Here is a 57,318-nt window from a genome sequence, read left to right as displayed (position 1 = left end):
CGCCGACGCCCGGGGCATCGGGGTCACCACGCTGATGCGCCAGTGGATCGAGGCCGGCCTGGCCGACCTGGACGACTCGGCGACCGTCTCGCTGGCCGACGTCCGGCGCGCGCTGGCCTCGCTGGCGCACCCCACCGCCGCCTGAGCGGCAACCCTCGTCAGGTCGGTCGGGTCAACCGCCGCTGGTCTTCGCCTTGGCTGCCGCCTTCATCTGCTGTTTGAACTCCCGCACTCGACGCAGCGAATCGGCGTCGGTGACGTCGGCCACCGACCGGTACGCGCCCGGGTCGCCGTAGTCTCCGGCCGCCTTCCGCCAGTCCTGCGGGGTCACCCCGAACCGCTTGCCGAGCAGGGCCACGAAGATCTGGGCCTTCTGCTTGCCGAAGCCGGGCAGCGCGGAGACTCGGCGCAGCAGCTCCGGCCCGTCCGCGACCTCGGCCCAGAGCAGCGCCGCGTCACCGTCGTAGCGCTCCACCAGCACCTGGCAGACCTCCTGCACCCGGGCCGCCATCGCCTTCGGAAACCGGTGCAGCGCGGGCGGCTGGGCGAAGAGCGCGACCAGGGCCTCCGGGTCGTACCCGGCCAGCTCCGCCGCGTCCAGCTCATGGCCCAGCCGCTGCTCCAGCACGTACGGCGACGAGAACGCCTTCTCCATCGGCACCTGCTGGTCGAGGACCATGCCGAGGAGCAGAGCCAGCGGGCTGCGTTCCAACAGCCGATTGGCCTCCGGGTCGATGGGCAGCACAAGCGTCATGCGGACCATCCTGCCTGGCACACCGATCCGGGCGGACACCGACGCCCCGACACCAACCGGCGGGTGACGCTGACCCGGGACGCGACGGCAGGCAGGATGTCGGGGTGGACGAACACGACATGCTGCTCTCCCCTGCCGGCGTCGACGCGCTGCGGACAGCGCTGACCCGGACCGGTTTCACCAGCCACGGCATCGCCGAGCGGCTGGGCGCCCCGGCGACCGCGGCGGTCGCCCGCAACGACTACCGGGCCGCGCTGCGCGCCACCGAGGACGGCGACCCGCTGGGCACCCTGATCCGGGTGTTCATCTGCGACCAGACCGAGCCGGAGGCAGCGGTGGCCGCCGCGCTGGCGCCACTGAGCCTGGACGAGGCGTTGGCCGGCGGGCTGGTCGAGCGGTACGGCGCCGGCCTGCGCGCCGGCGTCGACCTGGAGCCGTACGGGGACGACTGGTGGGTGCTGGCCGACGTCCCGGCCAGCGCCCGCCCGGGTCGCCCGTTGCACGCCGAGCACGTCCTCGGCATTGGTGGGGCGACCCACACGCTGATCGGCGCGACCATGCGCCGGCCGGTCGACACCGCACTGGATCTGGGCACCGGCTCCGGCGTCCAGGCCCTGCACCTGTCCACCCACGCCCGGTCGGTGACCGCCACCGACCTCTCCGAGCGGGCGCTGCGCTTCGCCGCGACCACCGCCGCCCTCAACGGCCAGGACTGGGAGCTGCTCCGCGGCGACCTGGTCGCCCCGGTCGCCGGTCGGCGGTTCGACCTGGTGGTGAGCAACCCGCCGTTCGTGGTCGGCCCGGGCACCACCACGCACGTCTACCGCGACTCCGGCCGGGTCGGTGACGCGATCGGCGCCGAACTGGCCGCGGCCGCCCCGGGTCTGCTCACCGAGGGCGGCACCATGCAGTACCTGGCGAACTGGGTGCACGTCGCCGGCGAGGAGTGGGACGAGCGGGTGGCCGGCTGGTTCGCGGGTACCGGCCTGGACGCCTGGGTGATCCAGCGCGAGGTGGCCGACCCGATGGCGTACGTCGACCTGTGGCTCACCGACGTCGGCGAGACCGCCGACCCGCAGCGGATGGCCGCCTGGCTGGACTGGTTCGACGCGCACAAGGTGGAGGGGATCGGCTTCGGCATCGTGTCGCTGCGCCGGAGCGGGCACGCCGACCCGGTCGTCCGGGTGGAGGACCTGCGCCAGCGGGTGCAGCCGCCGCTGGGCGACCAGGTCGCCGCCTGGTTCGACCGCCGGGACTTTCTCCGGGTACGCGACACCGAGGCGTTGCTCGCCGAGCGCTACCGGGCCGCCGAGGGCCTCCAGCTGCGACAGGAGGCCACCATGGGCGACGAGGGTTGGGGGGTGGATCGGCAGGTCCTCGCGATGCCGCACGGCCTGCGCTGGACCGAGGAGATCGACCCGCTGGTGCTGGCGCTGGTCGGTGGCGCCGACGGCCGGCTGCCGCTGCGCGACCAGCTCGCCCTGCTCGCCGCCGCGCACGATGTCGAGCCTGACGAGATGGCCGAGGCCGCCGGCCCGATCGTGGCGCACCTGGTGGAGCGCGGCTTCATCGAGCCGGTGAGCGCCTGATGCGTGCGGTGGTGCAGACCGTCGGGCGGGCCAGCGTGACGGTGGACGGCGAGGTGGTCGGTGCCATCGAGAACGGTCTGCTGGTGCTGCTCGGGGTGACCCACACCGACACCGCGCAGACCGCTCAGACGATGGCCCGAAAGGTGCACGAGGTGCGCCTCCTGGACGGTGAACGGTCCGCCGCCGACACCGGCGCGCCGATCCTGGTGGTCAGCCAGTTCACCCTCTACGGCGATGTCCGCAAGGGCCGCCGCCCGAGCTGGACCGCCGCCGCCCCCGCCGAGGTCGCCGAACCACTGGTGACAGCGGTGGTCGACGCCCTGCGCGAACGAGGAGCCAAGGTCGAGACCGGCCGCTTCCGCACCCACATGCTGGTGGAGAGCACCAACATAGGCCCCCAAACCCTCCTCCTGGACCTCTAACCCTCACCCGGTTGATCATGAAGTTATTGTCACGACACGCCGAGGCGGCGGGCAATAACTTCATGATCGACGGACGGGGAGGCGGGTGGTGGGGCCGGGTGGGCCCGGGGGTGGGGTTAGGAGAAGATGCCTCGGCGGGTTAGGGACTGGCGGAGCCAGTTGTCCAGCTCGGCGCTCCAGTCGGTGCGGTCGGCGGTGGCGTGGTCCACGGTGAACCGGCCGAAAGCGTCCCGGCCCTCGGTGAAGACACCGCCGCGCTTGTCGACCTCCAGCACCACCTGCATCTGCTGCGCGTCGGCGATGAAGGTGACCTCCAACTGGTTGATCGAGCGGGCGTACTGCGGCGCCGGGCTGAACTCGATCTCCTGGTAGAACGGCAACGTCTGGCGTACGCCGTAGATGTGGCCACGCTCCACGTCGGCGCGGGCGAACCGGAAGCCCAGCCGCAGCAACGCGTCCAGCAGTCGCTCCTGCGCCGGCAGCGGGTGTACCAACACGGCGTCCAGGTCACCCTTGTCGACCGCGCGGGCGACCTCCAGCTCGGTACGCAGGCCCATCGTCATCCCGTGCAGGTGCTGCCCGTACAGCTCGGTGACCGGCGTCTCCCACGGCACGTCGAAGCGGAACGGGATGTCGTAGCGCTGCCCCGGCTCCAGCCGGAACGCGCCGGTGACCTGCTGGCGGTGGAACTCCTGAGTGGTGTCGTGGTCGTTGTCGCCGCTCTCGACCTCGACCCGGGTGACCAGGCCGAGGGCGACCTGGTCGATGTCGACCTGGTGGTCGCCGCCCATCACCTGGATGCGGCCCTCCAACTGGCCGCCCGGGCGGCAGTTCGGGTCGGCCAGCACCGTCTCCACCGACGGGCCGCCGACGCCCATCGCCTTCATGAGCCGCTTGAAGACCACACCGTCCTCCATCTGTCGTTTCCGGCCGACCAGAGGTGGCCGGCCGTCCGCAACGTAGCCGGGGCGGGCAACCACACACTCCGACGACACACCGCACCAGCGATCCGACGCATTTCCTGTCGGGTGCCCGATCGCCTCACTCCCGTTTTACGCCCCGCCCGCCAAGCTGTTCTCACACCGGCGCCACTGGGCCGGGAACACGGCACCGACGTGGAAACGGGGAGAGACAGAGATGGTCCTGCAGATGACGGAACACCGGACGCGCCCGGCCACCACGACCGACACTGACAATGCCTCCGAGGTCCTCGTCGACCTGGACGCCACCGACGAGCGCGGCATCTCCACCGACCTGGTCCGGGCCTACCTCAACGGAATCGGCCGGACGAAGCTGCTGACCGCCGCGCAGGAGGTCGACCTGGCCCGGCGCATCGAGGCCGGCCTGTTCGCCGACGAGAAGCTGGCCACCTGCACCCCGGTCTCCGCGGAGCTGCGGGCCGACCTGGAGCTGATCGTCGCGGAGGGTCGGGCGGCCAAGGACCACCTGTTGGAGGCGAACCTGCGGCTGGTGGTCAGCATCGCCAAGCGCTACACCGGCCGCGGCATGGCGTTTCTCGACCTGATCCAGGAGGGCAACCTCGGTCTGATCCGGGCCGTGGAGAAGTTCGACTACGCCAAGGGCTACAAGTTCTCCACGTACGCCACCTGGTGGATCCGACAGGCCATCACCCGCGCCATGGCCGACCAGGCGCGCACCATCCGCATCCCGGTGCACATGGTCGAGCAGGTCAACCGGATGGTCCGGGCACGCCGCGAACTGGCGGTGACGCTGGGCCGCGAACCGACGGTGGCCGAGGTCGCCCGCGCGCTGGAGATCCCCGAGATCCAGGTCATCGAGCTGATCTCCTACGACCGGGAGCCGGTGAGTCTGGACCAGGCCGTCGGCGACGACGGTGAGAGCGCCCTCGGCGACTTCGTGGCCTCGGTGGACCCGCGCACCGAGCCGGGCGACGCCGCCGCCCAGGGCGAGCTGCGCAACGAGGTCAGCATCGTGCTCTCCACCCTGTCCCAGCGGGAGCAGGCGGTCATCCGGCTCCGGTTCGGGCTGGACGACGGCCGGCAGCGCACCCTGGACGAGGTGGGCCGGGAGTTCGGCCTGTCCCGGGAGCGGATCCGGCAGATCGAGAAGGTGACGCTGCTGAAGCTGCGCGCCCCGGAGCGGGCCCAGCGCCTGGAGGCGTACGCCTGCTGACGCACCCGGTTCCCACGGAAGGCCCCGGCGGTTCGCCGGGGCCTTCCGTGCTGTCGGAGTGCTTGACTGGGACACCGACCCGCTGACCGACGACGCGAGGAGAACAACGGTGAACTGGACGTTGGAAGTGGTGATCGTGCCGGTCTCCGATGTGGACCGGGCGAAAAAGTTCTACGCCGACCAGCTCGGCTTCACGGTGGACCACGACACGGTGATCAGCGACGAGGCGCGCATCGTCCAGCTGACCCCGCCCGGCTCCGGCTGCTCGATCGTGATCGGTAAGGGCGTCGTCCCGGAGATGCCGCCCGGCTCGCTCAAGGGCCTGCAACTGGTGGTGCCCGACCTGAGGCGAGCCCACCAGGAGTTGGTCGGGCGGGGTGTCGAGGTCAGCGAGATCCAGGTGGTGGGTCAGAACCCCCGGCCGGTGCCCGATCCACTGGACAACGTCGGCTTCGTCTTCTTCGCCGACCCGGACGGCAACACCTGGGGCGTCCAGCAGATCTCCAGCCGGGCCTGACCGGGCACCCTCACAGGCGGCGGGGCCCGGTGTCCGGGCGGGCGACCACGCCGCCCACGCCTACCTGGGCGTGCAGGACCGAGATGCCGTCCGGGCGGGCGAGCACCGGGTTGAGGGTCAGCGATCGCACCCGGGGCTGTTCGTCGGCGAGCTGACCCACCCGCAGCAGCAGATCGGCCAGGGCCGCCCGGTCGACCGGTGCGGCCCCCCGATGCCCGCGCAGCAGCGGCGCCGCCCGGGGCTCGTCGATGAGTTCGGCCGCGTCCCGATCGGTCAGCGGCACCGCCCGCCAGGCCCGGTCGCCGAGCAGCTCGGTGGCGACCCCGCCGAGGCCGAAGCCGACCACCGGCCCGAACGCGGGATCTTCCACCACCTCCACCACGCAGGCCACCCCGGGCGGGACCATCGGCTGGACCAGCGCGTCCGCGCCGAAGGTCACCGCCAGGTCGGCGTACGCGCGACGGAGGGTCGGCTCGTCGGGCAGGTCGAGCCGGACCGCGCCGAGGTCGAGCCGGTGCCGCAGCCCGGGGGCGGCCGCCTTGAGCGCCACCGGGAAGCCCAGCCGCGCCGCCGCCTCGACCGCCGCGTCGGCCGAGTCGACGGGCACCGAGGCCACCACGTCGATGCCGTACGCAGCCAGCAGCGCGCCCGGGTCGGTGGCGTCGGCCCGGAGCGCGGCCTGCGCGGCAGCCCGATCGACGCCGGGCAGCTCCGGTGCCGTCCCGGGCGGGCGGCGGAGCCACTCGGCGTACCGGTGCGCGCGGGCGAGCGCGCGGACCGCCTCCTCCACGCCGCCGTACGCCGGCACCCCCGGCGGCAGCCGACCGACCAGGAACGTCGCCACTGTCGGTTTGCCCAACGCCAGGGCGGCCGGCAGCGCGGCGGTCACGTCGGCGTCCACCTCGGTCAGCTGGCCGGGTAGCGGCGGGGCGAAGACCACCACCAGGGCGTCCACCCGTTCGTCGCCGGCCGTCTCGGCGAGAGCGGCGGCGAACTCGGCGGCACCGGCGCTCGGCCCGACGTCGCGCGGATAACCGTCGGCCACGCTGAGGCCGTGCCCGACGCAGGCGGTCGCGGCGAGCCCGGTGAGGGCCGAGGAGTTGCCGAGCACACCGACCCGGCCGCCGGCCGGCAACGGCTGGTTGGCCAGCAGCACACCCACGTCGAGCAGCTCCGGCACGGTGTCCACCCGAATCACCCCGGACTGGGCGAAGAGCGCGGCCACCGCGACCTCGTCCGGCCCGGCGGCGTCACCGACCCCGGGCGGGCGGGCCGGCGAGGCGAGCGCGACGACCGGTTTGGCCCGCCCGATCCGCCGAGCCAGCCGGGCGAACTTGCGCGGGTTCCCGAAGGTCTCCAGGTAGAGCATGATCACATCGGTGTCGGGGTCGTCCTGCCAGTACTGCAACAGGTCGTTGCCGGAGACGTCGGCCCGGTTGCCGGCCGAGACGAAGCTGGACAGCCCGAGGCCACGCCGGTCCGCCTCGGCGAGCAGCGCCACCCCGAACGCGCCGGACTGACTGAAGATGCCGACCCGGCCGGCCGGCGGCAGCGCCGGGGCGAGGGTGGCGTTGAGGCGTACCGTCGGGTCGGTGTTGGCCACGCCCAGGCAGTTCGGACCGACGACCCGCATCCCGGCGGCGTGCGCCGCGCGGACCAGCGCCCGCTGGGTGGCCGCGCCCTCGCCGCCGGCCTCGGCGAAGCCGGCGGAGATGACCACCAGGCCGTGCACCCCCGCCGCGGCGGCGTCGGCGACCACCGCGGTCGCCGCCTCCGGCGGGACCGCCACCACCGCCAGGTCCACCGGCACTCCGGCGTCCACCGCCGACGGGTACGCGGGCAGGCCCGCCACGGTCGACGCGCTCGGATGCACCGGCACCACCGCACCGGTGAACCCGCCGTCGCGCAGGTGCCCGAGCACCGCCGCGCCGACCCCCTGACCGGTGGCGCTGGCGCCGTAGACGACGATGCCGCGCGGGGCGAGCAGCCGGGCGATCGAGCGGGCCTCGGTGCGGTGCTCCCGGCCGCGCTGCACCTCCAGGCTGGCCTCGGTGGGCGCGATGGGGAAGCTCAGGTGCACCACGCCGTCGGCGTACTCGCGCTGGACCTGGTAACCGAAGTCGGCGAAGACCCGCAGCATCGTCCCGTTGGCCGGCAGCACCTCCGCGACGAAGCTCATGATGTCGTTGCGGCGGGCCGCGTCGGCCAGGTGCTCCATCAGCACCGAGCCGATGCCCCGACCCTGGTAGGCGTCCTCCACCACGAAGGCCACCTCCGCCTCCGGAGCCTGCGGGCCGAGCCGCTCGTACCGGCCGACCGCGACGATCTGGTCGGCGGCCAGCACCACGAACGCCTCCCGGTCGTGGTGGTCCACGGTGACGAAACGGATCAGGTCCCGTTCCGGGATGCGCGGGTACGGCGAGAAGTACCGCAGATAGCGGGTGCGCTCGGAGAACCGGCTGTGCATCGCCACGATGCCCGGCGCGTCGGCCGGGTCGATCGGTCGCAACTGGACCGTGCTGCCATCGCTGAGCAGCACGTCGACCGGCTGGTCCACGGTCGTCACCGGAACGGCCCTCCCCCGGCCCGGCTCAGTCCCGCGGATCGTGCGGGTCGAGCCCGAGCAGCGGGAAGACCGTCTTGCGGGTGGCCGCGATCGCCCGGTCCACCGCGTTCGGCTCGCCGGTCGGCTGCCACGGCTCGTACGACGGGTCGGCGTCGTCGGTCATCCGCAGCGGCACCTCCCGACCCAGACGGCGGGAGGCGACCAGGTCCCGCCATCCGGGTGGGGTGAGCGTGGCCGGGTCGATCGGGTCACCGGTGGCCACGGCCAGCAGGTGACTCCAGGCCCGGGGCACCACCTCGACGAGCGCGTACCCGCCGCCGCCGGTGGCCACCCACCGGCCGTCGCACAACTCGTCGGCGAGCGCCCGCATCGCCAGGTAGGTGGCCCGCTGCCCGTCGACTGTCAGGTTCAGATCGGCGAGCGGGTCCAGCCGGTGCCCGTCGGCGCCACACTGGCTGACCAGCACCTGCGGCCGGAACGCGCGCAGCACCGACGGCACGATCGCGTGGAACGCCCGCTGCCAGCCACTGTCGTCGACACCCGGTGGCAACGGCATGTTGACCGCGGTGCCCTGCGCGCCCGGCCCACCCGTCTCATCCGGGAAACCCGTGCCCGGGAAGAGCGCCAGCGGGGTCTCGTGCACGCTGACCGTGAGCACCCGGGGGTCGTCCCAGAAGATCTGCTGCACCCCGTCGCCGTGGTGCACGTCGACGTCCACGTACGCGACCCGCTCGGCGCCCAGGTCGAGCAGGCGGGCGATGGCCACCGCCGGGTCGTTGTAGACGCAGAAGCCGGAGGCTCGGGCGGACATCGCGTGGTGCAGCCCACCGGCCACGTTCACCGCCCGCCGAGCGTCGCCGCGCCAGACCGCCTCGGCGGCGGCCACCGTCGCGCCGGCGATGAGCGCACTGGACTCGTGCATCCCCTCGAACACCGGGTTGTCGGAGGTGCCCAGCCCGTACCCGGCGAAGAGCGGGTCACGCGGCGCGTTGCGCACCGCGGCGAGATAGGCCGGCGCGTGCACCCGGGTGAGCAGGGCATCGTCGGCGGGCTCCGGCTTGACCACGCGCACCCCTGGCCGATCCAGGATGCCCAGCTCGCGGGCGAGCGCGATGGTCAGCTCCACCCGGACCGGGTCGAGTGGATGGTCACCCATGTCGTAGGCGAGCAGCGACTCGTCCCACACCACCACCGTGTCGTCGGACATGAGCCCATCGTCGCACGACGACCGGCGCCAGCCCACCGCACGCGCTGGTCAGCGGCCGGGTGTCGACCCGGAGGCGACCGGCCGGGCGGGGTCGGCCACCCAGTTGCTCCAGGATCCAACGTAGAGCGCGGCGTCCGTGCGGCCGGCCAGGTGCAGCGCGAGCACCGCCTGCGCGGCGGTCACCCCCGAGCCGCAGTACGCCCCGACGGCCCGCCCCTCGGTCACCCCGGCGGCGGCGAACCGCTCGCTCAACACCTCGGCGGCCAGGAACCGGCCGTCCGGTCCGACGTACTCCCCGGCGGGCAGGTTCGCCGCTCCCGGCACGTGCCCGGCGACCGGGTCGATTGGCTCGACCTCACCCCGGTAGCGCGGCGCCGTCCGCACGTCCAGCAGCACCGCGTCATCCGCGGCGGCCAGCGCGGCGGCCTGCCCCGCGTCGAGCACCGGGAGGTCACCGGGGCGCACCACGACATCACCGGCGGGTGGGGCGGGCGCGTCGGTGGAGACGGGCCGACCGGCGGCGACCCAGGCCGGGTAGCCGCCGTGCAGCAGGCGCACCGGGCGGTGCCCCGCCCAGCGCAGCGTCCACCAGGCCCGGGCGGCGGCCACGCCGTCGCCGCCGTCGTACACCACCACGGGGTGGCCGGCGCGGACGCCGGCGCCCCGCAGCGCGGTCTGCAACGCGGCCGGGTCGGGCAGGGGGTGCCGACCGCCGGCGCCGGGCGCCCCACAGAGCGCCGTGTCCAGGTCGACGAAGACCGCGCCGGGCAGGTGGCCGGTGAGGTAGTCGTCGCGGCCGGGCGGGCCGATGAGCCGCCAGCGGACGTCGAGCAGGGTGGGCGGATCGGCCTGGTCGAGTTCGGCGACGAGCCGATCGACCTCGACCAACGGCTCCTGGGTACCGGACATGGCGACCATCCAACACCATTCGCGTAGACGGCACGCGGTTCGGCGGCGGTCGCCCGGCGTTCACCGAGGTAACATCGTGCACCGGAGGGCCGCTGACCTTATGAAGTCTCACGACCTGGTCGACACGACCGAAATGTACCTGCGCACCATCCTTGAGTTGGAAGAGGAGGGGGTGCCGCCGCTGCGTGCCCGGATCGCCGAACGGCTACAGCAGAGTGGCCCCACCGTGAGCCAGACCGTCGCCCGGATGGAGCGCGACGGCCTGCTCACCGTCGAGGGTGACCGGCACCTGACGCTCACCGCCCAGGGTCGCGGCAGCGCCGTGTCGGTGATGCGCAAGCACCGCCTCGCCGAGCTGCTGCTGGTCAACGTCATCGGGATGCCCTACGAGGAGGCCCACGAGGAGGCCTGCCGCTGGGAGCACGTGATGAGCGACGCGGTGGAGAAGCGGGTCTACGACCTGCTCAACCGCCCGACCCGTTCCCCGTACGGCAACCCGATCCCTGGGCTTCAGGAGCTGGGTTCCCCGGCGGCGGAGACCACCGACGTCGCCGAGGGCGAGCGCAACCTGGCCTTCCCCGGCCTCTCCGGGCCGGTCGTGGTGCGCCGGATCTGCGAGAGCGTGCAGAAGGACGCCGACGTGTTGCGCCAGCTGCACGCCGCCGGTGTCGACCCGGGCGCCACGGTGACCGTGGCCCAGGAGCGCGACGGGGTGTCGATCGACCGCTCGGGCGACCGGGTACGGCTGCCCCGCGAGGTCGCCTCCCGGGTCTTCGTCGCCGCCAACTGAGCAACCGGACACCCGGGCGTCACAGCGCCCGGGTGTCCACCTTTTTCGCCAGCGCGGCCAGGTCGCCGGTCAGCTTCTCCACCGTCGAGCGCTCACTGCCACGGGCGGCGGTCCAACTCACCGTGGCCAGCCGCCCGTCGCCGGCCAGCCAGCCCACCTCGGCGACCGGCCCGCGCCCGCTCGCCGCGGCGGTGGTCCGCTTGTACGCCTGCTGACCCAGCCCGGTGACCTTCGCCGCCTTGTCCGGCACCACGTCCGCGCCGAAGCTGGTCTTGTCGATCGTGGTCTCGGTCACGCTGAGCGTCAGCTCCGGCAGGGTCGCACCCGCGGCCCGGACCACACAGGTGTGGGTGTCGCCCTGTTCACTGGCCGCCGCCACGTCGAAGCGGACCTTCACCACCTGCTCGATCTCGGTGAAGTCCAGCAGACGGCAGGCGCCGCCCGAGGAGGCCGCCGCCACCTCCACCGTGATCGGCACCGGCGGCGGCACCGCCACCGGTTCCGCCTCGTCGGCGCAGCCGCTCACCAGCAGTCCGGCCAGCCCGGCGACCACGATCCGACCGCGCACGTTCCACCCTCTCCCCGACCGACGGCGGAAGGCGCCCGCCGGATGTCCGTCGGACACCGTACGGGGTGTCGGTGTCGGGCGAAAGCCCCCGCTGACGCCTATTCCGACGGTGGATCATCCAGGTACGGGCAGTGCCGGCAGCCGCGCCCGCAGCACGTGCCCCGGCGGGCCAGGAAAGCGGCACTGAGCACGAACAGCCCGCTCGCCGGGTCGAGGTAGCCGGCCTCGCCGGCAGCCAGCGCGGCGGTGTGCGCGGCGAGGATCCGGGCCCGGTCGGGATGGTCGGACGGCAACCGGGACGGGTGCGGCTCGGTGAGCGGCCGGTCGGCCAGGGGTCGTCGCTCTCCGGTCACCGCAGCAGTCTAGGGACGGTTCGTGGTCGGCCTCTCCGCCGCCTGGATACGCGACATGCCCCGGGCGTCGTCGCGGCGGGCGGTCGTTTCGTCGTACGGTCCGACGACGATCGGTTTCGACACCCATCGACGCATACGGAGGGGACGCGATGCGGAAGATCGTTGTGCAGATGAGCCTGTCGTTGGACGGGTTCTTCGAGGGCTCGGGTGGCGACATCGGCTGGCACCAGGTCGACGAGGAGTTGCACCAGCACTTCAATGATGTGATCGCCCCGATGGGCGGGTTCCTCAGCGGCCGGGTCAGCCACGAGCTGATGGCCGCCTACTGGCCGACCGCCGATCAGGACCCGACCGCCAGCGGCCCGGAGCGCGAGTTCGCCCACATCTGGCGGGACATGCCGAAGATCGTCTACTCACGCACGCTCGACCACGCCGACTGGAACGCGACAGTGATGCGCGAGGTCGACGTCGAGCAGGTCCGCAGGCTCACCGCCGAGCCGGGCGGCGACCTGGCGCTCGGTGGGGCCGACCTGGCCGCGACGTTCGCCCGGCACGACCTGATCGACGAGTACCGGATCTACGTCCACCCGGTGCTGGTCGGTCGGGGCCGCCGACTCTTTCCCGAGGCGGACGCCCCGACTGGCCTGCGACTCGTGGAGAGCCGCGTCTTCGGCAACGGCGTGGTGCTGCTCCGGCACGAGCGGGTCCGCTGACCGATGATCACCACTTTCGACGCGATCGACGGGACCACACTCGCATACCAGACCGTTGGGGATGGAGACCCACTGGTCTGCCTGCCGGGCGGGCCGATGCGCGATTCCACGTACCTCGGTGACCTTGGCGGTCTGGGCGCGGACCGAACGCTGGTCATCCTCGATCTGAGGGGCACCGGCCGCTCGGCGGTCCCGGCGGACGTCTCGACCTGCCGCTGCGACCGCATGGTCGATGATGTGGAGGCGCTACGCGGACACCTGGGCCTCGACCGGCTTGATCTGCTCGGGCATTCCGCCGGCGCCAACCTGGCTCTGCAATACCTGACCCGGCACCCCGATCGGGTGGGCCGACTCGCGCTGGTCAACCCGAGCATCCGAGCGGTCGGGCTGAAGGTGACCGCCGCGCAGCGCCAGGAGGTCACCCGGGCCCGGGCCGGCGAGCCGTGGTTTCCGGTGGCAGCCGCGGCGTTGGAGTCCGTCGTCTCAGGTCGAGCCGGCCCCGGCTCCATGCAGGAGATCGCGCCGTTCCTGTACGGCCGATGGGACTCGGCCGCTCAGGTCTACCAGGCCGCCGAATCCGACCAGCGCAACGACGAGCTGGCTAGGATCTTCAGCTCCGAAGGCGCCTTCGATCCGCCGGCCACTCGTGCGGCGCTCGCCGCACATCGAGGCCCGGTGCTGCTGCTCGCCGGTGCGGTCGACCTGGCCGCACCGCCGGGCCTGGTGGCCCGGTTCGCCGAGCTGATTCCCGGTGCTGAGCTGGTGGTTCAGCCGGACGCCGGGCACTACCCATGGCTCGACGACGCCGAGGCGTTCGCCACGACGGTCGCGGCGTTCCTTGCCGGCTCGGATGGTGCTTGAGTCTCCACCGGGGGGAGACGCGAGGGTGGGGGCATGAGCGGGGAGACGCGTCACACGATCGGCGACCTGGCCCGGCGGACCGGCCTGAGCGTCAAGACCATCCGGTACTACGCCGACAGCGGGATCGTGCCGCCGACGGACCGGAGCCCGGCCGGCTACCGGCGGTACGGCCCGGCGGCCGTGGCCCGGTTGGAACTGGTCCGGACGCTGCGTGACCTGGGCCTGGACCTGACCACCATCCGGCGGGTGGTGAACCACGAGGTGCCGCTGCCCGAGGTGGCGGCCGCGCACGCCGAGGCGTTGGCCGTGCAGATTCGGGTGCTGCGGCTGCGCCAGGCGGTGCTCACCGTCGCGGCGAGGCGCGGGTCGGGCCCGGCGGAGGTGGACGAGCTGCACCGGCTGGCCCAGCTCACCATTCGCGAGCGCGGGCAGTTGGTGGCGGACTTCCTGGACAGCGTCTTCGCCGGCCTCGGTGACCGGCCTGGGTACCCGGGTGTGATCGTCTCGATGACGCCGGAGCTCCTCGACGACCCCAGCACCGAACAGGTCGAGGCGTGGCTGGAGCTGGCCGGGTTGTGCCAGGATTCCGCGTTCCGGGCCCGGATGTCTCGGCTGGCGCGGCAGCACGCCGCCGACCACGACGTCGCGGGGCTGCCCCGCCCGGACGCCGTCGCGGTGGTCCGGGACGCGGTGTCCCCCGCCCTCGCGACGGGTCTCGACCCGGCCAGCCCGGACGCCGATCCGGTGGTCGCGGCGGTCCTCACCCGGTACGCGAGCCTGCACGGTCACTCCGACGAGGCCGACCTGCGTCAGCGGTTGCTCGACCGGCTGCTCCCGGCCAACGATCCTCGCCGGGACCGCTACCTCGACCTGTTGGCGGTGCTCAACGGCTGGCCGACCGGCGATGCGACCGTGCCGGCGGTGGACTGGTTCATCCGGGCCCTGCGCGCCCGGATGCCCGAGCCGGCTCGTTGAGCTGACCGCGTCGAGTCAGCGGCTTGGCGGTTTGGCGACGTCAGCCGAACCAGGTCAACGTCTGGCCATGGCCCCTGGCCCAGGCCAGCGGCTTCCCGTCGAGCGCGAGGACGTTGTGCAGCGCATCGTTCGGCGGGTCGGGCAGCCCGTCGTACCGGAGCACCTTCGGCCCCTCGTTGGCGACCCAGTGCCCCGGCAGCTCGCGGACCAACCGGACGAACGCGTCCCGGCGCGGGGGCGCCACCTGGTAGAGCACGGACGTGTGGAAGACCACCAGCGTCGCGTCGGTCGGCGCCCGCGCGGCCAGCGCCGGCAGGTCGTCCACCAGATCCCCGCGGACCAGCAGCGGCGGGTCGGCCGCGGCGACCGCCGCCGCGCCCCGCAGCCGGGCCCGCCGGTGGGCGTGCTCCGGCCAGACCAGAGCGTCCAACCAGGACACGTCGTCGGGGTCGGTCACGTCGAGCGGGTTGAGGTCCAGGCCGGCCCGCCACACCACCTGGGGTACGCGGGCCGGCGGCACCAACCCGCTGGCCGTGCACTCCAGGATCGGCTCACCCGAGCCGACCTGATGGTCGCCGTAGCGGTACCCGTACCGGTCGGGGTAGAGGCAGAGCCCGGCCGACGCACCGACCTCCAGCAGGGCGAGGGGCTGCGGCAACGCGGCGAGCACCGGCAACAGGACCGCGCACCGGCCCGCCTCGTTCGTCTGGGTGGCCCGGGTGAGCAGTTCCGCCTCGACGGCGGGCCAGTGCGTCAGGACGTAGTCGTGGAAGGTGACGGGATCGTCGACCGGGCCGCCGAGCCAGCGGACGACGCCGAACAGCAGATTCGGCTGCCGCTTGGCCGGCGGGAGCCCGTCGAGCAGCGCGAGCAGGTCATCGTCGCTGGCGACGGCCTGCGACAGGCGCTCGTAGGTGGGCGACACCCCGCGCGCCTCGTGGCTGCCGAACTCGACGTACGCCTCAGCGGTCGTCATGCCCTCATCGTCGCAGCCCATTCCTCGGAAATTCAGCCCCCGTACCCGTGTGCTGACTCACCCGACTCGTAGAGTGCTGCGGCGGCCGGACCGTTGAGCAGCAGCTCAGCGAGGGTTCGGGCAAGGGCAACGGGGAGGAACGTGTCGTGCGGGGTGACGGTGTCCGGGTACTGATCGTCGGCGGGGGTGTCGCCGGACTGGCGACGGTGACTGCGCTGCGCGAGTGGGGCGCGACGATCGACGTGGTCGAGCGGGCACCCGGGCCGACCGACTCCGGCACCGGGATCTACCTCACCGGCAACGCGACCCGGGTGCTCGACGTACTCGGTCTGCGGGAGTCGGTCGCCGACGTTGCCGTGGAGATCGCCCGGCAGCGCAGCGCCAACCAGCGCGGGCGTCGCCTCTTCGACATCGATGTGGCCGCGCTGTGGCGCGGCGTCGGGCCGTGCGTCTCGTTGCCCCGGGCGCAGCTGCACCGGGCGCTGCTCGACGGCGTCGGCGACGCCCCGATCCGCTGGGGCCGCCAGCCGGTCGTGCTGGACCAGGAGGGCGACCAGGTCGCCGTCGAGTTCGACGACAACAGCACCGGGCGGTACGACCTGGTGCTCGGCGCCGACGGGGTGAACTCGACGGTCCGCCGGCTCGCCTTCGACGGCCAGGCCGCCCGCGACCTCGGCCAGTACGCGTACCGGTGGGTCGCCCCCCGGATCGACGACGAGCCGGTCTGGTCGGTGCAGTTGGGGCGCGGAAAGCAGTTCCTGACGATCCCGATCAGCGCCGAGCAGACGTACTGCTACTACAACGACGGCCCGGTGGCCGACCGACCCGGCTGGCGCGACGAGCTGGCTGCGACGTTCACCGAGCCGGTGGCCACCATGCTCAAGGCCCTCGACTACGACGACAGCACGCTGCACGCCGGGCCGAACCAGGAGGTCGTGCTCGACTCCTGGTCCCGGGGGCCGGTGCTGCTGATCGGCGACGCCGCCCATGCCACCTCCCCGAACATGGCCCAGGGCGCGGCGATGGCCCTGGAGGACGCGCTCGTGCTCGCCTCGTCGTTGGCCAACTCCGATTCCGTCGCCGACGCGTTGCGTGGCTACGAGGCGCGGCGCCGCCCGCGTACCGACTGGGTGTTCAGCCAGACCCATCGCCGCGACAAGGCCACGGGGCTCCCGCCCGCGCTGCGCGACCTGGTGATGCGCCGCCTCGGCGAGCAGATGTTCCGCTCGAACTACGGGCCCCTGTTCGTCCAGCCCTGACCGGTCCGACATGACCGGCCCGGCCAGGGCCGGGGCGGCTCAGGGCAGCTGGCCCGGCCGGTCGACGATGGCGATGCGGAGTTGCGCGATGTTGTCGTACAGGGACTCCTTGCCGTTGCGCACCACCGTCCCGCGGGTGCCGAGGAAGACATGGGTGTCGCGGTCGAAGAGCAGGTCCACGTTGCCACCGATCACACCGGGCGTCCGGATCGCCACCCCGTGCCGACCTGCGGCGTCCACCACGTCGCCCGATATGACGACCGCTCCGGGCTCCCGGGCCAACAGTTCGAACAGCGCCGCCAGCGCGCGGGGCGGCACGTAGCCGCCGCGGACCATCGACCGCGCGGTGGTGTACACCATGCTCTCGTCCCCGTAGACGGCCTCCTCGTCGGCCCCTTCGGGAAGATGCAGGTCGACCGGGTTCTTCCGAAGGTATCGAAGCAGCTCGTCCGGATCGGAGGGCAGGTCGCCGTGGTACGCGGGCGGTTGGAACGCGTCGAGTTCCTTCGTGGGATCGGCGGCATCGCCCATCCGGAGCACCCGTAGCTCGCCCCACCCGTTCGGGTCGCTCTCCGGTCGGTAGCGTCCCTGCGTGTACGCGACTCCGCCGGCCGACTGCCACAGTTGGTTCCGTGTGGTCTGGTAAGGGCCGCTGTCCGGCAGGTCCCGGATCGTCACCAGGTTCTCCGTGAAGACGTACTGATCGGGTCGGGCGGTGAGCTCCGGCTGCTGCCGGGCCGCGTCGGCCGCCAAATGGAAGATCTCCGATGCGCTGGCGGTCGGCGGCGGCTCGTCGCCCACCCTCATGGTCTGGACCGCCAACGCACCGGCGGTCAGCGTCACTGCGAGCCCGAACGCTCCGACGAGGCGCCAACCGCGCAGGAACCGGGTACGGCGTCCGGCCGGACGGGCCGCCGACGCCGTCTCGGCCCGGTGGGCGACGTGTGCGGTCAGATCCCTGAGGAGTTGCTCCTCGAAACCCTGCGGCGACCGTTCGATCTCGTTCATCGTCATCTCCGTCTCTCAGGCGAGGGTGGTGACCGGGCGGGCGAGCACGGCGCGGACGACGCGGCGGGCACGATGCAGGCGGACCCGAGCGGCCACCGGTGACATCCCGAGCACGGTCGCCGCCTCCGCGACGGTGAGGCCGTCCACGGCGACGAGTTCAACGAGCGTTCGGGTGCCTTCGGGTAGCTCGCTCAGCGCCCCATGGGTGCGGCGGGCCGCCGACTCGGCGTCGATCCGCTCCTCGATGCGGGCGATGTCATCGGGGCCGAGGTCCCGTCGTCCGGCCAGTCGGCCGGTGACCCGCAGCCGTCGGGCCGCCCGACGCCGCTCGTCGCCGATGACGTTGCGGGCCACCCCGTACAGCCAGCCGATCTGGCTACCCCGCTCCGGCCGGTAGCCGGCCGCCGACTCGATCACCGCCAGGAACACGTCGGCGGTCAGGTCGGCGGCGAGGTGTGGGTCGTCGACCCGCCGCGCCACGAACCGGCCCACCGCCTCCAGGTGCCGCCGGTAGAAGACCTCGAAGGCCACCGGATCGGCTCCGATGCCGGAAATGTCGTCATCGGCTCGGCTCGGCTCATTCACAGGCCGTCCTCCCTCGTAGCCTTCACACCCCTTCTTCGTCAGGCGGAGCGCGGGTGTTACCGAACTGCCCGCCCGGTTCCATCGGCGGCACCATCCCGACAAGCGATATACCTCAGAGTCATACATATGCCTCTGAGGTATATCGACGAACGGCAGCATGCCCCGGTGCGGGTCCGCCGGGCGATGGAGACGGCGCTACTCTCGCGGGCGTCGACCGCCTGGGCGCCTGCGTCGAGGAACCCTCATGACCACGACCAGCAAATCCGCCGCACGTCACACCTCGTCAGACCCCGCCCGGCTCCTGCCGGGTGCCGCACGTGCACCTGCCTGCCACCGCCACCCAGAACGAGCTGCACCAGGCCATTGCCCGGTTCAACAGCGATCCGGGCGTGCACGGGCTGCTCGTGCAGTACCCCGTGCCCGGGCATCTGGACTACGACGCGGCGCTGCAGACCATCGACCCGGACAAGGACGTCGACGGCATGCATCCGCTGAACATGGGGCGTCTCGCCGTCGGCCTGTCCGGCCCGCTGCCGTGCACCCCCGCCGGCATCGAGGCCCTCCTGGCGTACCACGAGATCCCCGTCGCCGGTCGTGAGGTCGTCATCCTCGGCCGGGGCGCCACCCTGGGCCGCCCCCTGGCCATGCTGCTCGCGCAGAAGCGCCCGACCGCCAACGCCGCCGTCACCGTCGTCCACACCGGCGTGCCCGACTGGGCCCGCTACACCCGCCGCGCCGACATCCTCGTGGCCGCCGCCGGCGTTCCCGGGATCGTTCAGCCTGAGCACGTCAAGCCCGGCGCCGTCGTCATCGGCGCCGGCGTCCGCTACGACGGGCGGCGGCTCCTACCTGACGTGGACGAAGCGTGCGCCGACGTCGCCGGCGCCATCACGCCCCGGGTCGGCGGCGTCGGTCCGACCACCGTCGCGATGCTGTTCCGCAACGCCGTGCGCGCCGCCGAGCGAGCGAATCATTAGCCCAGCCGCTGAGATCACTTGATGCTGAGTAGTCAGAACGGATCGCCCACACCTATCAGCATCAAGTGATCGAGCCGGCCTCCTGCACTCGCCGCGCCGAATGAGGTTCAGCGGACCCAGCCCAGGAAGCGCCGGTGCAGCAGCCCGGCGGGCACCCAGGTCAGGTCCTCGGCGGCCCAGACCAGGTAGGACCCCATGTAGAGGGCCAACGACACAGGCGCGCCCTCGAACTCGGCACGCAGCTCGCTGCGCCGAGTCCGGCAGGGCCAAGGGGCGGCGCAGCCGCCGCAGGTCCAGACCGGAAGGACCGGGCCGTGCGTGGTCACTCCTGCTCCTCCCCCGGCCAGAAGCCTCGGCGGATCGGGATGCGATGCCTGGCTTGGCACGGCAGATCATCCGCCCCACACCGGCAGATCCGCCGCCACCGCCGCCACGACCAGACCGGCCGATGCCGCCGCGCCAGAGTCAGCGCCACCGCCAGCAGATAGTCGTCGTACGGCACATGCTTCGGCACCCGGCCTCCCGACGAGCTGTGTCCCGCCGTCGCCTGGCGTGAACTACTCCACCACACATCACCGCACCCTGTCTTGTCAATCTGTAAGTGGCGATCGTCAAGTTTGAGTTGCGCTTACTTTCAGGCCGTGAAGCGACCGCGCTTGTACGGGCCTGGCGAGTTGGCCGCCCTGTTCAACGTGTCGCGGCAGCGGGTACTCCAGATCACCCGCCGCCCCGGCTTCCCCGAGCCGATGGCCCGCCTGATCGGGACGACTATCTGGGACGCGGACGAGGTTGACGAGTGGGCCAAGCACAACCGCCCACCACGCCCAACTGAGGGCGACGAAGACCACTGATCCGGCCGCACCTACCGGAATGTCGTACCGGATTGGTCCCTCAGTACCTGGACCTGGAAGGTGACGCGTCGAAGATCCGTTGGTATCAGCCAGAGGCCGTAAGTCGAGCTACAGCGACAACACCTGTGGCGCATGCGTCGAGGCAGCCAGACTTGGTACGAGCATTGCGGTGCACGGCAGCAGGGGTTGCAGTGGCTCGACTCCTCGTGTGGCGGACGCAGGCCGTAGTCCACGTCCTACAGACGTGGAGGCAACACATATGAGTCTTGACGCAGCGAGTAGGAACGGGCGGGCGACAACCCTGACGGGCCGTTCCGCGTGGTCGACAAGCTGCGGTGGGCATGGGCACTGTTGTCGATGTTAGGTTCGCCGGCATGACAGTGCAGATCCCCGCTGGGCGTTTCCATGCGGCTGACGGTGTCGAGGACTGGCGTTGTCTCTACCACCTGGTCTCGGCCTACTTCCCGACCGGCTCGCTGTCAGCGGGCATCGCGCTCGTCGATGAGGTGGGTCGGCTCGCTGTCGGCGACGAACGCGAGCATCTCAACGTGGACCTGCGCCATGCCGGCGTGACCGTGTCGCTGTCCCGACGCGACATATCACTGGCCCGACGGATCTCGGCCGCTGCCCGGGCGCTGGGCATCCCCGCCGACCCCACGGCCGTACAGCTCATCAACATCACCCTGGACGCTCTGAGCACCGACGTGCTGCCCTTCTGGCAGGCACTGCTCGGCTATCAACTGATCGGTGACGACTATCTGGCCGACCCCGCGCGACGCGGCCCCGGGTTCGGGTTGCAATCCATGGAGGCGGTGCGACCACATCGCAATCGTATGCACCTGGACATCGCCGTCGCGCACGATCAGGCCGAGGACCGCATTGCAGCCGCCCTGGCCGCTGGGGGACGTGTCATTTCCGACGCGCACGCGCCGATGTGGTGGGTTCTGGCCGACGCCGAGGGCAACGAGGCATGCGTCGCCACCTGGCTCGGCCGCGAGTAGCGGCCCTGCTCACGCAACGCGCGGACGACCGCACAAGCCCGTCCTACAGAAGCCCATGGGATTGCATGACATCCGGATCTGCCCGCTGGTCGGGCGTCCGTCGCTGCCGTTCCTCATAAGTTCGGGAGACCCGGGTAACGGCGCTGCCCCGACCCCCCCATGAGGGAAGCCGGGGCAGCGCCGCGTTTCGCGTACGTCAGCTGCAGCCGCTGGTGGAGCCGCAGCCCTCGCAGACGTAGCAGCTACCGGCGGGCCGCATCTTCGTACCGCAGGTGAAGCAGAGCGGCGCGTCGGCGGCCTTGCCGATCACGGCCTCCAGCAGTTCGGTGCTGGAACCCACGCTCGGAGCCGGCTTGGCGGCGGCCACGTCGGCCATCTCCTGGGCCGGCTGGGCGACAGCCTCCGGCTTGGCCGGGGTCTCCACCGGCGCGGACGACGCCATCGCGGTGAGCTCGGCGCCGGTGACGGCGGCGGCCTCCGCGTCGGCCTCGGCCCGCAGCTGGGCGGCCCGCTCCGAGGCGGTGAAGATGCCCAGCTCGGCGCGGCGCTCGTAGGGCAGGAAGTCCAGCGCCAGGCGACGGAAGATGTAGTCCATCACCGAGGCCGCCATCCGCACGTCCGGGTCGTCGGTCATGCCGGCCGGCTCGAAGCGCATGTTGGTGAACTTGCTGACGAACGTCTCCAGCGGCACGCCGTACTGCAGGCCGATGCTGATGGCCACCGAGAAGGCGTCCATCACGCCGGCCAGGGTCGAGCCCTGCTTGGACATCTTCAAGAAGACCTCACCGAGGCCGTCGTCCGGGTAGGACGACGCGGTCAGGTAACCCTCGGCGCCACCGACGGAGAAGCTGACCGTCTCGGACGGGCGCTTCTTCGGCAGGCGCTTACGCACCGGCCGGTACTCGATGACCTTCTCGACCGCGGCCGGCGCGGCCGCCGCGGTCTCGACGGCGGCCGGCTCGGTGGCCTTGTTGGACTTGGCCACCGAGAGCGGCTGGCCGACCTTGCAGTTGTCCCGATAGATCGCCAGCGCCTTGAGGCCGAGCTTCCAGCCCTCGAAGTAGATCTTCTCGACGTCCTCGACGGTGGCCGCCTCCGGCATGTTGACCGTCTTGGAGATGGCGCCGGAGACGAACGGCTGGATGGCCGCCATCATCCGCACGTGACCCATCGGGGCGATCGTCCGCTCCCCCATGGCGCAGTCGAAGACCGGGTAGTGCTCCGGCTTGAGGCCGGGGGCGTCCACCACGTGGCCGTGGTCGGCGATGTGCTCGACGATCGCCTCGACCTGCTCCTCGGGGTAGCCGAGGCTGCGCAGGGCGCGCGGAACCGTCTGGTTGACGATCTGCATCGAGCCGCCGCCGACCAGCTTCTTGAACTTGACCAGCGCCAGGTCCGGCTCCACGCCGGTCGTGTCGCAGTCCATCATGAAGCCGATCGTGCCGGTCGGGGCGAGGACGCTCGCCTGCGCGTTGCGCCAACCATTCTTGTCGCCGATCTTGTTGCCCTGGGTCCACTGCTTGGTCGCCTCGCGGACGATCGCGGTGGCCACCGGGCTGGTCGGCTTGATCTCGTCGTTGGCCGCGGCGTGCTTGCGCATGACCCGCTTGTGCGGCTCGGCGTTGCGGGCGTAGCCGTCGTACGGGCCGACGACGCCGGCCAGCTCCGCCGAGCGGCGGTAGGCGGTGCCGGTCATCAGGGACGTGATCGACGCGGCGACCGAGCGGCCCTGGTCCGAGTCGTACGGCAGGCCGGTGGCCATCAGCAGGGCGCCCAGGTTGGCGTAGCCGATGCCGAGCTGCCGGTAGGCGCGGGACGTCTCGCCGATCTTCTCGGTCGGGAAGTCCGCGAAGCAGATCGAGATGTCCATCGCGGTGATGACGAACTCGACGGACTTGACGAACTTCTCCACCTCGAAGCCACCGTCGGCGCGGAGGAACTTCATCAGGTTGAGCGAGGCCAGGTTGCACGAGGAGTTGTCCAGGTGCAGGTACTCCGAGCACGGGTTCGAGGCGGTGATCCGCCCGGTCTCCGGGCAGGTGTGCCAGTCGTTGATCGTGTCGTCGTACTGCAGGCCCGGGTCGGCGCACTCCCAGGCGGCCTGGGAGATGGTGCGGAACAGCTTCTTGGCGTCGACGGTGTCGATCACCGAGCCGTCCAGCCGGCCGCGCAGGTCGAAGCCCTTACCGTTCTCCACCGCCGACATGAACTCGTCGGAGACGCGGACCGAGTTGTTGGCGTTCTGGTACTGCACGCTGACGATGTCGGAGCCGCCGAGGTCCATGTCGAACCCGGCGTCGCGCAGCGCGCGGATCTTGTCCTCCTCGCGCGCCTTGGTGACCACGAACTCCTCGATGTCCGGGTGGTCCACGTCGAGGATGACCATCTTGGCCGCCCGGCGGGTCGCGCCGCCGGACTTGATGGTGCCGGCCGAGGCGTCCGCGCCGCGCATGAAGCTGACCGGGCCGGAGGCGGTGCCACCGGAGGAGAGCAGCTCACGGGACGAGCGGATGCGCGACAGGTTGACCCCGGAGCCGGAGCCGCCCTTGAAGATCAGCCCCTCCTCCTTGTACCAGTCGAGAATCGAGTCCATCGAGTCGTCGACGGCCAGGATGAAGCAGGCGCTGACCTGCTGCGGCGACGGCGTGCCGACGTTGAACCAGACCGGCGAGTTGAAGCTGAACACCTGGTGCAGCAGCATCCAGGTCAGCTCGTGCGCGAAGACCTCGGCGTCGGCCGGGCTGGCGAAGTAGCCGTACTCCTCACCCGCGGTGCGGTAGGTGGTGACCACCCGGTCGATCAGCTGCTTGAGCGACCACTCCCGCTCCGGGGTCCCCACCGCTCCCCGGAAGTACTTCGTGGTCACGATGTTGGCCGCGTTGACGCTCCACGACTCCGGGAACTCCACCCCACGCTGCTCGAAATTGATCGAGCCGTCCCGCCAGTTCGTCATCACGACGTCACGGCGCTCCCAGGAGACCTCGTCGTACGGGTGGACCCCCTCCGTCGTCCACACCCGCTCGATCTTCAGCCCCGCGCCTGCCTTGTTCCGTGAACGGCTAGTTGTCACGCCGTCGCCCCCCTCGTCTGCGCGGTCACCCACCGCGCGTCCCAATCTCTCGAAAAACTGTGAAGACTCAGCTGGTACGGCCGGCGGCCTCGACCGCATCGGCCCGGCCCTGCTCCCGGGCTCGCGCCGCGGCCCGCAACGTCTCAATCTCGCGCTCGAAGTCGGCGAGCGAGTCGAACGAGCGGTAGACGCTGGCGAACCGCAGGTAGGCGATCTCGTCCAGGTCGCGTAGCGGACCCAGGATCGCCAGGCCCACGTCGTGGCTGGGGATCTCGGCGGCCCCCTTGGCCCGGACCGTCTCCTCCACCCGCTGCGCGAGCAGCGCGAGTGAGTCGTCGTCCACCGGCCGGCCCTGGCACGCCTTACGCACCCCGCCGATGATCTTCGTGCGACTGAACGGCTCGGTCACCCCGCTGCGCTTGACGACCGCGAGGACCGCCTCCTCGACGGTGGTGAACCGCTTGCCGCACTCCGGGCAGGACCGCCGCCGTCGGATGAGCTGGCCGTCATCGGCCTCCCGCGAGTCGACCACCCGGGAGTCAGCGTGCCGGCAGTACGGACACCGCATCGCCCACCTCCTAAAAATGACCAACTGCGAGTACTCCGGACACCCCCCGGGCACGACTCACCCCGACGGTGCCATCCTCGGATGACGCCCGCCGTGATCAACGTTACGGGAGTGCGGTCGGTAGTCAGACCCAACCTGTAGGCAACTTACGCCCGTGTCACTACTACATCTAGGGGTCGACCGTATGTCGCCGGGGAAGCCGGGTCAAGTTGGACGGCGTGTCCGGCGCGTCACGGACCATCCGGTCATCCACGCCCCGGCGGCGCACCCGAAGGCCCAACGCCACGACCCCACCCGGGTTACCGGCCAGCAGGCTGGACCCGTCCGGAAAACGGTCGAGGATCGAACACCAGTACTACCTGACGTACCATTTATCAGAACATCCGTACGACCGGAGTGCTTTTTCACCCCGACACGCCGGTGAGAGGTCGTACAGATGTTTGAAAATGACTGATCTCACCTATACGGTCATGAACAACGTGGCACCACCGCACGCACCACGAGCCGACGAGGCACCCAGCGCCGACCAGGGAGGACGGACGTGACCGAGGACCGGGCCAGCCGGCCGAAGAGCCCGCAGCAGATCACCGAGGCGGGCCCCCCGGCCACCCGACGCCGCAGCGCCGCGCGCAGCCGGACGGGTCAGCCCGCCGTGCGCCAGGTCACCCCGGTGGTCAGCGCCTTCCCCGACCCGGCGACGGTCGACCTGACCGCCCGCCAGCGCCGCATCCTGGAGTTCATCCGCAACTGGGTGGAGCGCCACGGCTACCCGCCGAGCGTCCGGGAGATCGGCGAGGCGGTCGGCCTGGTGTCGCCGTCCAGCGTCGCCTACCAGCTCAAGGAGCTGGAGAAGAAGGGCTTCCTGCGCCGCGACCCGAACCGGCCGCGCGCGGTGGACGTCCGCGCTCCCAGCGAGGCGATCGACGACGAGCTGTCGAGGGCACAGCGGCCGACCCCGGCGTACGTGCCGATGCTCGGCCGGATCGCCGCCGGTGGCCCGATCCTCGCCGAGCAGGCCGTGGAGGACATCTTCCCGCTCCCCCGCGAGCTGGTGGGTGAGGGCGAGGTCTTCATGCTCCAGGTCAAGGGCGACTCGATGCTCGACGCGGCGATCTGCGACGGCGACTGGGTTGTCGTTCGGCAGCAGCCGACCGCCGACTCCGGCGAGATCGTGGCCGCCATGCTCGACGGCGAGGCGACCGTGAAGACCTACCGGCGGCGCGACGGGCACGTCTGGCTGATGCCCCAGAACCCGGCCTTCGACCCGATCCCCGGCGACGACGCCACCATCATGGGCCGGGTCGTGGCGGTCCTACGCCGGATCTGACCGATCGGCGGGTGGGTGCCGACAGCGCTCACCCGCACCGCTCGCCCAGGGGCGGATGAGCGCCTCAGCGCCGATCAGTAACGATCGCCCCGGTGACCGCGACCGCCACCGGGATACTGCCCGTACGGGTCAACGGGCGCGTCGTCGTCGCGTCGGCGGCCGGGCCGCTGACCCCGGTGGTCGGGCTCCTGCCCACCGCGCCGGGGCGGCTCCGCGCGACCGGCGCCGGGCTGACCGCCGTCGCCGCCGTACACGCCACCGCCGGGACGGCCACCGCCACCAGCCGGAGGACGACCGCCACCACCAGCCGGAGGACGACCGCCACTGGCCGGAGGACGACCACCGCCACCAGCCGGAGGACGACCGCCGCCACCGGGGGGACGGCCACCGCCGCCGTACACACCAGCACCGCCGCCGTCCGGTCGTGGCGCACCGTAGCCACCGTCAGCCGAGGCCGGCCGGCCAGCACCGCCGTACACGGCGCCACCCGCCGGGGCCGGGCCGCCGCGACCCGCACCACCGCCGTAGACCGCGCCGCCGGCCGGCGCGGCGCCCCCGTAGACACCACCCCTGCGGTCGGCATCGGCGGGGAAACCGTCGACGGCACGGCCCGCGCGCGGGCCGAACGGCTCGTCATCCGGGTCCGACGCGTCGGACGCGTCAGAGGTCGGCGGCCGACGGCGGGCGCGAACGATGCCGAAGATGCCGGCGGCGACCAACAGCAGGCCGAGCAGACCGACCGCCCCGACCAGGTACGTGATGTCGTCGAGGCTCAACCCGGCGGTCCAGGATTTCGAGGCGGCCGGCTTGCCGCCCTCCTCCGGCTCCAGTGGCACGGCGGTCGAACTGGACGGGGCGTAGCTGAGGATGTCGAGCGGCTCGTCTTCGGTGAACCGGCCCGCATCGGAGACGGTGAGGAACGCCTTCCCGTCCGAGGTGTAGCTGATGGCCTCGCCGAACGGGTCGGCCAGCGGCGTCACCCGCGGCTTGCCGGTGGTGAGCGCGCCCACGATGTCGCCGCCGGTCACGTCGAACTCGAAGGCGTCCGCGTAGGTGCGCAGGACCACCCGGGAGCCGTCCGGCGCCCGGGACGCGCCGGTGATGGCGATCCGGCCGAACGTGTTGAGGGTGTTCTCCGTCTGGGTCTTCGGCAGGGTGAACTCGCCGGCCTTACGCATCGGCACCGGGTCGGTGTCGCCGCTCTTCAGGGCCGCCGACGGCGTGTAGATCTCGGCCTTGCCGCTGGTCACCTTGGTGATGATCAACGGTTTTCCGTCGTCGCCCATGAGCAGCGCCTCGGCGTCGTGCGGTTTGGCCTCGGGGTAGGAGAGCCGGTGCAGCGTCGGCTGCTTGGCGCCGGTGACCGGCATCGACCAGAGCGCGACGCGGCTGCGGCGCTCCTTCGAGTCGGGGTTGTCACCGGTGTCGGCGATCCAGAGGGTCTTGCCGTCCTTGGACAGGGCGAGATCCTCGGTGTCGAACGGACCCTGCCCCGAGTAGCGGACCGGCTCCTTCGAGATCTTGCACTTGCTGTCGAGGAAGAAGACCCGCTTGCGAGCCGGGTTGTCGGTGCCGTCGTTGATGACGATGAAGCCACTCTTGGTGGCGACCAGCCCGGACAGCTCCCGCAGGCGCTCATCGCTGATCGTGCATCGCTTCTGGCCAGGATTGGCAGCGGGCGGCCCGGACGACCCAGGGGCCGGAGCCGCCGCGGCGACTCCGGCGAGCGCCACGGTTGCCCCTAGCAGGCCGAGGGCAACCGTGACCGAGGAAACAACGCGGCGCATTCGGCCAGTGTCGCATGCCGCGCGTTTCCGATGGATGACGCCGTGGTCGCTCAGGACCGGCTGCCGGCCGCCTGCCCCTGCCGCTGAACGTCGAACGCCGCCAACTCCGCCGCCAACTCCGCGCCGACGCGAACGTGCAGCAGAGTGCCCTCCGGCAGGTGCGCCGTGCTGAGCACCTCACCCGTGCGGTGCGCCCGAGCCACCAGGTCGCCCCGGTCGTACGGCAGCACGGCCCGGACCTCCACGGCCGGGCGCGGCAGCCGCTCCTCGATCGCCGCGCGCAGCTCGTCCATGCCCCGCCCGGAGTGCGCGGAGACGAAGATCGCGTCCGGCCAGAGCCGCTTGAGCCGCAGCAGTGTGTCCTCGTCGGCGGCGTCGGTCTTGTTGACCACCAACAGCTCGGGGAGCCGGTCCGCGCTCACCTCGGCGAGCACCGCGTGGACCGCCCGGACCTGCTCCTCCGGATCCGGGTGGGTGCCGTCGACGACGTGCACCACCAGATCCGCCTCCGCGACCTCCTCCAACGTCGAGCGGAACGCCTCGACGATCTGGTGCGGCAGGTGCCGGACGAAGCCGACCGTGTCGGAGAGGGTGTAGAGCCGCCCGTCCGAGGCGGTGGCCTTGCGGGTCGTCGGATCCAGGGTGGCGAACAGCGCGTTCTCCACCAGCACACCCGCCCCGGTCAGGCGGTTGAGCAGGCTGGACTTGCCGGCGTTGGTGTAGCCGGCGATGGCGACCGCGGGAACGGCGTTGCGGGAACGCCGGGCGCGCTTCGTCACGCGTACCGTCTTCATGTTCTTGATCTCGCGACGCAGCCGGGAGATGCGGTGACGGATGCGTCGCCGGTCGGTCTCCAGCTTGGTCTCACCGGGACCACGAACGCCCACACCGCCGCCGGCGCCGCCGCCCCGGCCGGAACCACCGGTCTGCCGGGAGAGCGTCTCACCCCAACCGCGCAGTCGGGGCAGCAGGTATTCGAGCTGGGCCAGCTCGACCTGCGCCTTACCTTCCTTGCTCTTGGCGTGCTGGGCGAAGATGTCGAGGATCAGCGCCGTACGGTCGACGACCTTGACCTTGGTGCGCTGCTCCAGGTTGCGCAGCTGCGACGGGGACAGCTCACCGTCACAGATGACCGTGTCGGCGCCGGTGGAAAGCACCACCGCGCCGAGGTCGTCGACCTTGCCGCGGCCGATGTACGTGGCCGGGTCGGGTCGGGTACGACGCTGAATGAGCCCTTCGAGCACCTGCGAACCGGCCGTCTCGGCCAGCGCGGCGAGCTCGGTCAGCGAGTTTTCCGCGTCGGTGACCGTGCCTTCGGTCCAGACGCCCACCAGGACGACCCGCTCCAGCCGCAGCTGGCGGTATTCCACCTCGGTGACGTCGGTGAGCTCGGTTGACAGGCCCGGGACGCGTCGGAGGGACTGCCGCTCCGACAGCTCCATCTCGCCGGTGGTGACGTCGTCGAGCTCGTCCTCGACGGGGACAAAGCTCTCCTGGTCTCGCAAGCGGTTCTCCTGTCCGTTTTGATAAGTAGAACGTAATCCTGACATGACACAACGCCGAACGCACCTGCTATATGCCCATGGTGAAGGTCGCCAAAAGTGGGGGCGAATGCTGGTCGGCCGCGACAACCCGGTAGAAATGCGGGCGGCGGCCGATCGGTCGCACAGCCGTTACGGAGGGATCCCGTGGCCATCACCCGACTGCCGAGCGCCGGATTTTCGATCACCATCCGGATCGCCGTGACCGCGGACGCCTCCTCGATCGGCCGGCTCACCACCTCCGTCGGCGAGGCCGGGGCGATCGTCACGGCGCTGGACGTGGTGGACTCGGACCCGACCCATGTGATCGTCGACCTGACCTGTGACACCGCCGACGCCGGTCACGCCGACCAGGTGGTCGACGCGCTGACCGCGCTGGACGGCGTGGACGTGCGCAAGGTGTCGGACCGGACGTTCCTGCTGCACCTGGGCGGCAAGATCGAGGTGACCTCGAAGGTCGCGCTGCGCAACCGCGACGAGCTGTCCCGCGCGTACACCCCCGGGGTGGCCCGGGTCTGCATGGCGATCGCCGAGAACCCGGCCGATGCCCGGCGACTGACCATCAAGCGCAACACCGTCGCGGTGGTCAGTGACGGCTCGGCGGTGCTCGGCCTGGGCAACCTCGGCCCGGCCGCGTCGCTGCCGGTGATGGAGGGCAAGGCCGCGCTGTTCAAGCGATTCGGCGGGGTGGACGCCTGGCCGGTGGTGCTGGACACCCAGGACACCGACGAGATCGTGCAGATCGTCAAGGCGATCGCGCCGGCCTACGGCGGCATCAACCTGGAGGACATCGCCGCGCCGCGCTGCTTCGAGATCGAGGCCCGGCTGCGCGAGGCGCTGGACATCCCGGTCTTCCACGACGACCAGCATGGCACCGCGATCTGCGTGCTGGCCGCGCTGACCAACGCGCTGCGGGTGGTGGGCAAGCGGCTCGAGGACGTCCGGGTGGTCGTCTCCGGAGCTGGCGCGGCCGGCACCGCGATCATGAAGCTGCTGCTGCGCCAGGGCGTCGGCGACATCATCGCCTACGACCGGGAGGGCGCCCTGCACCGCGGGCTGACCGGGCTCAACTCGGCGTGGCAGTGGCTGGCGGAGAACACCAACAAGGAGAACTACTCCGGCGACCTGCCCGGCGCGATCCGGGGCGCCGACGTGTTCATCGGGGTCAGCGCGCCGAACCTGCTCACCGGCGACGACATCGCGCAGATGGCGAAGGACTCGATCGTCTTCGCGCTGGCCAACCCGGACCCGGAGGTCGACCCACGGGAGGCGCGCAAGCACGCCGCCGTGGTCGCCACCGGCCGCTCGGACCAGCCGAACCAGATCAACAACGTCCTCGCGTTCCCCGGGGTGTTCCGCGGCATGCTGGACGCGCACGCCGAGGAGTTCACCGAGGAGATGGCCATCGCGGCCGCCCGGGCCATCGCGGACGTGGTCGGCGAAGAGAAGATCAACCCGACGGTGATCGTGCCGAGCGTCTTCGACTCCCGGGTCGCCCCGGCGGTCGCCGCCGCCGTTCGCGCCGCCGCGCACAACCCGAGCCCGCTCCCGGCCGCCGACCCCGGCCCCGCCGACCTCCCCGAGATCGCCGCGAACGCCAGCGCCACCCCGTAACGCGCGAACGACCCACCGGCCCACGCCGTTGATCAAGAGGTTTGCGTCAGGAACCGCGCGAAATCTGACGCAAACCTCTTGATCAACACGGTGAGGGTGAGGCGGGGGGCGTGTCAGGGGCGGAGCGTGGTCGGGTCGAGTTCGCCGGTGGCCACCAGGACGGCCGGGCCGGAGAGCCAGCAGGAATCGGCAGTGACCGTCACCGTGAGGCGACCGCCGGGGACGTCGACGGCGACCACTCCGGTGTCCCGGCCGGCGTCGCGCAGCGCCACCGCCCCCACCGCGCAGGCACCCGTGCCGCAGGACAGGGTCTCGGCGCTGCCGCGCTCGTACACCCGCATCAGGGTGTGCCCGTCGGTGCCATCGACCGGGTCGCCCGCCACGACGAACTCCACGTTCACCCCGTTCGGGAAGACCGTCGGGTCGAACCCGGGCGCGACGGTCAGGTCCAGCGCCGACAGCTCCACGCCGGCCGGCAGGACGCAGACCAGGTGCGGGTTACCGACGTCCACCACCGCACCGGTCAGGGTCAGCCCGCCGAGGGTGGCCGCGGAGCTGTCGTACACCTGGGGTCGGCGCATCTCGACGGACACGGCGTCGCCCTCGACCAGCGCGCGCACGACGCCGGCCCGGGTGGCCACCGGCAGCGCCGCGCCGGCGGGCGTGGCCAACCCGGTGTCGAGCAGGTAGCGAACGAAGACCCGGGCGCCGTTGCCGCACATCTCGGCGAACGAGCCGTCGGCGTTCCAGTAGTCCATGAACCACTCGGCCTCGCCGGCCTGACCTGCGCCGTCCGGATGTTTGGCCGCGCGGACCACCCGCAGTACGCCGTCCGCGCCGATGCCCCGACGCCGGTCGCAGAGCGCCGCGACCAGCCCCGGGGTCAGGTCGAGCTGACCGTCCGGGTCGGGAAGGAGAACGAAGTCGTTGCCGGTGCCGTGGCCCTTGGTGAACTCCACGTCCCCATCATCGCGCAGCGGCCGGCACCAGGCGCAGGGCGGCCCCGATCAGGTCCGGAGTCGTCGAGTCCAGCCAGTGGATTCGCGGGTCGCGCCGGAACCAGGACCGCTGCCGGCGGACGAAGCGCCGGGTGGCCCGGATCGTCTCGTCGTGCGCCTGCGCCTCGGTCAGCTCACCGGCGAGCAGGCGCAGCACCTGCTGGTAGCCCAGCGCCCGACTCGCCGTCCGACCCTCGGGCAGCCCGCGGGCGACCAGCGCACGGGTCTCCGGCACCAGGCCGTCGGCCCACATCCGGTCGACCCGCAACGCGATCCGCTCGTCCAGCAGGCCGGTGTCCAGGTCGACGCCGAGCTGCACCGACGGGTAGTACGGCGTGGGCTGCGGCAGTGAGGCAGCGAACGGCGCGCCGGTGAGTTCGATCACCTCCAGGGCCCGCACGATCCGCCGGCCGTTGCCGGGCAGGATGCCCTCGGCGGCGACCGGGTCGGCGGCGCGCAGCCGCGCGTACAGCGTGGCCGGGCCGACCTCGGCCAACTCCCGCTCCAGCCGCTCCCGCAGCGCCGCGTCGGTGCCGGGGAACTCGAAGCGCTCCAGCACCGCCCGCACGTACAGCCCGGAGCCACCGACCAGCAGCGGCACCCGCCCCCGGGACAGGATGTCGTCCACCGCCGCGCGGGCCAGTCGCTGGTACTCCGCGACGCTCGCCGGCTCGGTGACCTCCCAGATGTCCAGCAGGTGGTGCGGCACCCCGTCCCGCTCGGCGAGGGTCAGCTTGGCGGTGCCGATGTCCATGCCCCGGTAGAGCTGCATCGAGTCGGCGTTGACCACCTCCCCGTCGAGGGCGTGCGCCAACGCGATGCTCAGCGCCGACTTGCCGGCCGCGGTCGGGCCGATCACCGCCACGACCGTGCCGACCCCGCCGCTGGTCACACCCGCTCCCAGGAGGCCACGAAGTAGGCCACCCCGTAGGGCGCGGAGTCGTGCAGTAACTCGCTGCGCCAGCCACCACCGGCCGCGCGGGCCGCGCCGGCAAGCACCTGCCAGGAGGCGCGACCGGCGGCCTTCAGCTCCGTCGACACCACCGGGTCGAGGTCGAGCAGGGCATCCAGGTCCGCGTCGGCCAGCGCCGCGGCAACCCCCTGGTCGTACGGGAGGGCGCGCGCGTCGTCGTACCCAGGTGCTTTCTCTCCCCGGCAGGCCGACCCGTCCCCGAGCACCAGCGCCGCCACCCGGTCACCGGCGTCGCCGATCTCGTCGGCGAGCGCGGCCAGCTCGGCCGGGCCGGCGTCGGCGGTCACCTGCACGGCGGTCACCGGCGGTCGGGGGTCGTGGCGGGCCAGCAGCCATGCGCCGATGGTCAGGCTCAACGGCAGCACCGCACCCCGGTCCGGCTGGCCGGGAACCAGCGGCACGTCCAGGTCGACGCCCCAGGGCTGGAGGGAACCGGTCGCCGGGGTGCGGATCGGGCCGGTCACCGGGCCGGTGCCCAGCAGCACCACGATGTCCGGTTCGGTGGCCAACAGCCGGCGGACGGCGGTGTCACAGGCCGCCCGCAAACCGTCCAACTCCGGGGCCGCGGTGCCGGCCACCTCGGGCACGAGCAGGGGCGGATGCGGGCAGACTGCGGCGGCGACCAGTGGCACCCGTTCACCGTAGCGGGAATCCCCGGTGCGTCTCCGAGCCGATCCGGTCATTCGGCCCCTAGGACACCGTATGGTCACGGTCGGCGATAGGCGCTCGACGCGGACCGGGTCGGACCTGTGACAATGCCGGAAGCAACTTGGCTGCGCCGTGGCGGCGACGGGGGATCGATCCCTCGACGCCGGGAGAACGAGGATGGGCACATGAGCGACTGGACTGCCTTCGGACGGGTGGACGCGGACGGCACCGTGTACGTCAAGACCACCGAGGGCGAGCGGGTGGTCGGATCCTGGCAGGCGGGAGCACCGGAGGAGGGCCTGGCACACTTCGCACGCCGCTTCGCCGACCTCGTCACCGAAGTGGATCTGACCGAGGCGCGGCTCAAGTCGGGTGCGGCGGACGCCGGGCACTCGTTGAGCACGATCCGACGGATCCGCGCCACGCTGCCCGAGGCCAACGTGGTCGGCGACATCGACGCGCTGGCCGCCCGCCTGGACAAGCTGGCGACCCTCGCCGAGGAGAAGGCCGGCGAAGCGCGCGCCGCCCGGGACGCCGCTCGCGGCGAGGCCCTGGCCCGCAAGACCGCGCTGGTCGAGGAGGCCGAGAAGCTGGCCGCCGAATCCACCGGGTGGAAGACCGCCGGGGACCGGCTCAAGGAGATCCTCGACGAGTGGAAGACCATCCGCGGGGTCGACAAGAAGGCCGACGGTGAGCTGTGGAAGCGGTTCGCCGCCGCCCGGGACGGCTTCACCCGCCGCCGCGGCGCCCACTTCGCCTCCCTGGACTCGCAGCGCAAGCAGGCGCAGACCGTCAAGGAGGAGTTGGTCGCCGAAGCGGAGAAGCTCCAGGACTCCACCGACTGGGCCGCCACCGCCAACCAGCTCAAGGACCTGATGACCCAGTGGAAGGCCGCCCCGCGCGCCTCCAAGGAGGCCGAGCAGAAGCTCTGGGAACGATTCCGGGGTGCTCAGGATGCCTTCTTCAGCCGGCGCAGCGAGGTCTTCTCCGCCCGGGACAACGAGCAGCGCGGCAACCTCGAGCGCAAGCAGGCCCTGCTCGCCGAGGCCGAAGCGCTGGACATCGACGCCGACCCGAAGGGCGCCCAGGCCAAGCTGCGGGAGATCCAGGCCCAGTGGCACGAGGCCGGCCGGGTGCCCCGCGAGGCGGCCGCCGGGCTGGAGCGCCGACTGCGCGTCATCGACGACAAGGTCCGTGACGTGATGGACTCGGCGTGGCGCCGCACCACCAAGGAGGACAACCCGCTGCTCGCCCAGATGCGGGCGCAGGTGGCCGAGGCCGAGGACCGGCTGGCCCGGGCGCAGAGCGCCGGGGACGCACGCCGGATCAAGGAGGCTGAGCAGGCCCTCGCCTCCAAGCGGCAGTTCCTTCAACTGGCCGAGCAGGCCGGCTGAGCTGACGACCTCCGGAGCCCCCGGTCCCCAGCGGGACCGGGGGCTCCCGCGTGTCCAGCCCTCCGCGCCCCGCGCCCCGCGCCAAGATCTCCGCAACCGTCCCAGCCATTTACATCAAAGTTCTTCTATGCTTTCATCGGGAAAGCGCTTGCCTCTTCGTCGGTGGGCGCGAGCGCGGGAGCCGCTTTCCTTCACGAACCTGCACTGGCGGGCCCGAGGACCACTGGTCCCGGCCGAGACTCGCCGCCCACGGGCATGGGCGTCGCGACACCTCCGTCCGCCTCATCGAAAGGAAGCAGCATGCGCACAGGACGGCGTCGAATGACGCTGATCGCCACCACTGCCGCGGCCACCGCCACCCTGGTCACCGCCGGGCTGTTGACCTCGGTGTCCGCCCAGGCGGCCGTCGGCTGCCAGGTGGCCTACTCGGTCGCCAGCCAGTGGCCGGGCGGGTTCACCGGCAACGTCACCGTCACCAACCTCGGCGACCCGGTCTCCGGGTGGACGCTGCGCTGGTCGTACGGGGCCGGTCAGCAGGTCAGCCAGGCGTGGGGTGCCACCGCCTCGCAGAGCGGCAACCAGGTCTCCGCGACCAACGTCGACTACAACGGCAACCTGGCGACCAACGGCAGCGCCACCTTCGGCTTCAACGCGAGCTGGAACAACTCCAGCAACCCGGCTCCGAGCGGCTTCAGCCTGAACAACGTCGCCTGCACCGGCAGCACCACCCCGACCACCCCGCCGCCGACCACCCCGCCGCCGTCGAGCACTCCCCCGCCCAGCACCCAGCCGCCGTCGACCCTGGTCGGCTGGGCCACCCAGAACGGCGGCACCACCGGTGGCGGCAACGCGGCCACCACCACCGTCACCACCGCCTCGGCGCTGACCAGCGCGCTGAACGCGACCGGCGCCGCGGTGATCCGGGTGTCCGGGACGATCACCTGCTCGGGCATGCTGCGGGTCCGGTCCAACAAGACCATCCTCGGCAACTCCGGCGCGACCATCGCCGGCTGCGGGCTCAACGTCAGCGGTGACCGCAACGTGATCATCCGCAACCTGACCTTCCGCGGCTGGAACGACGACGCGATCAACGTGCAGGAGTCGGCCACCAACATCTGGATCGACCACAACAGCTTCAGCAACGGGTACGACGGCGCCGTCGACATCAAGCGTGGCTCGGACTTCGTCACCGTCTCGTGGAACCGGGTCTTCAGCCACGACAAGACCATGCTGCTCGGCCACAGCGACGACAACGCCAGCCAGGACGTCGGTCACCTGCGGGTCAGCTACCACCACAACTGGTTCGACGGCAGCAACCAGCGCAACCCCCGGGTGCGCTTCGGCAACCCGGTGCACGTGTACAACAACTACTACCGGGCCAACGGCGGCTACGGCGTCGCGTCCACCGAGAACGCCGGGGTGCTCGTCGAGGGCAACTACTTCGAGAACGTCGACGACCCGTACCACCTCGGCGAGGGGGACTCGGGGCCCGGCAGCCTGGTCGCCCGCAACAACCACTTCGTCAACTCGCCCACCGGCCAGGCCGGCGGCAGCGTGGCCAGCATCCCGTACTCCTACCAGCTGGACACCGCGAGCAACGTCAAGTCCATCGTGACGGCGGGCGCCGGCGCCGGCCGGATCACCGTCTGACCGGGCGGCCCCTTGTCGTCGCCGCGCGACGACAAGGGGCCCTCGCGCAACTCAGTGGGTGGCGCAGCCAGCGACGGGGGCCGGCGCGACCGGCGGTGCGCCGATCGTCGGCAGACCGAGCAGAACCCCAGGGGTACGCGGGGAGCGGCCCGCCTCGGCCGCGTCACCGGCCCGGGTGCGACGGTGCGCCACCGGCGCGCCGTCGGCGTTCAGGTGGTGCGGCGCGGCGTACGTGACCGTGGTGTGCACGATGTCGCCCGGCCGGATCTGACCGGCCAGCGACTCCCCGTCGGCGGTCTCGGTCGCGAAGTGCACCAGTCGACCGTCGCGGGCCCGACCGGACATCCGGCCGGTCCGCTCGTCCTTGCGGCCCTCGCCGACCGCGACCAGCACCTCGACGGTCTCCCCGACGAGGCGCTTGTTCTCCGCCCAGGTGATCTCCTCGACGCATGTGATCAACCGCTCGTAGCGCTCCTGCACGACCTGCTTGGGTAGCTGATCGTCCATGGTCGCGGCGGGGGTGCCGGGCCGCTTCGAGTACTGGAAGGTGAAGGCGGAGGAGAACCGGGCCTCCCGGACCACGTCCAGGGTGCGCTGGAAGTCGGCCTCGGTCTCACCGGGGAAGCCGACGATGATGTCGGTGGTGATGGCCGCGTCCGGCATCGCCGCCCGGACCTTCTCGATGATCCCCAGGTAGCGCTCGGAACGGTAGGAGCGGCGCATCGCCTTGAGCACGTCGTCGGAGCCGGACTGCAACGGCATGTGCAGCGAGTGGCAGACGTTCGGCGTCTCGGCCATCGCGGCGATCACGTCGTCGGTGAAGTCCTTCGGGTGCGGGCTGGTGAACCGCACGCGCTCCAACCCGTCGATGTCGCCGCAGGCCCGCAGCAGCTTGCCGAACGCGTACCGGTCGCCGAACTCCACGCCGTACGAGTTGACGTTCTGCCCGAGCAGGGTCACCTCCAGCACGCCCTCGTCGACCAGGGCGCGCACCTCGGAGAGGATGTCGCCGGGGCGCCGGTCCTTCTCCTTGCCGCGCAGCGCCGGCACGATGCAGAACGTGCAGGTGTTGTTGCACCCCACCGAGATCGACACCCAGCCGGCGTACGTGGACTCGCGGCGGGTGGGCAGCGTCGACGGAAAGACGTCGAGGGACTCCAGGATCTCCACCTCGGCGGCGGCGTTGTGCCGGGCCCGCTCCAGCAGCACCGGCAGCGCGCCGATGTTGTGGGTGCCGAAGACCACGTCCACCCAGGGGGCCTTGCGGACGATGTCGCCCCGGTCCTTCTGGGCCAGGCAACCGCCGACAGCGATCTGCATCCCGGGGTGCTTGTCCTTCACCGGGCGCAGCCGACCGAGGTTGCCGTAGAGCCGGTTGTCCGCGTTCTCCCGCACCGCGCAGGTGTTGAAGACGACGATGTCCGGGGTGTCGTCGGTCGGCACCGCACGCACGTAGCCGGCCTGTTCGAGCAGGCCGGAGATCCGCTCAGAATCGTGCACGTTCATCTGGCAGCCGTACGTCACGACGTTGTAGGTCCTAGCCACCCTCTTGGTGCCCCTTCCCCTCGGGCTACCAGGGTAGCGGCCCGTTCCGGGGCCCCGACCCACCGGCATTGACCCGCTGGCCCATGGCGGGCATCCACGACGGGCAGTACGCTGCACAACAAGAATGTGTTCTGGGCGATTTCGGGGGCTTTGCACTCGGCGCCGACGATGCGCGGCTCCGTTCACGGGGGAGCACATGACGACCCGCGGGAGGCCAACCGTGACGCGACAAGATGCGACACAGCGCACCGTCACGACCCCGGACGGTCGGCACCTCGCGGTGGAGACCTCGGGAGCGCCGGACGGGCCGGCGGTCTTCCTGCTGCACGGCACCCCGGGCAGCCGCAGCGGCCCCCGGCCCCGGGGCATCGTCGTCTACCGCCTCGGCGTGCACCTCGTCTGCTACGACCGTCCCGGGTACGGCGACTCCGACCGGCACGAGGGTCGGCGGGTGGCCGACGCCGCGGCCGACGTGGCGGCGATCGCCGACGCCCTCGGCATCGACCGGTTCTCGGTGGTGGGCCGATCCGGCGGCGGGCCACATGCCCTGGCCTGCGCCGCGCTGCTGCCGGACCGGGTCACCCGGGCCGCCGTGCTGGTGGGGCTCGCCCCGGCCGGCGCGCCCGATCTGGACTGGTACGCGGGCATGGCGGAATCGAACGTGGAGGACTACGGACAGGCCGACGAGGACCTGGCCGAGCTCACGCTCAACCTGAAGGTTCGCGCCGAGGAGGCCCGCCGGGACCCGATGACGCTGCTGGACTTCCTCCGCCCCCAACTACCCGACGAGGACATCCGGGTCGTCGACGACGTCGCGATCCGCCGGCTGCTGACCGACATGTACTCCGAGGCGCTGCGACACGGCCCCGAGGGCTGGATCGACGACGTGCTGGCGATCCGGCGCGGCTGGGGGTTCGATCTGGGCGCCATCCGCGCGGAGGTCCGGCTCTGGCACGGCGAGCAGGACCGCTTCTCCCCGGTGGAGCACTCCCACTGGCTCGCCTCGCGGATCTCGCGCGCCGAGGTGCAGGTGCAGGCCGGCGCCGCGCACTTCGGGGCGGTAGAGATCCTGCCGCAGACCCTCACCTGGCTGGCCACGCCGGACCTGGCGACCAGCCCGCACCTCTGAGCGTCCGGCCCGACCGGCGGGCCGGCCCGGACACCGACCACCCGCCGGTCGACCCGGTCAGATCGTATGTGGGTCGATCACCCGGACCACGAACCGCCGCTCGCGCAGGGTCTGCACGGTGGGATGCTCCAGACCGATCACCTCGGCCAACCGGTCCGCCACCACGCCGACGTCCTCGGTGGCGGGGCCGTCGCCGGCCCGCCTCGACACCAGGGCGAGATCGCCGAGGCAGCGCAGCGTGTCAGGGTGGTCGGCGCCGATCACCGCGGCCAGCCGGCCGGCGGTCTCCCGCAGCCGGTCCCGCGCCGAGTCCCAGTCACCCTCCTCGGCGAGGCACACCGCCTGGTTGACCTCCGCGGCGAGAGTGTGCGGGTGGTCGGGGCCGAGCACCTTGCGCAACTCGCCGACCGCCCGGGCCGCCGACGCGAGCGCGTCCGACCTGCGCCCGAGCGCGCGCTCCGCCGCCGAGATGTTGCTCACCGTCGCCAGGGTGTGCGGGTGCTCCGGGCCGAGCCGGAGCTGCTCCTCGTACGCCTGCCGCACGGCGGTCATCTCGGTCAGCGCCCGAGCCGCGTCGCCGACGGCCAACAGGTTCGCCGCGCGGCTCGACCGGCACGCCACCGTGTCCGGGTTGTCCGGCCCGAAGCGTTCGTCGAGCTCACGGTAGGCAGTCTCGAACATCGGCGCGGCCTCGCTGCCCCGACCGGAGCTGCGCAGGGACACCGCCAGGTTGACCTGAGCGGCGAGACTCTGGCCGTCGTCCGGCCCGAGCACCTCGCAGTACGTCTCGTACACCGTGCGCAGCAGGGTGGCCGACCTCTCGTACTCACCAGCCTCCCGCAGGTCGCTGCCGAGCCGCACGGCGGAGACGAGGGTGTACGGATGCGTGGGGCCGAGCACCAGCCGCCGCCGCTGGTGCACCTCGTCGTCCCATCGGCGGGCCGACCGGTAGTCGCCGACCAGCCGGTACGAGACGGCGAGGTTGTTGGCCGCGCTCAACGTCCGAGGATGGTCCTCGCCGAACACCTGGAGCCAGGAGGCGTAGGTGGACCGGTCCCGTTCCAGGGCCTCGGCGTAGCGGCCGAGCGCCCGCAGGTCACCGCCGAGGCTGCCGGCGGTCATCAGACTGTGCGGGTGCAGCGGGCCCAGCAGCCGGCGTTGCTCGGCCAGCACCGCCTCGTCCAGGTCCCGGGCCTCGTCGAACCGGCCCAGGCTGCGCAGGATGTTCGCCCGGTTGAACCGCAGGTGCAGCAGCTGTCGGCCCAGCGCCGACGCCTCCGCCTCGTCACGCGTGTCGCCGAGCCGAGCGCTCCAGGTGTCGTCCACCTCCTGGCTGAACGTGTCGGCCTGGTCCAGACCGCCGCGCTGCCACAGATAGCGAACCCGGTCGATCAGCAGCTGACACACCGACTCGTCCGGGCAGGTCAGCGCCTCGGAGACCTCCAGGTGCGGCCAGAGCATGCGCAGCCGGGCCCAGGTGGTCGGGTCGTCCACGTCGCCACGGGGCCGGGAGGCGGCCAGCACCAGGTGCACCTGGTGTCGGGCGGCAGTGATCTCGTCGTCGGTCATCCGGTCGCGGACCACCGCCTGCAACAGCCGGTGCACCTGGACCCGACCGCCCTGGACATCGAGTTTGAGCAGCGCCAGGCGGTTGATCTGCTGGACCAGGGCGCCGCGCACGAGCCGCTCCGACACCGACGGGTCGAACGGCACGAGGGCCGCCGCCATCTCGTCGCTGTAGATGAGTTCGAGGGCGATCTCCGGGGCCAGCACCGAGCAGAGCTGCAACAGCCGGTACGCGGCCGGCGCCTGCTCGAGCAGTCGGTTGAGCGACAGATCCCAGGTTGCCTCCACGGAGAGGGCGCTGGGGCCGTGCCGCTCGATCTGTCGCAGGTAGTCGGCGACCGACGTGCCGGTGTCGGCGAGCCAGGCGCCCGCCGCGGCCACCGCGATCGGCAGGTCGCCGAGCGCCTCGGCCACCCGGTCGGCCTCCTCGGCGCTGATCGTGGGCACCCGCTGGGCGAGGTGCGCCACGCTCTCGGTGCGGTCGAAGACGTCCACCTGGATCGGGTTCGCCCGGTCACCCCAGGCGCGGTTGCGGGAGGTCAGCAGGACGTGCCCGGGGCCCTGCGGCAGGAAGGGCTCGATCTGGTCGAGCTCCTCGGCGTTGTCGAGCACGACCAGCCACCGCTCGTACGGCTCACCACGGCCGAGCACCTGGAGCACCGACCGGACCGTGTCGGGCAGGGTCGGCCCGACGAGGATGCCGAGGCGACCGGCGAGGTCGGCGAGGGCGGTGTCGACGAACTGCGGCGGGTCCGCCACGATCCACCAAACCACGTCGTACGCGGCCTTGAACCGGTGCACGTACTCCAGGGCCACCTGCGTCTTACCGACGCCGCCCATGCCCTGCAGGGCGACCGGCAGCACCACCGCGCTGCCGCCGCTCTGCAACTGCGCGCGCAGCCGGGCGAGGTCGTCCTCCCGGCCGGTGAACCGGGCGTTCCGGTTGGGGGCGTTGAAGATCAACGGCTCGGTGCCGGGATAACGGGTGGCGCCGCCCGCCGGCCCGTCCGCCGACGACGGCACCGGCCGGCCGACCAGCCGCAACACCCGCTCCACGGCGGTCGCGGCGCTCACGTTGACCAGGTTGGTGGAGCTCTGGGACGGGAACTCCGCCAGTGGGCGCAGGTCGGCGACGTACACGGCCAGGGCGGTGGAGCCGGTGCTGGTGTCCCGATCGGGCAGACCACCGGACGGCGTCGCCACGTAGGCCGGCGAGACCACGGTCAGGGTGCGCGGGGCCGGCGTACCGGCGGACCCGACGGCGGCCGTGGGCTCCACCACCCGCAGCCCGGCCGAGCTGAGCACCCGCTCCAGCCACTCGGCCCAGATGGCGTCCTCCGGCGCGTACCGGAGCACGATCTGGTCGTCGATCGCCTCGGTGCGTCGGCGGAACCGGGCCTTGCCCCGCTCCCGCACCGACTCGTCCATCAGCGGCAGCGCGGTCACCGCGCCGTCGGTGAGGATCCCGGTCAACGTCTCGAACGCGGCCAGCAGCGACGTCGGTGAGCCCGGCGGGTCGCCGAACGTGGCCAGGGTCTCCTCGTACGCGTAGAAGGGCCGGTACGGGACCTCCACGGCGGCCCAGTAACGCCGCCGTTCCGCCTCGGTCATGCCGGCCGGCAACCCGGCGAACCGGCGCATGGCCAGCAGGCGACCCGCCTCGGCCCGCTCCTTCTCGGCCTGGTCGACCCGCATCGGCACCGGCAGCACCCGGATGTCGCGCCGCCGGTACCGGTCTCGTACCGAGTGCGCCACCCGGGCCGCGCCGTCGATGCCCTGGTCGCTGAGGGTGAAGCAGTCGACCAGGGTGTCCGGCAGGTGCAGGGTGCAGATGTCGGCGACGTCGCTCAACCCCGTCCGGCTGTCGATCAGGGTGAAGTCGTACTGGCGCTTCATGTCCGCCCGCAGCGCCTCGAAGAACTGCGCCCCGCCCAGCCGGTTGTAGAAGTTGTCCCAGTCCAGGCCGCTCACCGAGACGGCGTAGTCGCTGTTCTGCCGGCCGGCGGAGAGGAAGTCGAGGCCGCCGCCGTCGGGGAAGTTCCAGCGCAGCGAGAACGCGTGCCGCCCGACCCGGGCGTACTGCTCCATCCAGCGGTCCGGCCGGTCGTCGACCCGGGTGGTCTCCCACTCGTAGTCGCGGATCATGTCGATCACGCCGCTGGTGCCCTGGATCGCCTCGGCGTCGAGGAACGGGTGGAAGAAGCGGTGCAGACCGGGTGACTCGAGGTCCCAGTCGGCGACGAGCACCCGCCGGCCGCTGGCCGCCAGGATCCAGGCCACGTTGGCCAGCGCCATCGTCCGGCCCGTTCCACCCTTGAACGAGTAGAAGGTGACGACCTGGCCTTCGCGATCGTTGTTCATCGATTTTCTCCGTGGGGACGCGGTGGGGCCGGATCATCAGGCGGGGACGCGGGGTCGGTGGAGGGGGCCGAGCCGGCGGCGGGCAGCCCGTCGCGCAGCCTCGGCACCGGCTCCGGCGGTGGTTCGAAGGGGACGACCGGGCCGTACTTGAGGAACTGCCGGCGCGCCTCGGTGACCAGCGCCGGCATCAGGTCGACGAACTCCGGCATGCTGCACGCGCGCTTCACCTGGGGCAGACCGGCGTCGTGCAGCAGCTGGGTCACCTCGGTGGCCCAGCGGGTGGCGTCCTGGCTGTCGTGGTCGTCGGTGACCACCAGCGGAACGACCCACTCCCGCAGGCCGTGCACCATGCGGGCGAGGACCGCTGCCGCGTCCGGCGCCGCCGCGATCCACGGGTCGACCAACAGCACGGCCGGCCGCCGATCGAGCAGCGCGGAGGCCTGCGCGAAGTCCTCGGTACGGGCCGACAGCCCGAGTCGCTCGGCGGTGCTGGCCGCGTACTCGGCGGCGGGCAACTGCTGACTGCGCCCGTACGGCCGCCAGAGCCGGCCGTTGGCGGCGTAGCCGGCGGGGTCACGATCGGTCGGCAGCCGGTCCCGGGTCGGGGCCAGTACGGCGACGACGAAGTCCGGGTCGGTCGGCGCCGGACGGACCACCTCGTCCAGGCCGGGCGCCCGGGACGGGCCCATCGGTCGCCGCTCGGCGGTGTGCACGATCCGGCTCGCCAGGCGGCTCAGCAGCAGCTCGTACTGGGCCCGGTAGGAGGCCAGCATGCAGAACGCGCGCAGGCCGTCCGCGGCGTACTCCGGGACGTCCCGGCCCAGGTCCAGGGCGCCGTCCAGCTCTGGATGGGCCTCCCACGGGGGGAACGGGATCCACAGCACGGGCGTGAGGTGGCCGGCGGTGAGCCGGGCCGGCCCGGCGGCGGCCAGCCGGGCCCGGAAGGACTCCTGCTCCCCCAGCGCCCACGGGCGACTGAAGTACCCGGGTGAGTAGAGCGGGACGAAGACCTCGGCGTCACCGAGCGCCTCGGCGAGGGCGGCCTTCCAGTCGGCGCCCAACGGGATGTGCTGGTCGAAGAAGCCGATCCGCATCCCGGCGACCGGTCGCGCCTGACGCCGCACCTCGTCGGTCAGGTCGGCGAAGAACTGGCCGACCCAGACGTCGGCGTCGGCACGGGCCCCCGGCGGCGGCGCCGAGTGGGCGTAGCTCAGGAAGAAGTACGTCCCGCGCGCGCCCGGCCGACGCCGGTCCGTCGGCGGGCTCACTGCGACTCCTCGGCGAACCGGTTGCACAGCTCGTCCACGCTCGCCGGCACCCAGGGTTCGACCAGGTACGACCGGTGGATGGCCACGATCCGTTGCGCGAGCCGCCAGACCACCGCCCGGTACGCGTTCTCCCACTGCATGGTCAGCAAGCCGTAGACCCCGTCCCGCTGGTAGTGCACCGCGATGTCGGGATCCGGCATCGCGGTCGGGGTGAAGCGCTGGATGTCGCGGAGCACCCGAGGCAGTGCCGTGCCGTTCGTCGGCGACCAGGTGACCGGCACGATCGCCGTCTCGTGGACCGAGGCGGAGCTGTGTCGCGGGGTGATCCGTCGGCGGGAGAACGCGTCCCACTCCCGGCCACACCAGTCGCTGCCGAGCAACGCGCTGGACACCAGCGGAACGAAGACCTGGCAGGTGCCGGCGGCCTGGAGAAGCTCCGGGCTCCAGCGTTCGCCGCCGGCGATGGAGCTGTCCAGGAAGCCGGCGTCCACTCCGGTCACCGGGCCGACCAGCTCACTGACGTGGACGGAGAGGTCCTCGAAGAAACGGGAGACGTACTCGGCGGGTTTGCCGGTGGCCCGGCCGACCGGCGCCCGTGAGTAGCTGATGAAGAAGAGCGGGGCGCGTGCTTGGGAGGGTGCGTCCACTGTGCTCACCGCTGCCCCTCCGCCCTCCCCACGCGGCCGGAACATCAGCGTAGTCCCCGCGTCAACGTTGCGCCGCCAACCGGTTCGTGGCGAACCAACCAGTCGCGAAGTCGACAGCGGCTCGCGCCGGCAGCAGGCGGGCGTTGGCCCGCCCCACCCGACCGCGACGCACCAACGGCGTCTCGTCGAGCGCGGCACCCACCTTTGGGAAGTCCCGGTCGTCCAGGTCGAGAGCCCGGAAGTCGAGGCGGACCCGCCGCCCGTCGACCAGCCGGAAGCAGTGGTAGTCGCGCTCGGGCGGCGGCACCGGCAGCCGGTACTCGGCCAGGTGCAGGGCGCTGCACGCCTCGTAGCCGAGGCCCAGCAGCAGGATCTGTCCGTCCGCCGCGTAGAGACCACCGACCGGTGATCGTTCCCCCAGGTGGCAGGTGAGGTCATGGCCGTCGGTGAGCTGCCGGGCACGAGGGCCGAGCGCGGCGAACGAGGTCTGTGGATGGTCGCTGCGCACGGCGCCGGGGGTGCACCGGACGTACTCGGCGAGCGCCCCCATCCGCTGGGAGGGGGTGGTCCGGCGATCCCAGCCCGGCAGCGCCGCCTCGTACCGCTCGCGCTGTGCCCGGTCCATCCCGGCGATCGCCGCCAGGTGGGCCCGGGAGGTGGTCGAGTTGCCGTCGGTCTGGGTGGGCACCAGCAGCGTGCCGGCCGGGCCGAGGACGTCGCGCAGCGCGCCGGCGAGGGTAGCCGGGCCGTGCTCCAACGGGCCCACCCGACGGAGGCCGCAGTGCACCAGCAGGCACACCCCCGGGCGTACGCCCAACGCCCGCAGGTCGTCGGCGAGACGGGGACGGCCCAGGGTGGGCGGTGGGCGCTCATCTGGACCCGACACGGGTCTCCTCCAGGGCGTGGCGCAGCTGGCCGACGAACCGCTCACCCGCCGCGGTGAGCGACCGGCTGGCCAGCAGCGCGTCGACGCCGTCCCGGGTCCACGCCAGGAAGTGGGCCGCGTGCGCCGACGCGTCCCCGGGGTGGGTGGCCGCCCGGGACTGCCAGACCTGGGTGACGGCGAGGTGGGCGTACACCCCCTGGAGCACGCCCTCCGGCGGCCGCGGGTCGGGGCGCCAGGGCACCCGGATCCGGGTGCCCTGCCCGGGTTCGACCAGGTCGTACAGGTCGAGCACCGCACCCAGCTTCGCGTGCTGCCACTCGTGCACGAGCAGCACCGCCATCGTCTCCGGGTCGGGGTGCGGCGTCACGGCGACCGCGCCGAACGCGTGCCGGGCGGTCGCGCTGCGCAGGGGTCGCGCCGGGTCGGGCGCCAACGGCACGATGGCACGTAGGCCGCCGTCGAGCGCCGCCGCGTGCGCCGGCACGTCCCGGTGCACGACCCGCCAGGCTTCCGCCACGGTACGGCCCAACGCCCGCGCCGCCGCAACCGTCAGGCGGGACTCCACCGGCTGGCCGTAGCAGTCGCGGTACGGGTCGCCGTCCTCGAGAAGCAACCGGCCACCGGGCACCGACACGTCGCGGGTCGGAAGCCAGCCGGTCGACGGCGGCGCCAGCGGATCGAGGAGCACCGTCTGCTCGACCGACCCACCCCGGACCCGGAACTCGCCGGGCCGGACGGTCACCTCGGCGCTCTCCCCCAGGCCGGGCAGCAGCAGGCTGCCGAGCGTGGGCAACGTGATCGTGTCGGCCCGCACCGGGACGGGCAACACGGCCGGGACGCCGGCCCGCAGGGCCGCGGCGATGGCGAGGGCCGGCAGTGGGTCGACTGCCGCGCCCAGGCCGGGCGGGGTCGACGAGTCGAGGCGATGCACCAGCCCGGGCCGGACGAAGGGGTGCGCCAGGACCGCCCGGACCGCCTCGGGCGCCGTCTGGTCGAGGTGCACGAGCAGCTCCCAGGCGGCCGTGGCGCCGGACCGGTCCCGGCCGGCCGCCAGCAGCGCCCGGGTGATGGAGAGCTGGGTGGCGGCGAGCAGCGCGAGCGTCGACGCCGACCCGTGCCCGGTCGCCAGGTCGTCCAGCAGCTCGTCGACGGGCGAGGTGGCGGACCATTCGCCCGACGCGGGTGGGATGGGCGGCGGGTAGGCGTCCACCGTGTCGATCAGGCGAAGCAGGTCGGCGCAGTACACCGACGGGTTGTCGAAGCCGGAGCCGGTACGCCAGCGGTGGGCGTAGAGGCCGCCGCCGCAGCGGTCGACCACCGGGCAGGATCGGCAGGTCGCGCAGAGCCCGTCCACGCCGTCCTGCCGGACGGCGACCCCGGGGTGCCGCGCGACCTCGTCCACCGAGTGGTCGAACACGTCGAACCCGGTGCCGGCGGCGCCGTGGTACGCGGTCTTCAGCGAGTCGACCTGCTCCCAACTGCCGTCCGCCTCGATGACCAGCACATCGGCCGGGGCGAGGCCGAACGCCTCGGTGCCGCCGCCACCCGGACTCAGCGCCTCGAACATCCGGATCGACATCGGACGACCGTCGTCCACCCACCGCCGGTGCAGCCGACCGAGCCAGTCCGCGTACGGGGTGGGGTCGGGGCCGGGGCGCTCCGGGGGGTTGTCCCAGGTGGCGTGGGGCAGCAACAGGTCGACCCGGGGCGGGTTCTCGGCCAGCAGCGCCTCGTACACCTGCTCGGGATCATTGCGGACGTCGATGGTGCAGAGAATGCCGGCGTAGCTGGCGCGGTGTTCCGGCCGCCGGAGCAGGGCCAGCGCCCGCCGGACGTGGGCGTGGCTGCTGCCGCCGTGGGCGAAGACCCGGTGGCGGTCGTTGGCGGCCCGGTCGCCGTCGAAGGACACCCCGACCCGCACGTCGTACTCGACGAACAGCCGGCACAGCTCCTCGTCGAGCAGCACGCCGTTGGTCTGCATGCGCAGGTCGAGCCGTGTCCAGGGGGTGATCGCCGTGCGCAGCTCGGCCAGCGCCTCCCGCAACCCGGCGGCGCCGAGCAGCAGCGGCTCACCCCCGTGCAGCACCACGTGCACGATCGGCAACTCGTGCTCGCGGGCGTGCTCGGCGATGCGCCGGGCGGCGGCCTGGACCGTGGCCGGCGGCATCCGCGCCGGACGGCCACGCCAGGTCTGGTCGGCGTGCTGGTAGACGTAGCAGTGGTCGCAGCTGAGGTCGCACCGGCTGTGCACCTTCAGCACGAACTGGCTGATCCGCCGGCAGGATCCGCCCACTCCGGGTGGACCGCACCGGCAGACCATCGGTCAGATGGACGAGTTGAAGGCGGCGACGGCCACGGTGCCGGACGGCACGGAGTCGTTGGTGACGACGCGCCTCCGCACCGCCTCGATCAGATCGGCGTGCTCGACGGCGATCCGTTCCAGCGGGGTGTGCAGGCTGCGCGTGAGATCGTCTAGGTCGGGACGGGAGGGGCGGGCGGGGGCATGGTCCACAATGAGTCTCCGGGGGCCCGGGGCGCTGGGAGCGCGAGCGGCGGCTGTGGCTCGAAAGGCTCTGGTCCGTGACCAGGATAGACAAATATCGACCCATTGTCACCGTCGGTACCATCGCCGGCACGGCGAGTACCAGATCGCGGTGGATCAAGGAGGAGCTGACATGTGCCGGAGCATCAAGACGCTGCGTGAGCCGTTCACCCCGCAGGTGACCGACGCGGACGTCGAGGCGGCGGCGTTGCAGTACGTCCGGAAGATCTCTGGCTTCCGGACGCCCGCCGCGCACAACGCCGCCGCGTTCGACGCCGCGGTGGCCGCCGTGGCCGAGGCGACGCGCACCCTGCTCGACCAGTTGGTGGTACGGGGTGTCGGATCGGGCGCCACCGACCGGTCGGCCACCGCCGCCAGTTGATCGGCCGCCAGGAGCCGGCCCACCGGCCCGGCACCCGGCCGGGCCTGACCCTGGGGAGGGTCAGGCCGCGGCGAGCGCCGGGGCGACAGTGTCCGGCGCCCAGCGCGAGCGGTGGCACTGCGACCAGCCCCGACAACCCGGGTCGCCCAGCGAGCAGAGCCGCAGCCTGCTGAGCACCTCACCGTCGTCGGTGTCCCGCACGTCGAAGTGCACCGGACGGACCGTGCCGTCCGGGGCGACGAGCAGGTGCCGGCCCGCGTCGAGCGTGTCGTCGCGCAACAGGCAGTTGCGGCCCAGCAATCGGGCCAGTGCGGCGATGCTCGCGTGCTCGGAGAGCTGCTCGGGCACCCCGTAGCAGTCCACCACCGTCGCGAACTCGCCCGGCGCCTGCCAGACGTCACACACCACCGCGTACGCCGGCAGCCGCGCCGGGTCGGCCACCGCCAACGGCATCACCACCCGGCCAAGCGCCTCGGCCAGCGCCGGGTAGACCTCCACGGGTTGAGCCCCGTCGATTCTCCAGTTCCACAGCTCGGTCATTCCGCCTCCTCGCTGCGTTCGTCCCCACCGGCCTCCGGATCGGGCCTTACACACGATGGTGGGGGGCATTTGACCCCAGCCGGGGGCAAGTTACCGGTCTGTGACCATTCCGGGCAAAATTTCCCTGAGCGGCGTTGCTCGGAGTAGCGGGAAGGTGACAGTTTATCGGGTATGGTGCGCCAACCGCACCACCGCCACCGCGTGTCCTCCCGCGGGTCAACCGCCCCCGGTCAGCGCAGAACGACCAGGTGCTCCCCCCGGGGCAGCAGCTCGCCCACCACCGGAGCGCCGGGCACCTCGCCGGCGACCAACAGGCCACCGGAGGTCTGCGCGTCGGCCAGCAGCAGCCGTTCCGCCTCGTCCGCCGCGCCGAAATCGGTCCACTGGGTCACCCAGTCCAGGTTGCGCCGGCTGCCACCGCTGACGAACCCGTCGCGCAGCGCCTCGCGCGCGCCGGCCAGGTAGGGCACCCGGGCGGTGTCGATGGCCACCGTGACCTGGCTGGCCCGGGCCAGCTTCGAGGCGTGCCCGAGCAGCCCGAACCCGGTCACGTCGGTGCCGCACCGGATGCCGGCGGCGACCGCCGCGCGGGCCGCGTCCCGATTGAGCGCGCTCATCGTGGCCACCGCCTCCGGGAAGTTCTCCCCGGTCGCCTTGTGCCGGGTGTTCAGCACACCCACCCCGAGCGGCTTGGTCAGCGACAACGGCACCCCGGCCCGCCCGGCGTCGAGGGTGATCAGCTCCTCCGGTCGGACCGTGCCGGTGACCGCGAGACCGTACTTCGGGCCGTCGTCGTCCACGCTGTGCCCGCCGGCCAGGTGACAGCCGGCCTCCCGCGTTACGTCCTGGCCGCCGCGCAGCACCTCACGGGCCAACTCGAGCGGGAGCACGTCGCGGGGCCAGCAGAGCAGGTTGAGCGCCACCAGCGGGGTGCCGCCCATCGCGTACACGTCGGAGAGCGCGTTGGCCGCGGCGATCCGACCCCAGTCGTACGCGTCGTCGACCACCGGCGTGAAGAAGTCGGCGGTGCTGACCAGGCCGGTCCGCTCATCCAGGCGTACCACCGCCGCGTCGTCGCCATGATCCAACCCGACCAGCAACTCCGCGGTGCCGGTCGCCGGGCCGAGGCCGGCTACCATGATCTCCAACTCGCCCGGCGGGATCTTGCAGGCGCAGCCACCGCCGCGGGCGTACTTGGTCAACCGTACTGGTTCGGTCATCCCCCCATGATCGCGACAAGGCGCCACGATCGCCACCGTGACCACCCATCCGGTGACCAAAATCGGACGCCCGAGAACGATCGTGACCGGTGTTACCGCTCCGTGACCCGCCGGGTTGCGTTCTGCCACATCAGGCCGCCTACAGTGGCCGCACCAGGGGTCAACCGACCCCGATCCGGGAGACGACAGGGGACGGTGGACGACGTGACGACGGGCGAACCGCTCATCGTGCTGGACGCGGTCAACAAGTGGTTCGGGCCGCTGCACGTGCTGGACGACGTCTCACTGTCGGTGGGTCGAGGCGAGGTGGTCGTGGTGATCGGCCCGTCCGGCTCCGGCAAGTCGACGCTGTGCCGCACGATCAACCGACTGGAACCGATCAACTCGGGCACCATCACCTTCGACGGTCAGCCGCTGCCGGCCGAGGGCAAGCCCCTCGCGAAGCTGCGCAGTGAGGTGGGCATGGTCTTCCAGTCCTTCAACCTCTTCGCGCACAAGACCATCCTGGAGAACGTCACCCTCGGCCCGATCAAGGTCCGTAAGGAGAAGCCGGCCGCCGCCCGCGAGCGCGGCCTGGCCCTGCTGGACCGGGTCGGCATCGCCAACCAGGCGGACAAGTTCCCGGCCCAGCTCTCCGGCGGTCAGCAGCAGCGGGCGGCGATCGCCCGGGCGCTGGCCATGCAGCCCAAGGCGATGCTCTTCGACGAGCCGACCAGCGCCCTGGACCCGGAGATGGTCGGCGAGGTGCTCGACGTGATGACCTCACTGGCCAGCGACGGCATGACGATGGTCGTGGTGACCCACGAGATGGGCTTCGCCCGGCACGCGGCGAACCGGGTCATCTTCATGGCCGACGGGCAACTCGTCGAGGACGCCCCACCGGCGGAGTTCTTCGAGAACCCGCGCAGCGAGCGGGCCCGAGACTTCCTCTCCAAGATCCTCACGCACTAGGCGTCCGTAGTGGAGCGCGCCGCACTCGGTGGGCTCCGTTGAAGAAGGAGAAGAGTATGCGTATCAAGCGCGTTGCGGCAGTCGCCGCGGTCGCCGCTCTGGCGCTCGGCCTCACCGCCTGTGGTGGCGACGACGGCGGGGAGGGCACCGGCGCTGGCAGCAAGTCCTTCACCGCCGGCAGCACCATGGAGAAGCTGAACAAGGCCCAGAAGATCAAGGTCGGCACCAAGTTCGACCAGCCCGGCTTCGGGCTGAAGGGCCTCTCCGGCAAGCCGGAGGGCTTCGACGTCGAGATCGCCAAGATCATCGTCAAGGAACTCGGCATCCCCGAGGACAAGATCGAGTGGGTCGAGGCCCCCTCGAAGGTCCGCGAGGACGTGATCGTCAACGGCACGGTCGACCTGGTCGCCGCGACCTACACGATCAACGACAAGCGCAAGGAGCGGATCGCCTTCGCAGGCCCGTACTACGAGGCCGGCCAGAACATCATGGTCAAGAAGGACGACACCACCATCACCGGTCCGGACTCGTTCAAGGACGGCACCAAGAAGGTCTGCTCGGTCACCGGCTCGACGCCGTTCGAGGAGATCAAGAAGTACGTCAAGGACGTCGCCACCCAACTGGTGCCCTTCGACACGTACGACAAGTGCCGGGACGCCCTCAAGAGCGGCCAGGTCGACGCCGTCACCACGGACAACGTGATCCTGCTCGGCTACATCGCCAAGGACGAGGCGTCGTTCAAGCTGGCCGGCAGCAACTTCACCAAGGAGCCGTACGGCATCGGGGTGAAGAAGGAGGACGCGGACTTCCGCAGCTTCATCAACGACACGCTGGACAAGGCGGTCTCTGACGGCAGCTGGAAGAAGGCCTGGGACGACACCGCCGGCAAGTTCGGCGCGGAACTGGGCTCGGCGCCCACCATCAACCGCTACTGATCTGATCCTTCGATCTGGAGGGTGGGAAGGAAAACCGAGCCGTGAGCGTGCTCATCGACAAGTTCGACGTCTTTGCGGGTGGTTTCTGGCTCACCCTCCAGGTCTGCATCCTCGCCGCGATCGGCGCCCTCGTCCTGGGCGCCATCGTGGCGGTGCTGCGCATCTCACCGGTGCCGCCGCTGCGCGCGCTCGGCACCAGTTACGTGAACGTCTTCCGCAACATGCCGCTGACCGTGGTGATGTTCTTCGCCGCGTTCGGCCTGCCGGCGCTCGGCTCCAACGCGGACTTCCTCCGCATCCCGGTGATCGACTCGCTGTTCACCCGACTCGGCACCGACCTGCCGTACTTCCGGTTCGCGCTGATCGCCCTGGTGCTCTACACCGCGGCGTTCGTCTGCGAGGCGCTGCGGTCCGGGGTGAACGCGGTGCCCGCCGGCCAGGCCGAGGCGGCGCGGTCACTGGGCCTGACCTTCGGGCAGAACCTGCGCTACGTGGTGCTGCCGCAGTCCTGGAAGGCCTCGATCGTCCCGCTCGGTTCGGTGATCATCGCGATGATCAAGAATTCCGCGCTGGCCGGCTTCTTCGGGGTTGCCGGTGACCTGTCGGCCACGGCCGATCAGCTCACCGGGGCCGAGGGCTACGCCTTCGTCCCGGTCGCCATCGGCATCTCGATCGGCTACCTGATCATGACCGTGCCGCTCGGCGCCCTGCTGGACCGGATCGAAAAGCGACAGGCGGTGGCCCGATGAGTCAGCAGACCAGCGTCCTCTACGACGTCCCTGGCCCCCGGCAGCGGCGGATCACCCTGATCAGCAGCCTCGTCGCCGGCGTGGTCCTGCTCGTCGGGGCATACTTCCTGATCTACCGGCCCCTGGACAAGAATGGCCAGCTCTCGATGGAGCTGTGGGGCCCGCTGATCGACCCCTCCAACGACAACTTCTCCCAGGTGTGGGACCGGATCGGCCTCGGTTTCAAGAACACCCTGCTCGCGGCGGCTCTGGCCATCGTCTCCTCGCTGGTGATCGGCACGCTGCTGGCCGTCCTGCGGATCCAGCTCAAGAGCCTGATCCGACGGCGCTTCACCGGCCTGGCGACGCCGGTGGCGTACCTGCTGCGCGGGCTGAGCAAGCTGCTGTCGGCGGTCACCCGGGTCTGCGTCGAGGTGTTCCGCGGCCTGCCCGTCGTGCTCACCATCTTCTTCGTGGCCCGGGGCTTTCCCGAGTTCGGCTTCTACTTCGACAACTTCTGGTATCTGGTCATCGGCCTCACCATCTACAACTCGGTGGTGATCGGCGAGATCCTCCGCTCCGGCATGGAGGGGCTGCCGGGCGGTCAGGCGGAGGCCGCCTCCGCCATCGGGCTCTCCCCGGCACAGACCACCCGGATGATCCTGCTGCCACAGGCCTTCCGGGTCATGCTGCCGGCACTGATCAGCCAGCTGGTCGTGGTGCTCAAGGACACCTCGCTGGGGTTCATCATCAGCTACGAGGAGACCCTGAACATCGGCAAGCAGATCATCGGTGTGCTGGGCAACCCGATCCAGGTCTATGTCGTGATCGCCGTGCTCTTCATCGTGGTGAACTACTCGCTGTCGAAGCTCGCCCAGTACGTCCAGCAGCGGCTCGCCCGGGGCCGCAAGACCGCCGGCACCCCGGCACAGAACCCGCCACCGGCGGCCCTGGTGTCCCAGGCCGAGGGCGGCGCCGGCAGCTGACGGCAGGTCGCGCCTGGCGCCTGATCGACTCAACTCCCGTGATATCGGGGCATCCCTTCGTCGGGGATGCCCCGATATTGCTCATTCTGTGCCTGAAACCGGCGGGAGCCGGGCGACAAGGGTCAGCTCCAAGCGGCTCTGCGATGACTGGCACCGCCCTTGCAATGCGGTAAGACATCGGCCATGATATTTACGTCCTAGAGCGGGCCTCGCATCCCACTCTGGACCACACGGGGATCCTCGCTTTAACGGCAGCAACTCTTTCTGCCGTTTCCAGGCTGCTTGGCGCTCCGCTGTGGCATTTCCGAGCCATCGGACGATGCGCGCCGCCGCCCATTCTCAATTGTCGTGGCGTTCGCGCGCATTCTCGAGGGCTTGGCCAAACGGGGGCTCTAACGACTGTTGGCGGGTTCAGCCGTTCCTACCATTATGTCGTAGAGGCTCCTCCCTGCCAGCGAGGAGAAGCATGCGCGTACGACACGTAATCGCCGCGGCCATGGCCGGCGCTGCCGCTATGGCGGTCGGTGCCACGCCCGCCCAGGCTGCCGACCGGGGCGACTCGAAGGCCGCCTGCAACAGGGGCGAGATCTGCTTCCAGTGGATCTACGACAACTTCTCGACCAGCTCGTACCAGCGTCACTTCTGGTACAACGACTCCAACCACGGCGACGACTACTGGTCGAACATCCCGGACCTGTACCCGGCCTTCATCATGGCCAATGACGCCGAGGGCCTCTGGAACCGGGACACCAGTTGCGCGGTCACGCTCTACGACTTCGCCAACTACGGCACGGCGTACACCACGTTCCCGCGGGACTTCCGGGCCGCCATCAGCCCGCGCAACAACTCCCACAAGCGCTGCGCCTGAGTATCAGTGGCGGGCACACCCTCGAGATTGTGCCCGCCACGCACCAGGAAGTGGTCATCGTGAGGAGAAGGAATGAATAGTCGTAGGCGCGTGAGAGTGGCGTGGCTGGCCGCCCTGACCACCCTGCTGTTGCCCGTCGCCGCCTGCACCGAATCGGCGGCGGATCCACCTGCGGACCTGGCGGCGGCGAAGTCTGACCAACCATTCTCCCTGTTCCTCGGCGAGGAGCTCGGCCAGATCGACTACGCCCAGTTGAAGGTTCGCAATAAGTGCCTGGCGAAGGCCGGCTACCCACAGAACCTCAATATCATGCTCGGGCAGCCTCGAAACCCCTTCCGGCACCTTGTTGTCACCGCACGCACCTTCGGTCCCACCTCCGCGGAGGAGGCGAAGCGCATAGGTTTCGGCCGGGACTCGCTGTCCGCCCCGCCCACCGTTCTCAGCTTCGACCCGAGTTATGACAAGGCGTATGAGGAGTGCACCGACAGCGCCTGGCAGGAGCTGTCGGACGACGCCAAGAAGGTGTATTACGGCTACTTCGATCTCGGCAACAAACTGAGCCAGCCGCTGGCCGGAACGGTCAATGAACGGATGGGCGCGACGGCCTGGCGTGCCCTGCTGTCATGTTTGGCCGGCAAGGGCCACCGGCCGCAGAACGAGCAGGAGTTCCTCCGTACGCCGACCCCGGCGCTCTTCGGCGTGCCGGTCGGTGTGGATGCCGCCCAGGGCCTCGACCAGTGGAAGCCCAAGCAGGTGCCGGGGACGGTCGAAGTAGGGCCAGCGGTGCCCGCGACCCAGTACCAGGCCGGCCCGGCTGAGAGCACACTCGCGCTCGCCTGGTTCGAGTGCCGCCGCGACACCGGCATCGACAAACAGCAGCTCGACGTGGCGGTGCAGGTCCAACGGGAACTCGTCACCAAGTACGAGTCCTCGTTCCTGGAGCTCAATCCGCAGGTCACTCGGATCGCGAAGCAGGCCGCCCAACTGATTGGTGCACCGTGACACCCGGCAAGACCCTCGTCGATCGACGGCGGCGCTCCGTTTTGCTCGTCGCGCTCTTCCTGACCGCCGTCCTGCTGGTGACGGTCGGCGCGGTCCTGATCGGCCCCACCCTCCGGTCACCGGACCAACTGGCCGCCGATGCGGCACCGCCTGCGCCGTCGCCGGTGACCGCGTTGGTGGAGCGCCGCAAACTCGTCGAGCCGGTGGTGCTCCGGGGGCGTCTGCAACCGGGCCCGAGCGTGCGGGTCTTCGCTCCGGCCGCATCTCTCGGCCCGAGCAGCGTGGTGACCAAGGTGCTGGCACGCAAGGGCGACCGGGCCGTGGAGGGCCGGGTGTTGGTCGAACGGTCCGGGCAGCCGATGTTCGCCCTGGCTCTGCCGTTTCCCCTCTATCGCGACCTGACGGCCGGTGCGCGGGGTCCGGACGTGACCGAGGTACAGCGGGCGATGCGACGGATCGGCTACTCCGTGCCGACCTCCGGTGTGCTCGACAGCACGACCCGACGACAGTTGACCAGGTTCTATCGCGATCGTGGCTACCAGGTCGGCGGGGCGGCCACGGGAAGGGCGGCCCTACTGCCGCAGTCCGACGTCCTGCTGATCGACCGCGCCGGTCGCCGCCTCAGCACCGTGCACGCCCGTGTCGGGCAGTCACTGGTCGACCCGAAAGCACCGTTACTGGAGCTCGACGGTCAGGCCCCCACCATCGTGGCGACCGCAGCCGTGGAACAGGCTGCCCTGCTACGGCCCGGCCAACAGACCGACGTCACCGACGACCTCGCCGACGCCCGGACGAAGGCGGCCGTCGAAACGGTCGGTACGGAGGCTGTCACCGGGCCGGACGGCCAGACCGGCATCGAGGTGCGCTTTCGGTTCACCGAGGCGGCGCTGACCGTGGACGCGAACCGTTCGGTACGGCTGGACGTGCGGACCTCAGCCGCGGCGGAGGTGCTCGCGGTGCCGGTAACAGCCATTTACTCCCGCCCGGACGGCTCCACCTTCGTCACGGTGGTGACCGATGCCAACGACACGACGGATATCACCGTGATCACCGGACAGACCGCCGGCGGGTGGGTCGAACTGCGGGAACCCGCTCCCCCATCGGTGGCCGCCGGCGTCAGCGTCATGGTCGGCGAGCAGACCGAGGGCGGCTGATCC

53 protein-coding genes and 1 pseudogene (1 of these 54 running past the window's edge) are annotated in these 57,318 nt (G+C 71.5%); 26 read left to right on the top strand and 28 right to left on the bottom strand.

The genetic code is table 11. The features are described from left to right. Nucleotides 1-145, top strand: the end of a protein-coding gene (locus tag AC5L30_RS16190) for a hypothetical protein (protein WP_494868147.1). The gene continues 167 nt to the left of window position 1, outside the view; only the last 145 of its 312 coding nucleotides appear in the window; its start codon lies beyond the left edge, outside the window; it ends in the stop codon at nt 143-145. A 27-nt stretch (nt 146-172) separates the two neighbouring features. On the opposite strand, the gene AC5L30_RS16185 is transcribed toward AC5L30_RS16190, so the two are convergent. Beyond that, on the bottom strand, nt 173-763 hold the full coding sequence (locus AC5L30_RS16185; RefSeq protein WP_494868145.1) for an HhH-GPD-type base excision DNA repair protein: 591 nt from the start codon (nt 761-763) through the stop codon (nt 173-175). A gap of 95 nt (nt 764-858) precedes the next feature. On the opposite strand from AC5L30_RS16185, the gene AC5L30_RS16180 reads away from it, so the two are divergent. Together AC5L30_RS16180 and dtd are read left to right on the top strand one after the other, a co-directional pair. Next, a complete protein-coding gene (locus AC5L30_RS16180) occupies nt 859-2,343 on the top strand; it encodes a DUF7782 domain-containing protein (RefSeq protein WP_494868144.1) in 1,485 nt (494 codons plus the stop codon). Further along, the gene (gene dtd / locus AC5L30_RS16175; protein ID WP_494868143.1) at nt 2,343-2,765 is read left to right on the top strand and encodes a D-aminoacyl-tRNA deacylase; all 423 of its coding nucleotides are present in this window, start codon (nt 2,343-2,345) and stop codon (nt 2,763-2,765) included. The genes AC5L30_RS16180 and dtd overlap by 1 nt, the downstream gene beginning before the upstream one ends. A 116-nt stretch (nt 2,766-2,881) precedes the next feature. Here the strand turns inward: dtd and AC5L30_RS16170 are convergent, their stop codons facing one another. After that, nucleotides 2,882-3,670, bottom strand: coding sequence for a sporulation protein (locus AC5L30_RS16170; RefSeq protein WP_494868284.1), 789 nt, complete (start codon nt 3,668-3,670; stop codon nt 2,882-2,884). 232 nt (nt 3,671-3,902) lie between these two features. Between AC5L30_RS16170 and sigB the strand changes: the two genes are divergently transcribed. Both sigB and AC5L30_RS16160 read left to right on the top strand, forming a co-directional pair. Then, nucleotides 3,903-4,919 (top strand): RNA polymerase sigma factor SigB, encoded by a 1,017-nt coding sequence (gene sigB / locus AC5L30_RS16165; RefSeq protein WP_494868142.1) that lies wholly within the window; start codon nt 3,903-3,905, stop codon nt 4,917-4,919. Between the two features lie 109 nt (nt 4,920-5,028). After that, entirely contained in the window at nt 5,029-5,436 is a 408-nt protein-coding gene (locus AC5L30_RS16160; protein WP_494868283.1) for a VOC family protein, read from the top strand. Between the two features lie 10 nt (nt 5,437-5,446). Here the strand turns inward: AC5L30_RS16160 and AC5L30_RS16155 are convergent, their stop codons facing one another. The 3 genes from AC5L30_RS16155 to AC5L30_RS16145 are packed head-to-tail and all read right to left on the bottom strand — an operon-like array spanning nt 5,447 to nt 10,118. Beyond that, nucleotides 5,447-8,002, bottom strand: a complete 2,556-nt coding sequence (locus AC5L30_RS16155; RefSeq protein WP_494868141.1) for a bifunctional acetate--CoA ligase family protein/GNAT family N-acetyltransferase — start codon at nt 8,000-8,002, stop codon at nt 5,447-5,449. Between the two features lie 25 nt (nt 8,003-8,027). Continuing rightward, nucleotides 8,028-9,209: an acetoin utilization protein AcuC gene (locus tag AC5L30_RS16150; protein ID WP_494868139.1), complete on the bottom strand. Its 1,182-nt coding sequence runs from the start codon at nt 9,207-9,209 to the stop codon at nt 8,028-8,030. 48 nt (nt 9,210-9,257) lie between these two features. Next, nucleotides 9,258-10,118, bottom strand: coding sequence for a sulfurtransferase (locus AC5L30_RS16145; protein WP_494868138.1), 861 nt, complete (start codon nt 10,116-10,118; stop codon nt 9,258-9,260). A gap of 100 nt (nt 10,119-10,218) precedes the next feature. Between AC5L30_RS16145 and AC5L30_RS16140 the strand changes: the two genes are divergently transcribed. Then, entirely contained in the window at nt 10,219-10,908 is a 690-nt protein-coding gene (locus tag AC5L30_RS16140; RefSeq protein ID WP_433267982.1) for an iron-dependent transcriptional repressor DtxR, read from the top strand. A 19-nt stretch (nt 10,909-10,927) separates the two neighbouring features. On the opposite strand, the gene AC5L30_RS16135 is transcribed toward AC5L30_RS16140, so the two are convergent. Next, nucleotides 10,928-11,476: a hypothetical protein gene (locus tag AC5L30_RS16135; RefSeq protein ID WP_494868137.1), complete on the bottom strand. Its 549-nt coding sequence runs from the start codon at nt 11,474-11,476 to the stop codon at nt 10,928-10,930. 98 nt (nt 11,477-11,574) lie between these two features. Then, nucleotides 11,575-11,829, bottom strand: coding sequence for a DUF5522 domain-containing protein (locus AC5L30_RS16130; protein WP_494868136.1), 255 nt, complete (start codon nt 11,827-11,829; stop codon nt 11,575-11,577). A 149-nt stretch (nt 11,830-11,978) separates the two neighbouring features. Here AC5L30_RS16130 and AC5L30_RS16125 point away from each other — a divergent pair, with 149 nt between their 5' ends. The 3 genes from AC5L30_RS16125 to AC5L30_RS16115 are packed head-to-tail and all read left to right on the top strand — an operon-like array spanning nt 11,979 to nt 14,378. Then, the gene (locus AC5L30_RS16125) at nt 11,979-12,542 is read left to right on the top strand and encodes a dihydrofolate reductase family protein (RefSeq protein WP_494868135.1); all 564 of its coding nucleotides are present in this window, start codon (nt 11,979-11,981) and stop codon (nt 12,540-12,542) included. 3 nt (nt 12,543-12,545) lie between these two features. After that, nucleotides 12,546-13,403, top strand: a complete 858-nt coding sequence (locus AC5L30_RS16120) for an alpha/beta fold hydrolase (RefSeq protein WP_494868134.1) — start codon at nt 12,546-12,548, stop codon at nt 13,401-13,403. A gap of 33 nt (nt 13,404-13,436) precedes the next feature. Next, nucleotides 13,437-14,378, top strand: coding sequence for a MerR family transcriptional regulator (locus AC5L30_RS16115; protein WP_494868133.1), 942 nt, complete (start codon nt 13,437-13,439; stop codon nt 14,376-14,378). Between the two features lie 40 nt (nt 14,379-14,418). Here the strand turns inward: AC5L30_RS16115 and AC5L30_RS16110 are convergent, their stop codons facing one another. Then, on the bottom strand, nt 14,419-15,354 hold the full coding sequence (locus AC5L30_RS16110; RefSeq protein WP_494868132.1) for a DUF2332 domain-containing protein: 936 nt from the start codon (nt 15,352-15,354) through the stop codon (nt 14,419-14,421). Between the two features lie 146 nt (nt 15,355-15,500). On the opposite strand from AC5L30_RS16110, the gene AC5L30_RS16105 reads away from it, so the two are divergent. Further along, nucleotides 15,501-16,613: an FAD-dependent monooxygenase gene (locus AC5L30_RS16105; RefSeq protein WP_494868130.1), complete on the top strand. Its 1,113-nt coding sequence runs from the start codon at nt 15,501-15,503 to the stop codon at nt 16,611-16,613. 39 nt (nt 16,614-16,652) lie between these two features. Here AC5L30_RS16105 and AC5L30_RS16100 read toward each other — a convergent pair whose 3' ends face one another. Further along, nucleotides 16,653-17,621 carry a CU044_5270 family protein gene (locus AC5L30_RS16100; protein WP_494868128.1) on the bottom strand — a complete coding sequence of 323 codons (969 nt, stop codon included), beginning with the start codon at nt 17,619-17,621 and terminating at the stop codon, nt 16,653-16,655. Between the two features lie 15 nt (nt 17,622-17,636). Then, the gene (locus AC5L30_RS16095; RefSeq protein ID WP_494868127.1) at nt 17,637-18,206 is read right to left on the bottom strand and encodes an RNA polymerase sigma factor; all 570 of its coding nucleotides are present in this window, start codon (nt 18,204-18,206) and stop codon (nt 17,637-17,639) included. Between the two features lie 311 nt (nt 18,207-18,517). Between AC5L30_RS16095 and AC5L30_RS16090 the strand changes: the two are divergent. Beyond that, nucleotides 18,518-19,183 (top strand): annotated as a pseudogene (locus AC5L30_RS16090) (bifunctional 5,10-methylenetetrahydrofolate dehydrogenase/5,10-methenyltetrahydrofolate cyclohydrolase); the annotation flags it as partial. 107 nt (nt 19,184-19,290) lie between these two features. Here AC5L30_RS16090 and AC5L30_RS16085 read toward each other — a convergent pair. Together AC5L30_RS16085 and AC5L30_RS16080 are read right to left on the bottom strand one after the other, a co-directional pair. Then, on the bottom strand, nt 19,291-19,509 hold the full coding sequence (locus tag AC5L30_RS16085) for a hypothetical protein (protein ID WP_494868125.1): 219 nt from the start codon (nt 19,507-19,509) through the stop codon (nt 19,291-19,293). After that, a complete protein-coding gene (locus AC5L30_RS16080) occupies nt 19,506-19,697 on the bottom strand; it encodes a hypothetical protein (RefSeq protein ID WP_494868124.1) in 192 nt (63 codons plus the stop codon). The genes AC5L30_RS16085 and AC5L30_RS16080 overlap by 4 nt, the downstream gene beginning before the upstream one ends. A gap of 127 nt (nt 19,698-19,824) precedes the next feature. Here AC5L30_RS16080 and AC5L30_RS16075 point away from each other — a divergent pair, with 127 nt between their 5' ends. Both AC5L30_RS16075 and AC5L30_RS16070 read left to right on the top strand, forming a co-directional pair. Continuing rightward, nucleotides 19,825-20,034 carry a helix-turn-helix transcriptional regulator gene (locus tag AC5L30_RS16075; RefSeq protein WP_494868123.1) on the top strand — a complete coding sequence of 70 codons (210 nt, stop codon included), beginning with the start codon at nt 19,825-19,827 and terminating at the stop codon, nt 20,032-20,034. 374 nt (nt 20,035-20,408) lie between these two features. Then, on the top strand, nt 20,409-21,035 hold the full coding sequence (locus tag AC5L30_RS16070; protein ID WP_494868122.1) for a VOC family protein: 627 nt from the start codon (nt 20,409-20,411) through the stop codon (nt 21,033-21,035). A gap of 196 nt (nt 21,036-21,231) precedes the next feature. On the opposite strand, the gene AC5L30_RS16065 is transcribed toward AC5L30_RS16070, so the two are convergent. Both AC5L30_RS16065 and nrdR read right to left on the bottom strand, forming a co-directional pair. Continuing rightward, nucleotides 21,232-24,105, bottom strand: coding sequence for a vitamin B12-dependent ribonucleotide reductase (locus tag AC5L30_RS16065; protein ID WP_494868121.1), 2,874 nt, complete (start codon nt 24,103-24,105; stop codon nt 21,232-21,234). Nucleotides 24,106-24,172: 67 nt separating this feature from the next. Continuing rightward, complete coding sequence (gene nrdR, locus AC5L30_RS16060) at nt 24,173-24,673, bottom strand: transcriptional regulator NrdR (protein ID WP_091400542.1); 501 nt, start codon at nt 24,671-24,673, stop codon at nt 24,173-24,175. Between the two features lie 541 nt (nt 24,674-25,214). On the opposite strand from nrdR, the gene lexA reads away from it, so the two are divergent. Further along, on the top strand, nt 25,215-26,000 hold the full coding sequence (gene lexA / locus AC5L30_RS16055; RefSeq protein WP_355581333.1) for a transcriptional repressor LexA: 786 nt from the start codon (nt 25,215-25,217) through the stop codon (nt 25,998-26,000). A gap of 74 nt (nt 26,001-26,074) precedes the next feature. Here the strand turns inward: lexA and AC5L30_RS16050 are convergent, their stop codons facing one another. Both AC5L30_RS16050 and hflX read right to left on the bottom strand, forming a co-directional pair. Beyond that, nucleotides 26,075-27,787, bottom strand: a complete 1,713-nt coding sequence (locus AC5L30_RS16050) for a hypothetical protein (protein WP_494868120.1) — start codon at nt 27,785-27,787, stop codon at nt 26,075-26,077. A 50-nt stretch (nt 27,788-27,837) separates the two neighbouring features. Further along, on the bottom strand, nt 27,838-29,292 hold the full coding sequence (gene hflX, locus AC5L30_RS16045; protein ID WP_494868119.1) for a GTPase HflX: 1,455 nt from the start codon (nt 29,290-29,292) through the stop codon (nt 27,838-27,840). A gap of 183 nt (nt 29,293-29,475) precedes the next feature. Here hflX and AC5L30_RS16040 point away from each other — a divergent pair, with 183 nt between their 5' ends. Then, a complete protein-coding gene (locus AC5L30_RS16040) occupies nt 29,476-30,942 on the top strand; it encodes an NAD-dependent malic enzyme (RefSeq protein WP_196921665.1) in 1,467 nt (488 codons plus the stop codon). Between the two features lie 113 nt (nt 30,943-31,055). On the opposite strand, the gene dapF is transcribed toward AC5L30_RS16040, so the two are convergent. Genes dapF through AC5L30_RS16025 form a run of 3 tightly spaced genes read right to left on the bottom strand, consistent with a single transcriptional unit; the run spans nt 31,056 to nt 33,596 of the window. Next, complete coding sequence (dapF, locus tag AC5L30_RS16035) at nt 31,056-31,901, bottom strand: diaminopimelate epimerase (protein ID WP_494868118.1); 846 nt, start codon at nt 31,899-31,901, stop codon at nt 31,056-31,058. A 7-nt stretch (nt 31,902-31,908) separates the two neighbouring features. Then, on the bottom strand, nt 31,909-32,832 hold the full coding sequence (gene miaA / locus AC5L30_RS16030) for a tRNA (adenosine(37)-N6)-dimethylallyltransferase MiaA (RefSeq protein ID WP_494868117.1): 924 nt from the start codon (nt 32,830-32,832) through the stop codon (nt 31,909-31,911). Further along, entirely contained in the window at nt 32,829-33,596 is a 768-nt protein-coding gene (locus AC5L30_RS16025; protein ID WP_494868115.1) for a class III extradiol ring-cleavage dioxygenase family protein, read from the bottom strand. Before AC5L30_RS16025 ends, miaA begins: the two co-directional genes overlap by 4 nt. Nucleotides 33,597-33,746: 150 nt before the next feature. On the opposite strand from AC5L30_RS16025, the gene AC5L30_RS16020 reads away from it, so the two are divergent. Both AC5L30_RS16020 and AC5L30_RS16015 read left to right on the top strand, forming a co-directional pair. Then, entirely contained in the window at nt 33,747-34,955 is a 1,209-nt protein-coding gene (locus AC5L30_RS16020) for a DUF349 domain-containing protein (RefSeq protein ID WP_494868113.1), read from the top strand. Between the two features lie 300 nt (nt 34,956-35,255). Then, the gene (locus tag AC5L30_RS16015) at nt 35,256-36,605 is read left to right on the top strand and encodes a pectate lyase family protein (protein ID WP_494868111.1); all 1,350 of its coding nucleotides are present in this window, start codon (nt 35,256-35,258) and stop codon (nt 36,603-36,605) included. Nucleotides 36,606-36,656: 51 nt separating this feature from the next. On the opposite strand, the gene miaB is transcribed toward AC5L30_RS16015, so the two are convergent. Beyond that, nucleotides 36,657-38,150 carry a tRNA (N6-isopentenyl adenosine(37)-C2)-methylthiotransferase MiaB gene (gene miaB / locus AC5L30_RS16010; RefSeq protein WP_494868110.1) on the bottom strand — a complete coding sequence of 498 codons (1,494 nt, stop codon included), beginning with the start codon at nt 38,148-38,150 and terminating at the stop codon, nt 36,657-36,659. A gap of 220 nt (nt 38,151-38,370) precedes the next feature. On the opposite strand from miaB, the gene AC5L30_RS16005 reads away from it, so the two are divergent. After that, nucleotides 38,371-39,279, top strand: a complete 909-nt coding sequence (locus AC5L30_RS16005) for an alpha/beta fold hydrolase (protein ID WP_494868108.1) — start codon at nt 38,371-38,373, stop codon at nt 39,277-39,279. Between the two features lie 57 nt (nt 39,280-39,336). Here the strand turns inward: AC5L30_RS16005 and fxsT are convergent, their stop codons facing one another. Genes fxsT through AC5L30_RS15975 form a run of 6 tightly spaced genes read right to left on the bottom strand, consistent with a single transcriptional unit; the run spans nt 39,337 to nt 48,519 of the window. Next, nucleotides 39,337-43,206 (bottom strand): FxSxx-COOH system tetratricopeptide repeat protein, encoded by a 3,870-nt coding sequence (gene fxsT, locus AC5L30_RS16000; protein WP_494868106.1) that lies wholly within the window; start codon nt 43,204-43,206, stop codon nt 39,337-39,339. Beyond that, nucleotides 43,203-44,474: a TIR-like protein FxsC gene (locus AC5L30_RS15995; RefSeq protein WP_494868104.1), complete on the bottom strand. Its 1,272-nt coding sequence runs from the start codon at nt 44,472-44,474 to the stop codon at nt 43,203-43,205. The genes fxsT and AC5L30_RS15995 overlap by 4 nt, the downstream gene beginning before the upstream one ends. After that, entirely contained in the window at nt 44,471-45,130 is a 660-nt protein-coding gene (locus tag AC5L30_RS15990; RefSeq protein WP_494868103.1) for a TIR-like protein FxsC, read from the bottom strand. Before AC5L30_RS15990 ends, AC5L30_RS15995 begins: the two co-directional genes overlap by 4 nt. 52 nt (nt 45,131-45,182) lie before the next feature. Then, on the bottom strand, nt 45,183-46,007 hold the full coding sequence (locus AC5L30_RS15985; RefSeq protein WP_494868101.1) for an AAC(3) family N-acetyltransferase: 825 nt from the start codon (nt 46,005-46,007) through the stop codon (nt 45,183-45,185). Next, on the bottom strand, nt 45,991-48,300 hold the full coding sequence (locus AC5L30_RS15980; RefSeq protein WP_494868099.1) for an FxsB family cyclophane-forming radical SAM/SPASM peptide maturase: 2,310 nt from the start codon (nt 48,298-48,300) through the stop codon (nt 45,991-45,993). The genes AC5L30_RS15985 and AC5L30_RS15980 overlap by 17 nt, the downstream gene beginning before the upstream one ends. Nucleotides 48,301-48,330: 30 nt before the next feature. After that, nucleotides 48,331-48,519 carry a hypothetical protein gene (locus AC5L30_RS15975; RefSeq protein ID WP_494868098.1) on the bottom strand — a complete coding sequence of 63 codons (189 nt, stop codon included), beginning with the start codon at nt 48,517-48,519 and terminating at the stop codon, nt 48,331-48,333. 163 nt (nt 48,520-48,682) lie between these two features. Here AC5L30_RS15975 and AC5L30_RS15970 point away from each other — a divergent pair, with 163 nt between their 5' ends. After that, nucleotides 48,683-48,931, top strand: coding sequence for a DUF2277 family protein (locus AC5L30_RS15970; RefSeq protein WP_494868097.1), 249 nt, complete (start codon nt 48,683-48,685; stop codon nt 48,929-48,931). Between the two features lie 60 nt (nt 48,932-48,991). On the opposite strand, the gene AC5L30_RS15965 is transcribed toward AC5L30_RS15970, so the two are convergent. Together AC5L30_RS15965 and selD are read right to left on the bottom strand one after the other, a co-directional pair. Next, nucleotides 48,992-49,471 (bottom strand): hypothetical protein, encoded by a 480-nt coding sequence (locus AC5L30_RS15965; RefSeq protein WP_494868096.1) that lies wholly within the window; start codon nt 49,469-49,471, stop codon nt 48,992-48,994. A gap of 230 nt (nt 49,472-49,701) precedes the next feature. Next, on the bottom strand, nt 49,702-50,691 hold the full coding sequence (gene selD / locus AC5L30_RS15960; RefSeq protein WP_494868095.1) for a selenide, water dikinase SelD: 990 nt from the start codon (nt 50,689-50,691) through the stop codon (nt 49,702-49,704). A gap of 195 nt (nt 50,692-50,886) precedes the next feature. Here selD and AC5L30_RS15955 point away from each other — a divergent pair, with 195 nt between their 5' ends. From AC5L30_RS15955 to AC5L30_RS15925, 7 genes are all read left to right on the top strand, one after another. Beyond that, the gene (locus AC5L30_RS15955) at nt 50,887-51,642 is read left to right on the top strand and encodes an amino acid ABC transporter ATP-binding protein (RefSeq protein ID WP_282306947.1); all 756 of its coding nucleotides are present in this window, start codon (nt 50,887-50,889) and stop codon (nt 51,640-51,642) included. A gap of 56 nt (nt 51,643-51,698) precedes the next feature. After that, complete coding sequence (locus tag AC5L30_RS15950; RefSeq protein WP_494868092.1) at nt 51,699-52,577, top strand: glutamate ABC transporter substrate-binding protein; 879 nt, start codon at nt 51,699-51,701, stop codon at nt 52,575-52,577. A gap of 41 nt (nt 52,578-52,618) precedes the next feature. Beyond that, the gene (locus tag AC5L30_RS15945) at nt 52,619-53,326 is read left to right on the top strand and encodes an amino acid ABC transporter permease (RefSeq protein WP_494868090.1); all 708 of its coding nucleotides are present in this window, start codon (nt 52,619-52,621) and stop codon (nt 53,324-53,326) included. Beyond that, complete coding sequence (locus AC5L30_RS15940; RefSeq protein WP_494868088.1) at nt 53,323-54,291, top strand: amino acid ABC transporter permease; 969 nt, start codon at nt 53,323-53,325, stop codon at nt 54,289-54,291. Before AC5L30_RS15945 ends, AC5L30_RS15940 begins: the two co-directional genes overlap by 4 nt. Before the next feature lie 466 nt (nt 54,292-54,757). Beyond that, nucleotides 54,758-55,159: a hypothetical protein gene (locus AC5L30_RS15935; RefSeq protein ID WP_494868086.1), complete on the top strand. Its 402-nt coding sequence runs from the start codon at nt 54,758-54,760 to the stop codon at nt 55,157-55,159. 96 nt (nt 55,160-55,255) lie between these two features. Beyond that, nucleotides 55,256-56,161, top strand: a complete 906-nt coding sequence (locus AC5L30_RS15930) for a hypothetical protein (RefSeq protein ID WP_494868085.1) — start codon at nt 55,256-55,258, stop codon at nt 56,159-56,161. Next, a complete protein-coding gene (locus tag AC5L30_RS15925; RefSeq protein ID WP_494868084.1) occupies nt 56,158-57,315 on the top strand; it encodes a hypothetical protein in 1,158 nt (385 codons plus the stop codon). Before AC5L30_RS15930 ends, AC5L30_RS15925 begins: the two co-directional genes overlap by 4 nt. Nucleotides 57,316-57,318: the final 3 nt, after the last annotated feature.

The sequence above is a fragment of the Micromonospora sp. BQ32 genome (assembly GCF_059358895.1).
This window is presented reverse-complemented; position numbering and strand designations above follow the sequence as displayed.

Coding starts and splice junctions, on each gene's coding strand:
- AC5L30_RS16185 (WP_494868145.1), bottom strand. CDS start 763: ATGGTCCGCATGACGCTTGTGCTGCCCATCGACCCGGAGGCCAATCGG.
- dtd (WP_494868143.1), top strand. CDS start 2,343: ATGCGTGCGGTGGTGCAGACCGTCGGGCGGGCCAGCGTGACGGTGGAC.
- sigB (WP_494868142.1), top strand. CDS start 3,903: ATGGTCCTGCAGATGACGGAACACCGGACGCGCCCGGCCACCACGACC.
- AC5L30_RS16150 (WP_494868139.1), bottom strand. CDS start 9,209: ATGTCCGACGACACGGTGGTGGTGTGGGACGAGTCGCTGCTCGCCTAC.
- AC5L30_RS16145 (WP_494868138.1), bottom strand. CDS start 10,118: ATGTCCGGTACCCAGGAGCCGTTGGTCGAGGTCGATCGGCTCGTCGCC.
- AC5L30_RS16140 (WP_433267982.1), top strand. CDS start 10,219: ATGAAGTCTCACGACCTGGTCGACACGACCGAAATGTACCTGCGCACC.
- AC5L30_RS16125 (WP_494868135.1), top strand. CDS start 11,979: ATGCGGAAGATCGTTGTGCAGATGAGCCTGTCGTTGGACGGGTTCTTC.
- AC5L30_RS16120 (WP_494868134.1), top strand. CDS start 12,546: ATGATCACCACTTTCGACGCGATCGACGGGACCACACTCGCATACCAG.
- AC5L30_RS16115 (WP_494868133.1), top strand. CDS start 13,437: ATGAGCGGGGAGACGCGTCACACGATCGGCGACCTGGCCCGGCGGACC.
- AC5L30_RS16110 (WP_494868132.1), bottom strand. CDS start 15,354: ATGACGACCGCTGAGGCGTACGTCGAGTTCGGCAGCCACGAGGCGCGC.
- AC5L30_RS16100 (WP_494868128.1), bottom strand. CDS start 17,621: ATGAACGAGATCGAACGGTCGCCGCAGGGTTTCGAGGAGCAACTCCTC.
- AC5L30_RS16070 (WP_494868122.1), top strand. CDS start 20,409: ATGACAGTGCAGATCCCCGCTGGGCGTTTCCATGCGGCTGACGGTGTC.
- nrdR (WP_091400542.1), bottom strand. CDS start 24,673: ATGCGGTGTCCGTACTGCCGGCACGCTGACTCCCGGGTGGTCGACTCG.
- AC5L30_RS16050 (WP_494868120.1), bottom strand. CDS start 27,787: ATGCGCCGCGTTGTTTCCTCGGTCACGGTTGCCCTCGGCCTGCTAGGG.
- AC5L30_RS16025 (WP_494868115.1), bottom strand. CDS start 33,596: ATGACCGGATCGGCTCGGAGACGCACCGGGGATTCCCGCTACGGTGAA.
- AC5L30_RS16020 (WP_494868113.1), top strand. CDS start 33,747: ATGAGCGACTGGACTGCCTTCGGACGGGTGGACGCGGACGGCACCGTG.
- AC5L30_RS16015 (WP_494868111.1), top strand. CDS start 35,256: ATGCGCACAGGACGGCGTCGAATGACGCTGATCGCCACCACTGCCGCG.
- fxsT (WP_494868106.1), bottom strand. CDS start 43,206: ATGAACAACGATCGCGAAGGCCAGGTCGTCACCTTCTACTCGTTCAAG.
- AC5L30_RS15970 (WP_494868097.1), top strand. CDS start 48,683: ATGTGCCGGAGCATCAAGACGCTGCGTGAGCCGTTCACCCCGCAGGTG.
- AC5L30_RS15965 (WP_494868096.1), bottom strand. CDS start 49,471: ATGACCGAGCTGTGGAACTGGAGAATCGACGGGGCTCAACCCGTGGAG.
- selD (WP_494868095.1), bottom strand. CDS start 50,691: ATGACCGAACCAGTACGGTTGACCAAGTACGCCCGCGGCGGTGGCTGC.
- AC5L30_RS15950 (WP_494868092.1), top strand. CDS start 51,699: ATGCGTATCAAGCGCGTTGCGGCAGTCGCCGCGGTCGCCGCTCTGGCG.
- AC5L30_RS15940 (WP_494868088.1), top strand. CDS start 53,323: ATGAGTCAGCAGACCAGCGTCCTCTACGACGTCCCTGGCCCCCGGCAG.
- AC5L30_RS15935 (WP_494868086.1), top strand. CDS start 54,758: ATGCGCGTACGACACGTAATCGCCGCGGCCATGGCCGGCGCTGCCGCT.